Below are 57,671 nucleotides of genomic sequence, written 5' to 3'. Positions count from 1 at the left end.
CCGGATTAGGAGTCAAACCCGCATTGGATAGTATTTCATTATGAAGGCTCGCAAATTGTGAAGCATTTAATACTTGAAGCATTTCCGTAGTCTCAGACACCCCTGTAGACACGTCTAAAGTTAGAGATGACTTCCCCACAGTTCCTCTTTTGGTAGTAATAATAACAACACCATTTGCTCCTCTGGCACCATAAATCGCTGTTGAAGAAGCATCTTTTAACACTTGCAAGCTCTCCACATCGTTCATATTTACCTGATTCAAGCCTCCGGTCAATGGCATTCCGTCCACCACAATCAGTGGATCATTGTTCCCGATAGTTCCTGTTCCTCTGATTCGAAATGTTGGATTATTTCCAGGCTGTCCCGAAGAAATTACCTGAACACCCGCAGCTCGTCCCTGAATCGCTTCACCAATATTGGCTACGGGTTGCTTCATCAAATCGGCTACTTTTACGGTGGCGATGGATCCAGTAATGTCTTTGGACTTCAATTGCCCGTATCCAATGACCACTACATTATTCAGAGTTGTTGATTCCGGCAATAATTTAATCTCTGATAAATTTGTTCCTTGTGCTTTTACTTCTAAGGATTTATATCCCATGTAAGAAACAATAAAAACAGGATTTTCGTCTGATACTAAAAGGCTGAAACCTCCATCGAAATCAGTAATAGTACTAACATTGGTATTTTTGAGCAAAACAGTTGCTCCGGGAAGTGGCTTATTGGTTTCGTCCACCACTTTACCGGATAGTTTAATTTTTCCATTTTGAGCCGTCATAAGGAATGGGGTGGCAAGAAAAATTAAGAGTAATAGGGCAAATTTTGTCCTATCAAATGAAGTAATTTTCATAATACGTTAATTTTGGGTTAGGTTAAAATAGCATTTGATTGTGTTAATATGGAACACAACCAGTACAAAAATGCATAAATAACCTAGCGAGAAAACCCCCCCAAAATAGCATATAGAAAAACATGGCCTATTTCAAATAAAAATAAACCATAATGTATTGATTATTATTGTTTTATTGTTTTTTTAAACAAAAACAGCATATAGAAAAAAGGGTGTTTTTTATAGCTTCAAAGTGGTGTTTTTGAGTAATTTTTGGTCAAAATCATCCTTATTTATAATCGAATTATTGCGGATTTTTGTTTTGTACGCATAAATTGAATTAATAGAATACCCTAAAATTTGCGCTATAATTTCATTATGTGTAATTCCCAATCTGATTAATGCGTAAATTCTTAATTCCTTAGTTAAAAATTGATCCTTGCTTAGCTTAATTTTGTACTCCTCTTTCATTAATGAATTAAATTCATAGATGAAATTGGGAAAAAGATTTATGAATGCGGTATCAAAATTCTCCAGAAGTTTCTCTTTTTCACGCTTTAAATTATAACTGGAAATAGTGCGCTTTACTTTTTCATAATTTTCTTCGTCAATACTCTTTTTCATTATCATCATGAAAGAATTAAACTTCTCAAAAATGCCATCATATTGAGTAAAAAACAATCCTAAGTATTCTTCCTTGATTTTATTAGCCTCCAAAAGCTGCTTATTCACTTGTTTTATTTCTATGTTTCGTGATTTAATTTTTTCATTCACGTTACGCAATTGCTTGTTGATGCTTTCCAGATTTTGATGTGCATCAGCAATAATCTTCTTCGCTTTATTTAATTTTCTGAATTGTATATAGATGATGATAACAAAACAAACTGCAAGGACTAAAAAAGCGCTTACAATGATGTACTGCCAATAAATTCGCTCCTTTTCCTTTTCAACAATCTGAAGAATCTCTTGCTCAATAAGCGGCAAAATTTCACCAACTTGTATCTTACGCTGTTGCGCTCCGTAAAAGAAAGCATCTTCATTTGCCTTTCGAATCAGAATTGAAGCATTTGTAAGATCTCCTTTTTTAAATAAAAGCTCGGAAAGTTTTATAATAGCCAGGGATTCTTTTGTGGAGGTTGTAATATCAAAAATCACGGCTTCTTTGAAGTGGATAATAGCCTCATCAATATTTCCCAATTGCTTGTTTAAATCCCCCAGCATATAATGAACTAAGGCTTGGTCATGAGGCATATTCTTTTTCTTTAAAAGAATATTAAACTCGTCAACCGCTTCTCTCAATTGGTTATTCTTAGATTTATTAAACGCTTTCAAAAAGTAGTGAAAAAAGTAACCATCCTCTGTTAAGGAGAGTGCTTTTTCTCTGTACTTACGCGCTAATTTCACATACTCTTTATTAAAATAGGGAGTATTGCTGTATTCTGCCATATCACCATAGCAACGCCCTAATACGCCATAATAAAGACTTCCATAAGTTTTGTCAGCTTCATTAATCTTCAATGGCTCTAAAAAGTCCAAGGCCTCTTTGTACATCCCCGAAGAAACACAAATGTCAGCCAAATTCATATTAGCATTGGCTATAAGCGACTTATCGTTTATTTGATGTGCCAGATTTTTAGCTTGAATACCATAGTAAAATGCAGAATCCCTTTTAAAGAATTTAAATTGGTAAAACATTTGTTCATTCAGATGATAACGAACTAATAAGTCACTTTTTTTAGTGTTTTTTAAAGCAGTTCTAAAACTATCAATCTCTGTTCTTTTTTTCTGATCGTATTTGGAGGAATTTTTAATGATTTGATTTAAATCCTTAAAACTATTTATTTCCTGACTCTTTCCAATGGCAGTTGTCAAGAAACAAAACACAATTAAAAATCGGAATGCTTTTAATGAATACGATTCTTTCATCACTAATATGTTTTGTATGTCGGGAACTGGATATTTTTAATCGTAGCTAAGATTATTGGGAATAAAAAAGAATCCAATTGTATCCATATCCTTTTCTAAAATAAGATATTGTTCAATAGTTGCACCTGAAAATTACCAGCCTTGATGCAATCCGCTTTTTAACACTTCCTCGTATCGGTCTTTGTCGAAACTATACAAGTTGGGTGCTTTATGTGCAACATTGCTTTTCTTTTCGTCCAGTTTTGTGAGTATTCCGATAGCCGTTATTTTGCGGAGAAAATTTCTGCGATCCAGTTTTCTTCCTAATATGGTTTCATAAAGTCTTTGTAATTCTGGAATTGTGAATTTTTCAGGAAGCAAATTATATCCTACCGGCATTAAATTTAATTCCATACGAAGGGTTTCCAGGGCTTTATCCAAGATTTCCCTATGATCTAAAATTAAATCTTGTACAGCATTATGGTCAATCCATTCTACAATTTCTTTCTCTTTTTTATGCTGAGGAACGGCTTTTAATAAATCCACCAAAGCATAATATCCTACAGTCACAAACCTCTGCATGTACCATTTCCTTTCCTGTACAGGGGTACCCAAAATATCAAAAACAGCATCATTAAAATGACCTTCATTTCTTTTAACGGCACCAAAAGTTGCAAACTGTCTAAGAAAAATGCCTTTTAAACCAGTTCTCTTGTACAAAACACTATTAGCCGCGAGATCTAAGTCTTCATCCATGGGAACAAATCCTCCCGGTAATCCCCATTTCTCGCCATAAGCTGTTTTAACCAATAAAACTTTTAGTTGGTTATCACCGAAACCAAAAATAACACAATCTATAGATAAACCAGGCTGATATTTTTCAGAGTCTTTCAAAACGGAGTTTAACATGTGATTAATTCTAGTGATTAATATACTCTTTAAAAGTCGCAATTTAGTTCATTTTTCTTAAGAAAATAAAGGAATATAAAAAATTCAAAATTCATCCTTATTTGCTATTTGGTTTAAAACAAAAAAATGATTGTAGTCGCAAACGCAAATCTAATTTATATGCAAGCATAATTCCCAAAAAAAGTCTGAAAAAAAAATCATTTCTAAAAAAAAATGTAAATTTTTATGTGAAATGCGTTGTGAATCAAAAAAATATGTACATTGCGTCAAAATAACACATACAAATATATTACAATATTAGTTATCAAAAAACAACCAAATTAAAGATTATGAAAAAAATTATTTTACTACTAATTGGACTGACAGCATCCGTTCAATCGTTTGCCCAAGAAGTAGACTATAGAGTAAAAGCCAAGAAATTGGTTTCACAAATGACCCTTGAAGAAAAAGCTTCTTTGTGCTCAGGAGAAACTGCCTGGTCAACAAAACCAATCGCAAGACTTGGTATCCCATCTATTTTTATGACTGATGGTCCGCATGGTTTACGTAAAGCAGAAGGTTTCGATTTTACCAATAGTGTTCCGTCTACTTGTTTCCCGACAGCATCTGCACTTGCCTCTTCTTGGAATCCTGCCTTAGCTCAAAAAATGGGTGAAGCTCTAGGAATCGAATCACAAGCCAATGATGTTCAAATCCTTTTGGGACCGGGAGTAAATATGAAACGTTCACCCCTTGGAGGAAGAAATTTTGAATATTTTTCTGAAGACCCTGTTTTGGCCGGAAAAATAGCAGTTGGTTTTATCAATGGTGTTCAAAGCCAAGGTGTGGGAACTTCAATGAAACACTTTGCTGCCAACAGTCAGGAAACAGAACGTATGTCTAATAGTTCTAATGTTGACGAACGTACTTTAAATGAGATCTATTTCCCTGCTTTTGAAATGGCTGTAAAAGAAGCGCAACCATGGACAGTAATGTGTTCTTATAATAGAGTAAACGGAGTGTATGCTTCTGAAAACCCATATTTATTGAATCAAATACTAAAAGAAAAATGGGGTTTGAAAGGCTTTGTTGTTTCTGACTGGGGCGCGGTTAACGAAAGACCTTTGGGAGTAGATGCAGGTTTGCATTTAGAAATGCCTGCCAGTGGTGGTTTTAATGACAAAAAAATTGTAGAAGCCGTGAAAAAAGGAACTTTATCTGAAGCAAGATTGGATGAAATCGTAACCGATTTACTGGCAATAACGCTAAAAGCAAAAGACAGTCATAAAAAAGGAATTGTTGTCAATAAAGAAAAACACAATGAACTTGCCAGACAAGTAAGTGGAGAGTGTATTGTTTTATTAAAAAATGACAATGCTATTTTACCTCTAAAATCTTCTTTGAAAAAAGTAGCCATCATAGGTAATTTTGCAAAAACCCCACGTTATCAAGGAGCAGGAAGTTCACAAGTACGCCCAACACAAATCTTGAATGCCTTTGACGAATTGAAAAAACTAGCCAAAGGAACTGAATTTAGCTTCGCTTCGGGTTACAATATAGAAGGAGAAACAGATGAGGCTAAAATTGCTGAGGCTGTACAAAATGCAAAAAATTCAGAAGTAGCAATTATTTTCGCAGGTCTACCGGACAGCTACGAATCGGAAGGCTATGACAGAAACAATATGGATTTACCTGCTGGCCACAACAAATTAATCGCTGCCGTATCTGAAGTAAACAAAAACATTGTAGTAGTATTATTGAATGGTGCAGCTGTAACCATGCCTTGGAAAAAAGGTGTTTCCGCCATTGCAGAAGCTTACCTTGGAGGTCAAGCCGGTGGTGGTGCGATTGCCGATGTATTAACTGGAAAAGTGAATCCTTCCGGAAAATTGTCTGAGACTTTCCCAATGCGTTTAGAAGATACTCCTACTGCCATGGACTTTCCTTCAAAAGACGGAAATGCCAACTATGGTGAAGGAATCTATATTGGATACCGTTATTTTGACAAAAAGAAAATTGAGCCAAATTTCCCTTTCGGATACGGTTTGAGTTACACTACATTCGCTTATTCAGATATTAAATCCAATACTGCGTCTGCCAAAGATTCTGATGATATTACCATCTCTGTAAAAGTAAAAAATACCGGTAAAGTAGCCGGTAAAGAAGTGATACAATTATATGTACACGAGCAAGAAACCGAAATAGCAAGACCTGAAAACGAGTTGAAACACTTTGAAAAAATAGCATTACTGCCAGGCGAAGAAAAAACAGTTAGTTTTAAATTGACCTCACGTGATTTTGCTTATTTCAACCCAAAAGTTCATGACTGGGCTATAAAATCAGGGAAATTTGATATTCTTGTTGGAAGTTCATCCCGTGATTTACCTCTAAAACAAACCATCGATATTCAATCTACAAAAACTGCAAAAGTGGCTCTTACCCGTGAATCTTTATTCAAAGAATTCAAAAAAGCACCAAACAGTCAAGAGATATACGGACAATTGGTCCAAAGTTTTACAGGTGAAAATAAAAAACCTGAAACAGAAGATGAGAAAAAAGCCGCTCTGTTTTTAGAAGCCATGTTGGCAGATATGCCAATAAATAAATTCCTTTTATTATCAGGAGGAAAATTTACAGAAGAAAATCTGCAAGCGATATTGAAAGCTGCAAACCAGAATTAAAGAATTGTTAGTTAAAAATTGTTAATTGTTAATTGTTAATTGTTAATTGTTAATTAAAAAAAGTATTGAAACAGAATTAAAAAAGAGGCTGCCTAAAAAAGGCAACCTCTCTTTTAAATTCTCTCTTTAATCAAATCTGTATTCCTAATTTAATATCATAACTACAAGTTCCTTAGGGAATTTGATTTAGAGTCAATACTTTTTTATTTACACTTACATCATTCTTACCATCATTGTCAGCATAATTAAAAAACTGCTTCAAATATATTAATTTTGAATTATAAAGCACTCACTTTATTTTAAATTAGAATCATTCTTTTAAGAGAATCTTTCACAAAAAGCATTTTTATTCATCCAAAAAGTGCAACCTCAACAAACTGATTTAAAAACCATTGCATACATCTCTATTGAGTTTTCCGTTTTAAATCTAAGAATCTACAACTTTAGCTGTTGATCTGTTTTTCACGAAAAAACTAATAGTAGTTACGATTATCATTAGAGGAAATATTTGCCGCTTTTATAATTAACTAGCTTTTCCCTGTTAAATAATTTAGACAAAAGCTAGTTCACAAAAAAAACACAAAACTCAAAATTTAATTTACTTTTTAATCTCATTATTATTCAGAAGTAAAATAGCGTTTGCAAATTGTTTACCTAAATCAATATATCCTTCGTTATCATAATGGTATTTATCCGAATATTTATAATTACTTGTTGTTCTTATAATAGCCACATTGGATTGTGTTGCAGCAAATTTTTCTTGACCATATTGCACCAGTTCACCAAAACCCCAAACTTTTCCATCGGTATCATTCCCTGAATCGGATATTTTTCCGATTACAATAGGTAAATCATTATTCCTGAAAGCAGCTCGCATCAGTTCCATCAATCTTTTCAGATTCGCACCATACTGATTGGCGATTTGTTCCGTTTTATCCGCATCGCTTTCGCCTTGCATCCAGATGATACCACTTGGAATCAAAACATCTTCTACTCCATCTCCGTTTATGTCTTTTACAGCCATCGCATTATTGACAGTCTTCAGAAAATAATCGTATTGATTTTTCCCTTTTCCGCCATTAAAATCAGGCTCCCAAGCACCAAAACTGGATGTTCCGATACTATCAATCGATGATCCATTTCTGGCATATTTTATAAAAGCAAGTTTTTGGTTTGGATACAATTCTTGCAACTTTTTAGCTAACGATAGTTCCACACCAAATCGATCAGAAAGTATATTTCTTTTTCCATCAGATACAAAGCCAGTTCCGCTACCCGGTTGCAGTACATCCCATTTTCCTAATCCTCCGCTTGCATCATTATCGCCAACTGGGTTTCCTTGGTAAATGAAAACATTTTTAAATTTTCTATTTAAAGAATCCGGTAGTCCTTTTACATAGCCAAAACCTTCCATATTGGATTGTCCTCCTAAATAAAACACTTTTATGCTATCTTTTTTTGGCTGTGCCAAAAGCAAAATGGGCGTTACAAAAAATATTAAAATAGATCTCATAGTATAGTTTCTAAAATCAATTCTCTAATTCGAAAGCCGTTTTCAAACGAATATCTGACGAAGATGAACCAATCATTAGATCAAAATCACCTGGCTCTGCAACCCATTCTAATGCAGCATTATAAAACGAAAGCTTCTCTTTATTAATACTAAATTTGATTGTTTTTGCTTCTCCTGCATTTAATTTTATTTTTTGAAAATCTTTCAACTCAATAATTGGTCGCACTACAGAGCCAACTTTGTCTCTCAAATACAACTGAACTACTTCTTCTCCCGCCACTTTTCCGGAATTGGTAATTGTTACCGAAACCTCAATAGTCTCATTACTTTTGATTTTATTTTTAGATAATTTTAAATCTGAATAGGTAAAAGTTGTATAACTCAATCCATATCCGAAAGGAAATTTAGGGCTGTTTTTTAAATCTGTATAAGCTGAAACATAATTGGTCGCTGTTTCATTTGGAGCTGGTCTTCCGGTAATAAAATGATTGTAATAAACCGGAATTTGTCCTTCTTCTCTTGGAAACGACATTGGTAATTTTCCCGAAGGGTTGTAATCTCCAAACAATACATCAGCGATGGCATTTCCTGCCTCAGTACCCAACCACCAAGTATATACAATTGCAGGAACATTGTCTGCGGTCCAATTAAAAATAAGTGGTCTTCCGGCATTGATTAAAACGACAATCGGTTTTCCCGTAGCCTGAATAGCTTTGATTAAATCTTCCTGAACTCCCGGTAAACGGAGGCTGCTACGGCTTTTGGCTTCACCGCTCATGTCCCTTCTTTCACCAATACTTAAAATCACAACATCTGCCTGATTGGCAACAGCAATAGCTTCAGCAAAACCATCTTTATTATCGCCTTCAATTTCACACCCTTTGGCGTAAAGCAATTTAGTCGAATTCTCGACTTTATTTTGTAAACCTTCCCATTGGGAAACGATCTCTTTATCATAATTTACCTCTGGCAATTCTACAGACCAGAAGCCCATGTTCTGTTTGTGTTCTTTAACCAAAGGACCAATGAATGCAATGGTTTTTGTCTCTTTCGAAAGTGGCAAAACGCCTTTATCATTCTTCAGCAAAACAATACTTTTTGCAGCAATATCTCTGGCTGCTTTTCTGTGTTCCGGATTGTTTAATGCTGCCTGCTCTCTTTCCGGATTGCAGTATTTATAAGGATCATCAAACAGTCCTAATTCAAATTTCTTGCGTAAAATTCTTTTAACAGCATCATCAATCAGCGCCATTGAAACTTTTTTCTCTTTTACTAATTGTGCCAAATTATTTCTGTACGCATTACTTTCCATATCCATATCACTTCCTGCTGTTATAGCCGAAAGTGCCGCTTCTTTACCGTCTTTGGCATAACCGTGATTGATCATTTCTCCAATTGAACCCCAGTCAGAAACTACAAAACCCTGAAAATTCCATTTCCCTTTCAGAATGTCTCTTTGTAAATATTTATTTCCTGTAGCCGGAATTCCGTTAAGGTCATTAAAAGAATTCATGAAAGTGGCTGCTCCAGCATCTAAAGCCGATTTGAACGGGGGTAAATACGTTTCCCAAAGCATCCTGTCGCTCATGTCAACCGAATTGTAATCTCTCCCACCAACAGCAGCTCCATACGCAGCGAAATGTTTGACACAGGCCATTACAGAATTAATATCCCCTAAATGATTCCCCTGAAAACCTTTCACTCTGGCATAAGCGATTTTTGAACCCAAATAAGTATCTTCTCCTGCGCCCTCCATTACGCGACCCCAACGAGGATCACGAGAAATATCAACCATAGGCGCAAATGTCCAGTGAATTCCACTTGCAGATGCTTCTGTTGCAGCAATTCTTGCCGAAAGTTCCATAGCTTCTAAATCCCAACTTGCGGCTTCCGCCAAAGGAAGTGGAAAAGTGGTTTTGTACCCATGAATCACATCCTGACCAAATAACAAGGGTATTTTAAGGCGGGATTGCATCGCCAGTTCCTGATATTGGCGTGTGTATTTTGTACCCAAAACATTCAACATCGAACCAATTAAACCTGCTTTGATTTCAGCCTCTTTGTTTGGGTTTATGGTTATAGGTCCTGTTGCTTGATTGTCCCCGGTGTATTGGTTGAGTTGCCCGATTTTTTCTTCTAAAGTCATTTGCTTTAGTAAAGCATTCACTTTTTGATCAATGCTTTTTTGTTGGGAAAACCCAAGGAAACAGGTTAATAAAACCGCTGTGATTAGTATTTTTTTCATTTCTAAATGCTTTATTTTTTGAATTCCAAAAAGTTCAAATTAAAATTCCCTTTCTCAAAATGCACTTTAATTTTATTCGCGCCTTGTTTTAAAGTCACATTTTTTAAGGTAACCGTTTTCCAAGTATTGATTCCCCCAGAAGAAGGAATTGTTATTGTTTCAGAAATCTTTCCGTTTTCATCTTCCAAATAAAGTTTCCCTCCTGCTACCGTGCTGGAATAACGAATATCAACATCAAATGTTGTTGTAGCTTTCGTATCAACAGTGTATTGCAACCATTCACCATCCTCTATAAACGCAACATGAAACCCGTTTGTTTTTTTGTCATTACAAGACTCAATATCAACGCCATCATTTCTCATGGCTCCACCTTTATTCCATTTGGTAAATTTAGTTCCATCATAATTGGCTATATCTTTGTCGGAATAGGCAAAACCATTTTGGCCTAAATCATATTCGGTTGCATAGACTTTTCCTGGAAGTGTATGATTTTTATACTTTTTAGTATCGTTTGTCTGAACCTGTCTGAACATCGCATCAATCACATCATATCTGATGGTCAGGTGCTCCATTTTATAGTTCTCCGCAATTTGCATCAACGCTTTTTTAGCAAAATCAACATTCGGTTTTTCGCCTCCGTTTTCCCAATATTTCAATACCTTATCGTAGTCCGCTATTTTTGTAACCGAAGTAACGCCAGCTAAATTTTCAATTTTTTTCATCGGCCAAAAAGCCCAACCAATATTATTGGATTCCATTAAAGAGATTGCTTCCTCAAACCATACATTAGAGTTTTCACCACTTTCTCCCAACCAAATTGGCACATTGTATTGGGTTCTGTAATTCAACATATTCTGAATGGAAGCGGTGTCATTCGTGTTCCAATATTTATGAAAACTCAAGGCCATATTTTCATCCCAGAGCGGGAACATCCCATTGTAATTATTACCCCAGCAATTTCCTTCGATAAAAATCAAGTGATTGGTATCGATTGCCCTGATTGCCTTTGTAATTCTTACTTGCAGTGCTTTTAAAGGAGCATTTGAAGTTTCGTCACAACCATTTTGATTGGTTCCGGTAAAATTCCAATTAGGCTCATTGATGATATCGTAAGCGCCAATCCACGGACTGTCTTTATACCGTTCTGCTAACTTTTCCCAAAGCGCCACCATTTTATCCTGATTTGCAGCACTCTCCCAGAGCGATGGTTTAGAACCATCATAGTCGGATATTGCAGCATCTTTTCCTTGACCCCCGGGAGCCGCATGCAAGTCTAGAATTAAATATATTTTATTGGCAGCACACCAGCTTAATAAATCATCGGTCATTTTAAAACCTTCTTCCAACCAGGTAATCTGACCGTCTTTTTCTGACTCAATAGCCGGAGTGTATAAATTGTAATGCATAGGTAAACGGATGGAGTTAAATCCCCAAGCTGCCAAAGAGTCAATATCTCTCTTTGTTATTCCGTTTGCTTTGTATGCCTGATAGAATTCTTCTGTGTTTTTGGCACCAATAACATCCGTAATTTTTTCTTTAATTTTATGTTGCGGACCGGCAAATGCTCCTGTTTGAATCATGTAGCCTTCCTGCACCATCCAACCGCCTAATCCCAATCCTCTTAAAACGATGTTTTTTCCGTTTCCGTCAACAATATTCTGACCATCTCTGTGTAGATACCCTTGCCCAAACGAAGAAACTGATAGCGAAACAAAGAGTATTAAAATTATTTTTTTCATGCGGTGTCTTTTAAATTTTAAACAAAAAATGTTGTGATTAATAAACTAAAGTTTGAATTCCATGAGCCGGAATCGACACTATTGTTTTCTCTGAACCTATGATCAAATTGTAGGTAACCTTTTTACCACTTTGATTCATCACTACAGTAACCATTTTTCCGTCAGCATTCAGGAATGAAGTACTTAATAAACCGCTTCTGCTAACAGCCGTACTCACTCTTTTCGCATCAGGACGAATGAATTTTGAGAAATGACCGATGTAATAGTACGAAGGGGTGTAAATTAACTCTCCCGAATTTGTATCTGCATGGATGGGTGCGAAACAAAAGTTACCCACGTGATTTGGACCTCCGTTTTGGTCTAAAAGAATATTCCAATCTGTCCAACCCACAGTTCCATTATTAAAATCATTAATCATATTAATTCCATAACGTTCACCGTTTGCCCAAAATTGGTATTTTTTGGCATCAAATTTTTCTACACAACCTTCGGTAAACAATAAATTTTTAGATGGATATGCCTCGTAGACTTTACGAACGTTGTCAAACATTTGCGCGCCACCAGACCATGTTTCATACCAATGGAATCCCATTCCCCAAGCGTACTTTGAAGCTTCCGGATCAGAAAAAATAGTATTCGCTCTATGGTTCATCAAATCACGGTTATGATCCCAAACCACAATTTTCTTATCTCCCAAACCTTCTTTTTTCATTGTTGGTCCCAAGAAATTCTTCAAGAAATCTCTTTCTGCTTCTGCAGTATAAATACAAGATTCCCAAGTTTGAGTTGCCATAGGTTCATTTTGAACTGTAATTCCCCAAATAGGCATTCCCTCTTTTTCGTATGCTTTAACGAATTTAGTATAATAATTTGCCCAAGCTTGGTAATACTCCGGAAGTAATGTACCGCCTTTTAGCATCGTTTTGGTGCTTTTCATAAAAGCAGGTGGACTCCATGGTGAAGCATAAAGCAACAATTTTCCACCAGCAATTTTTGTCGCCTCTTTGATCATTGGAATACGATATTGTCTGTCGTGATCAATATTAAATGTTTTCAAAGCTTTATCTCCTTCTTCGACATACGTATAGCTTCCACTGCTGAAATCAGAACTGTGAATCGTTGTTCTTACTAATGAATACCCGATTCCGTTTTCTTTATCATAGTAGGCCTTTAAAAATTCCTGTTGTTTGTCTTTGGATAGTTTTGCAAAAACCTCGGCACTGGCGTCTGTAATTGCTCCTCCAATCCCCATGAAAGACTGAAATGTTTTACTTGGCTCTACAAAAACAGAAGCTTCAATTTCTAAAGGTTGTTTAGAAGCGGAGAAAACCAAATTATCTGTTTGCGATAGTCTCAAATCAGTACTGTCTGCGGTAGTGTACACCGTAATTTTTCTGTCTTTTGTAGAAAAAGCTTTAGACTGCGTTTTGCTTTTTTGTTGAGAAAAAGCTAAAAATGACAGTGCTAAAAGTGCGATTGTTGTTATTTTTTTCATGATATAAATATTTAGTATCTATTTTTTATTTTACCAGATATAAGTTCCTACTGAACCTGCTTCTAATGATGTTGCAAACCAATTACCTTTGTATTTGATGTTGAAAATTTCAGTTGAATTCCCGTCATTTTCTACAATCAAAACTTTTTTCCCCTCAGGAGTTTTAAAAGCTACGTTATTTAAATTTCCGCTGATGTTACTGGCAATTCTCACAGAACCCGCCGGAACGAATTTAGAAACGTGACCGATGATATAATACCCTACATTTCTGGTAAAACTGTCACTACTGTTTATCGTTAACGCTCCTTTGCAAGTGGTACAACCTCCAGGAGTATGAGGACCGAAAGAACCGTTGTTGGCCAAGTTCCACTCCAAGGCAGTTTTGCTCCAATTTCGCATCGAACCAATAACCACATTTTTGACATGCCATTTCAAATCACCATCAAAGCTTCCGGTTGAGGAAGTATATTGTTCTGTGAAGTACAGATTTTTAGTTGGAAAGGCATTGTGAACGGTTGATAAAGCACTGATGTCACCTTCATAAAGATGAAAAGCAGAACCATCAATATAGGCATTTGCAGCAGCGTCATTTAATACGGCTATCGGATATTCCGGTTTATTGCAGTTATGATCATAAATGACGATTTTAATCTTGTTGTCGGCAGCCTTAAAAGCCGGACCTAAGTGATTTTTTATAAAATCAGCCTGTTGTAAAGCTGTCATCAGCAAACTTGGATTATTACCCGGATGCAAAGGTTCATTTTGTGGTGTAATAGCATCAATAGTAATCCCTTCCTCTTTCATTTTTTGGATGTACTTCACAAAATATTGTGCATAAACACCATAGTATTTAGGCTGTAAACTACCCCCAATAAAACTATTATTGTCTTTCATCCAAAGAGGTGGAGACCAAGGAGTAGCCATAATTTTAATTTTTGGATTGATGGCCACTATTTCTTTTAACATCGGAATCAAATCATTCTTGCTTGGCGCTAAACTGAATTTGTCCAGATTTAGATCTGTTTGTCCCGTTGGCAAATCATTATAAGTAAATGGAGCTGCATCCAGATCTGAAGCACCAATACTGATTCTTAAATAACTAACGGAGATTGCATTTCCGGTTGTACCGAATAATTCTTGCAACAATTCTTGTCTTTTTTGGGCATTCAGTTGATTGATTACCTGAGCACTTCCACCTGTTAAGGTATAACCAAATCCATCAACACTTTGATAGGTTTGAGCATCATTGATCTCAATATTTGGATGCATATTATACGCTGTTCCGAATGCTATAATCCCTGATTGTTTTTGAAGACTAACGGACTGATTCCCTTTGGTCAACCAAAAATCCACTTGATTTTTCACTACCGGTGTGGGAGTTGGTGTTGGAGTTGGCGTGGGATCTGTAGTATCGTTAGAAGGCGAACATTTTGACAGCATGACTGACAAGGCTAGTAAAATAAAAATTTTCATTGTATTCTTTATATTTTTCATGTTTTTATTTAAAGTTTATCTCAACATAGACCGGAAAATGGTCTGACGGGTATCTCAAATCTTTTGAATCACTGAGAATAGCGTATTTTTTTACTTTCCAATTGCTTTTTTTAGAAAGAAAAATGTAGTCTATCAATTTGGTTACCGGTTCGTTGTGTTTAAAATCGTTAAATGTTCCAGAAGGGCCAAAAGGTTTCTCTTGGGTTAAATCTCTGCAATCATCCATTGTTTCTTTAAGCGTTATTATTCTTTGTTCTTTAGGTTCCGAATTAAAATCTCCCATGAAAATCACTGGGTATTCTTTGCTATTGAGTTCCTTAATTTTGGATAATATCAGTTGTATTCCTTTGGTTCTAGCCACTTCGCCTACATGGTCTAAATGTGTATTAAAAACCCAAAACATTTTTTTGGTCTGTAAATCCTTCAACAGCGCGTAAGTACAAACTCTGTTGTAAGCCGCATCCCAACCTTTTGATATTTCATTTGGTGTTTCCGAAAGCCAAAACGTGTTGGTTTCTTTAACCTCAAATCTTTCCTTTTTATAATAGATATTAGAAGATTCCCCTTTTCCTATTCCATCTCTTCCCGTACCAACATAATTATATTGCGAAAGAGCAGATGCAATATCAATGACCTGATTGGGTTTTGCCTCTTGAACCCCAAAAATATCGGGATTGTAAAACTGTATTTGAGAGGTACAAAAATCTTTGCGATGAGTCCAGTCATTCTCGCCATCACTTGCCACATCAAGCCTGATGTTATAAGTGATCACTTTCAATGTCTGGGCATTAGAAAAAACGCTCATCAGGATAAAAATGATTGCAATTGCTGTTTTTTTTGAGAAATTCATTTATTGTTTTTTTGATTGGTCTCTACTAATTTCTTCATTAGAGCTTCTACCCAACTAACAAATAGAAGCCGCTAATGAAGACCTAACTAAACAACCATATTAATTAAATACTCTGATATAATCTACCTCTAAAGTAGAAGAAGTAAAGTTTGCATCTACAGGACCTCCCCAAACTCCTCCCATTGCTAAATTTATAATTAGGTAGAAATTTTTGTTGAAAGGAAATTTATCCGAATTTATAAAAGTATAATACAATTTATCATCCACATAGAACTTTATATAGGAAGCAGTCCAATCTGCTGTATAGATATGAAATTCGGTATTGTCAGTAGGCACGTTTATAGTTCCTGTATCTGGAGTAGCTCCTGAACGCCCTGGAGAATGTAATGATGAATGATTGACATGCAATTCTTTTCCAACAGATTCTAAAATATCTACTTCTCCACATGCAGGCCACCCTACACTACCAATATTACTGCCCAACATCCAGACCGCGGGCCATGTCCCAACCCCAGTTGGTACCTTTGCCCTGATCACTATTTTCCCATACGTGAAATCAAATTTCCCATTGGATTCTATTCTTCCTGAAGTAAAGTCTCCTTTTCCATATTTTTCCCTGATCGCTTTTATTTTCAAAACGCCCCCTTCTACAATTGTGTTTTCCGAGCGATTGGTATAAGATTGAAGTTCGTTATTAACATAACCTGGATCCCATATTTGAAAACTCCATTTGGTAGCATCAGGGGCTCCATCAATATTAAATTCATCAGACCAAACTAATTTAGGTTTGACAAAAACCGTAACTGAAATACTTGAAGAAACAAATTGTCCGGAATTGTATGCAGATACATATATAACATAAGTATTTGTTCCTGATGTTGTATAAGTATAAGTGAAATCCCCATTTGTCAACTCTTTAGTCTCTCCATTACCAAGTGCAATTTTATAAGAAACAGCATTGTTTGCACTAATATTAAAATGTACTGTTCCGCTGCCATCCCCATTCGGATTTTGCTCATTTGCTCCCACGAGCGTTGGTGCAACTGAAAGATTTGAAGGCTTTACTGTTACTGTAGCTTCACTACTGTTACTGTCGCTACAAGATAATAATGCTAAAAAAACCGCAGAAACAATGAATAGTAAACCACTCAAAAACAGGTGATTTTTTATTTTTGAATAAGTGACCAATACCGTTTTTTTCATCATTTATTTTTTTTTTTAAAATCAATACTAAAACAAAGCTCAGAACAGTCTCAAAAAAAGTTCTGAGCTTTCATTTTAGTTAATTATTAATTTGCTGGTTTCAGTTTTAGATACCAGGCATTTCCAGTTTCAGTTCCTTGAACTCTTAGATATAAATAGGTTGGTGTAATAACCAAAATTTCATATTCTTTTTGTACAGCACCGTATCCGATAAATGTGTTAACTCCAGACAACAAAATACTGGTTTGAGTTGACGGTGAATTATCAGCATGCGATGGTGAAGCTGGTGCACCAGAAGAAGAAGGAGCAAAAGAGAATGCAGAAGTTCCTCCTGGATAATCATAACATCCTTCACCTCCAGAACTAGGAATACCAGGAAGAGTCGTTAATGAACCTGTTTTTGTAAAGGCTCCATCAGGAGTTGCAACTTGCAACTCATAAGTTCCTGAAGCAGCAACTTTAGCAAAAGTAAAAGTAGCCGTATAGAAACAATTTGCAGAAGCTACTTTTTCATCAATTCCAGAAGCCCACCACTCTGGTCTGATAGAACCAACATTCCAAGGACCAACACCAAGATGACCTGGAACAGTATTATCCACAACCCAAGTTTTTGAAGCGTCATTAGTTAATGCCGTTAGAATTTCAGCGTCAACAGTAAAATCACTTCTTACAGTAACATCTTTGGTAACTACTGATGAAGTTCCGCCGGCACCATAAACCACAGCAGTAACAGTATAAGTATGTACTCCTACATTGGTGTACTTTTTAGTAGTTTTTCCATTTGGCAACAAAACCAAATCTACTGCTGTATTTAAATCGTAATCAATTTTATAGGAAAGGGCGTTATCCGCAGATATGGAAAATTTCACATCACCGGAACCATCTCCATCCGGATGGGTTGCATCCTGACCAACAACTTCCGTATTTATTACAATATTCGAAGGTGCCGTTAATTCTCCCAGACTATATTCTTCTTCGTTACAACTAACTAGCGTTAGAGTCATCGCGATGAAAAGTCCTAAAATGTATTTTATATTTGTTTTCATATATGTAAAATTTATTTTTTAGAGGTCAAATATGTTATCGCTTTTTTTATTGGAGCTTGCTTACGCAAACTTGTTTTTAATTGCGATTTCATATTTTTTCTAATTAGTTAATCTAATATTATCGATATAAATTACTTCACCAGTTCCTTTTGCTACATCATCATATCTAAATACAAGTTGAGTAAATTTTGCATCTGCTGGAATTCCTGAGATAGTACTAAAATCAAATACTAATTCTTCCCATTGATTGGCAACAGTATTTGCTACTTTTAAAACAGCTACACCATTTGCAGGATTTCCACCTACAGCCCATTCTAACTCTACATTTAATTTTTTACCAACTTCAGTTGCATACATATACAATTTGATTTTATTGCCTGCCGCAAAATCTATAGGAGTATTTAATGGAGTATAAGTTCCGCTCCAACCTTCTGCACCAGTTCCTTTTGTATATTTCCAAACCGTAGCACTTGTGTTTAATCCTGTTGGGAAAGGGTTTGCAATTACTGCAGTAGAAACTCCACCAAAAGTACCTCCAACACCATAATTCTGCGTAGCTAATTCATAAGTAATTGGCAATCCGTAAGCATCATAAATGATTGTTGGCACTATTTTTTCTGTTTTGGCAGCTCCGCCGCTAAAAGCGACAACTTTTACATCATAAGTTCCTGCAGCTGCATAGTCGTGAGACAATTCTGCACCCGCTTCTAATGGCGTCCCAACTTCATTGGCCACATCTCCAAAATAAACTAAATAAGAGGCAGCATAATCAGCTTCAGCTTTCACTTTCAAATTATGAATATTTGAATTAAGTGAAACCTCTAAGTTCTCAGGAGCTCTGTAAACAACCTCCAATGGAAATGTTTGTTCCGATGTCGTTCCAGATATAGAAGTAGCGATAATTTTTACCGTATAACTCCCTTCAGGATATGCATGAGTTGTACTTTCACCCGGAACTAATGTAACGAGGCCTTCACTTCCATGACCATAATCTACACTAAATGATGTAGCACCATCTGCAGTGGGAGTTATTTTTACATTTCCTGAATTGTCATCACTAATAGCGAATACTTTATTAACATTTCCAGCATCTGCACCTGGAAGAGAGGTATCATCACTGATACCTTCTACCGTACAACTTATGGCAACAGCCAGTAATGCAACAAGGCTGAATATAAATTTTATCTTTTTCATAATTTTATCTTTTATTAATTATAGCCAGGATTTTGTTTCAATTTGGTTCCTTGAAGTTCTCTGGTTGGAATAGGGAAAATTTCATCTACACCAGCATCAAAACCTCTGCTACCCAATTTATTGGCTGCATCTCCCCATCTTACTAAGTCAAAGAATCTGTGTCCTTCCCCTGCAAGTTCCATTCTTCTTTCATTTTTGATTGCTGAAAGCGTAACCGGAGTTGAAGGCAAGCCAACTCTTAATCTAACGGCATCAAGCAATGCCTGTGCTCTTGATCCTGATCCTAATGCTTCCGCTTCCATCAAGTAAGTATCAGCAAGTCTTATGATGTAAGAATTTTGTTTGTAGTTTAATTCTGCCGCACCACCACCGGTACGAACATCTTCTTTACGAGGAACGAATTTGTTTAGGAAATATCCTGTATCTTGATATCCACCAATATAATCTGCTTCACCAGAAGCTTTCAAAGCTTTAAGATCTAAAACTGTAGCACCAAATCTTGGATCTGTCTTCATTGCATCATATAAATCTTGTGTAATAACATTAAAACTCCAGCCTGATGGTAAATCCGGAGCTGATGATCCTGATGGTTTTGAGTAACTTCTAGGTCCTACCATAACATTCAATGAATTTCCTTCATCTCTACCTGAACCCCAAAATCCCCAATCAGAATTTCCGGCACTCGTATGAGACACCTCGATAAGTGACTCTGGATTAAACTTATTAGAAACAACCCATAGGTCACTAAAATTTGTCAACAATCTGTTACCATATTGATTCGTTCCGCCAGGAGTACCATTTACTTGAGCCAAAACAGCGGCCGCTTCAACATTTTTACCTCTATACAAATATACTTTTCCAAGCATGGCTTGAGCAGCACCTTTTGTAAGACGACCTGACTCTGTATCAGCAGGAACAGATGCTGGCAAAGCCGGTATTGCTTCTCTCAAATCTTTTTCAATTTGATCATAAACCGCTTCAGGAGTTGCTTGCTCTACATCGTACATATTAGTAGCTGTCAAAGGATCCAGTAATAATGGAACATTCTTAAACAAACGCACTAAGTTGAAATAATAAATAGCACGCAATGCTTTTGTCTCTCCGGCGAATCTAGATTTAAGATTATCGGCCATAGCAACATCCGGTAATTTCAGAAGTAATGTATTAGCTCTGAAAATCCCTTGATAATGGTCATTCCAAAAACTTTCCGGTATACTTGTAGAAGTAAGTGCGTGTGTAGAAAAATTTTGGATTCCTAAACCATCTGTAGCTCCACCACCACCGGCAAAGTGATCATCAGAACCAGCATTCATCATCGCAATCATATTTTCAAAACCACCTGAATTTTTTCTAATAGGGTCATAAACGCCAACAAGTGCAGCTGTAGCCTGTTCTTGGTTTGCGTAATAATTATCGGAAAGAAATGATCCCTTTGGTGTTACCTCCACAAAATCTTCAGAACAGGATCCAAGAGAAACCATTGCTATTGCAATAAAAAAGTATTTAAATTTTATCGTTTTCATAATTCTTAATTTTATTAAAATTGTAGATTAGCTCCAAGCATGAATGTTCTTGCTTGCGGATAAACTCCTTTATCTATTCCAAATACACCACCACCAATTTCAGGATCATATCCAGTATATTTAGTAAGCGTAAACAAATTCTCTCCTGTTAAGTAAAAGCGAACTTTACTTGCTCCTATTTGAGAAACTACATTTGTTGGTAATGAATAACCAAATTGAACTAATTTTAAACGTAAGTAGTCACCATCTTCCAAGTAGAAGTCTGACATTTTACCAAAGTTGCCATTAGTATCATTATTAGTAAGTCTAGGAAAATCATTAGAAGTTCCTTCTCCAGTCCAACGACTCAAAGCTTCAGTTTGATAATTAGAATTACCAATATCTAATCTACGTAATCCTTGGAAAATTTGATTTCCTGCAGCTCCTTGTGCAAACGCCATAAAATCAAAGTTTTTATAGTCAAGATTCAAGGTTAAACCAAAAGTGTATTTCGGAATATTGCTACCTAAGAACTGTTTGTCATCATCATTAATCGAACCACTACCGTCAGTATCTACCCAACGGAAATCCCCAGGACGTGCATCTGGTTGGATTAAACCACCAGAAGTATTTGTATAAGCTGCAATTTCAGCCTCATTTTGGAAAATTCCTGCAGTTTTTAACCCATAGAATGAGTTATACGACTGACCTACTTGTGTTCTTGTTACAGGCCCCATCGATTGGAAAGAAGCATCTCCCACGATATAATCTGAATCAGATGCCACATAAGTAACTTCATTTTCTAAATAAGCAAAGTTTGCATTAGCAGAAAAATTAAGTTCGCCAAATTGCTTTCTGTATCCTAATTCCACCTCAAGACCTCTATTTTCCATATCGGCTACGTTCCCAGTTGGATTTGATGTAACCCCAACATATCCTGGGATATTTATTGGACGTAAAATACCTGTGGTTGTTTTATTGTACAAATCAACTGTAAGGCTTATGTCTTGGAATAATCTAGATTCAAACCCAATATTAGCTTGAGAAGTTTCTTCCCATCTCAAATCAGGGTTATCTAGTGTAAGGTTAGCATAACCGGTAGTTATTGCTCCGGTATTCCCAAAAGAATAATTGTAACCCCCTTGTACTAAGGAAAGATATCTAAAGTCTGGAATAGCATCATTTCCAACTACTCCATACCCACCTCTAATTTTCAAGGTATTAACTACTTCACTGTCTTTCCAAAAGTCTTCTTTAGAAACTACCCATCCTAAGTTGAACGAAGGGAATACACCAAATTTATTATTCCCTCCAAAACGAGAAGATCCATCACGACGAATGATTCCGGTAAATAAATATCTTTCTTTAAAATCATAATTCACACGTGAAAACAAAGAAGATAATTTGTGCTCTGTCATATCATAAGTACCGCTACTTCTGTCTGACTGTGGTATATCAAAGTTGAAAGAAGCATCTTGATAATTTGTAATAGGCAAGCCATACATTGTAGCGCTAGAACCGCCACCAATATTATCTACATAAGCTCCTTGACCAAGTAATACAGTTAAGTTATGATCTCCAAAAGTATTAGTATACGTAGCAACATTTTCAATGTTCCATGCAAAACTGCTGTTTTCACTTTGACTGTAACTGTTTTTAAGTGCGTTGACAGTGGCACTCAAATAATATACAGGTGTAAACGCTTGACCACCCCAATACGATAGTTTTCCACCAAATGTTGTTCTAAATTTGAAATGTTTTGAAATAGCTGCTTCAAAATAAGCATTTCCAACTAAATCATCAGACCAGTCATAATTTCCTAATCTTGTTTTTGCATAAGCCAAAGGATTAGTCATCTCCTGACCAACCAATTCTGAAATTCCGTAAGGAACGCCATTCTCGTCTCTAATAACCGGATTGGTGCTATAAGGCGCAGCATTCGCTAAAACAGGATCCGTTTGCAGAACTGGAGTAAGTGGATCTAAATTAATTGCAGAACTCAAAGGCCCTCCAAATTCACTGTTTGTATTTCCAATACCAACAAATTTTTGTTTTGTAAACCCAAAAGTTTGTCCGAAAGTAAACACTTTAGATATTTTGTGTGTAGAGTTTAAACGGAAATTCTTTTTAGTGTAGTTTGAAATTTCAGTTGAAACAATTCCCTCCTGATCTTGAAGACCAAAAGAAGCATAAAAATTAGAAACATCGCTTCCGCCACTGATACTCAATTCATGAGAATAACGAAATGCTCCTGTATTGAAAATCTCTTTTTGCCAATCTGTACCTTTCCCTAATGCAGATAGATTAGGAAATATTACAGGCCCACCTGCAGCAACTGATTTCTCATTTAATAAAGCACCATATTGCGTTGCATTTAGTAAATCCAAAGTTTTTTCAGGAGATGAAATTCCACTAAAACCGTTGTAATTCACAGTCATTTTTCCAGATTTTCCTTTTTTAGTTGTAACCAAAATTACACCTGTTGCAGCACGAGTTCCGTAGATTGCAGCAGAAGCAGCATCTTTAAGAACCTCCATAGATTCAATGTCAGATTGATTAAGAAATCCAATCCCTCCAGCATCTACAACAACACCATCTACAACCCAAAGTGGATTATTTCCGCCATCACCAAAAGTAGTAATACCTCTAACACGGATTGTTGAAGGAGCACCCGGCTGACCTGAGCTGGCAGCAATCGTAACACCAGAAACTCTACCTTGTAAAGCCTGCTCAATACGACCGTTAGGCACTTTTTCGAGATCCTTAGCTTTTACACTTGAAATCGCTCCGGTTACCACACTTTTCTTTTGAGTACCATACCCAACAACAACAACCTCATTTAAGTCTTGAGACTGCGTAGTCATTTTTACATTAATTTCTGACCTTCCATTTATAGGCTCTTGTACTGTATTGTAACCTATAAAACTAATCGTCAGGACACCATTGCCAGGAGCTTTTATTTCAAAATTTCCATCAAAGTCCGAAGTTGTAGCTTTGGAGGTTCCTTTGATTAAAATTGTTGCTCCGGGAACAGACAATCCACCTTCGTCAAATACTTTTCCCTTAACGGTAACATTCTGTGCCTGTCCGTAAATTGAGAATAAGATAGACGAAAAACAAAAAATAAATAATTTTGTTAATTTCATTTTTCTAAAAATTTTGGTTAATTAATTAGTAATTTGAAGCAATAATAAAGATAAATTTTCAGTATTCATTTTAAAAATTCCCTACAAAAACACATCAAAGTTAATTTTACCACCTTACAAAAACACATCAAAAAAAAAATAATTTATTCATTTACAATGATTTAAAAAATATTTTATGCTATTTTAAAAAATATTATTTTTGAAAGAAACACTACATTCATCAAAAAACAGCTATTTTAGCTTTGAAAAGGTATTTTAACATAAAAAAGGGAAATACAGGTCGCTTTTTTAACAAGTAAAGAAAACGTTTTCGTATAATAATCAAGCTTTTACATTAAGAATTAAATTATGAGTTATAAAAAAACCCATTTAGCAGTATTTCTAATATTCATAACAACACTATTTGGCCAAGTAAAAAACATTGGACTTCCGGAAATCCGAAATTATAAACGAACCGACTACAAAGGAGGTACTCAAAATTGGGATATCGACCAGGATAAAAATGGAAATTTATATTTTGCCAATAATAATGGTATGTATCAATTTGACGGATCCTCATGGCGCAAATACACATTACCACATTCGAATGCTGTCCGAAGTATAAAAATTGATAATTCAGGAAAAATTTTCGTGGGTGGTTATAGTGATTTTGGTTATTTCAAGCCGGATTCAAAAGGCAAGCTGAAATATTACTCTTTATCAAAACTGGTAGACAAAAACAAGATTAAAATAATTGATTTTATCTGGAAGATTCATATCTATAAGGACGAGGTAATTTTTCAATCATTTGCAAGAGCGTATATCTTTAAAAATAATACGCTGAGATTATTGGAAGCCCCCAATCGATTTCAATTTTCCTTTCAAGTAAATAACCGTCTTTATTTACAGGATATTTCTGCCGGTATCTTAGAGTATAAAAACGGCAAGCTTATTCCTCTAAAAGGATCAACCGCCGTCAATAACACAGAAGTTTGGGGGATGTTTCCGATGCCAAACAACAAACTGCTTGTCGCCACATTAAGCAAAGGCCTTTTTCTATACGACAATGAAAAACTGACTCCTTGGGATACCGAAGCCAATACTTTTATTAAAAGAAACAGTTCTTTGGGAGGTGTAATTATCAAAGATAAATTCATCGTAATAAATTCAGTTTTAAACGGAATCATTATCTGTGACACTAACGGAAAAATAATACAACATATCAACCATAAAAAGGGACTGCAAAACAATACCGTCCTAACTTCATTTATAGATAACAAAAACAATCTCTGGTTAGGACTTGACAATGGTATTGCATTTATCAACGAGAATTCGCCTTTCACTTATTTTGGTTTCAGTTACGACATCAGTACTGTTTACGCTTCGGTTGTACACAAAGGAAATCTTTATGTAGCGACCAATCAAGGCGTTTTTTACCACCCATGGAACAAGAGCTTCAAAGAAGACAGTTTTGACCTTGTAGAAGGAAGTACAGGCCAGGCGTGGAATGTTCAGGTAATAGACGATCAATTAATCTGCGGCAATAACAATGGTGCTTTAATTATAGAAGGAGGCCGTACAGTTAAGGTACTGGACAGCAAAGGATATTTTGGCTTTAAAAAAATCCCAAATCACCCTAATCATATAATTGGTTCCAATTACTATGGTTTTGCCATTTTTGAAAAATCCTCAAACGGATGGCAATATAAAAACCAAATAATGGGCTTTGACAAATCTACAAATTCATTTGAGCTCGACAATACTAACTTATGGTTGAAAAAAGATGAGTTCATTTATAAGGCCATTCTTTCTGATGACTTAAAAAAAATAAAATCAATAAAAAAATACAAAGATTTATCCCATTCTGTCAAAGGAATAGGAAGTCTCCAATGCATCAACAAAACCGTATATTTTCAAACCAACAATCGTTTTTATAAATACTCTCAAGATCAGGACTTGTTTTATGAGGATAAAAAAATGAGTTCCCTTTTTAAAAATGTTCCAAAAATATATTCCTTAACGCAGGACTCATCAGGAAATATCTGGTATGCCTTTAATGAATCATTAGGAGTATTAATGAAACAACAAAATGGAAGCTATACAAACACATTAGCTCCTTTTTCGAATTTGACTGGTAATTTAGTGGTCAACTATATGTCAATTAACACTCTTGATCCTAAGAATATTTTTATAGGATTGACAGATGGATTGGCTCATTATGACTCCAAACTTTTAAATAATTCCGTCACAAAGCCAAACGCTTTTATAAGAAGTTTTACATATCCGGGAGATACCTTGACAACAGGAAATGGTCAAAATAAGATTGAATCACCAACCATTTCTTATGGATCGAATCGCGTAAAATTCACTTTTTCATCGCCAACCTATGAAAATCTTGACAACGTTCAGTTTTCATATAAATTAGAAGGATTTGATGACCGATGGAGCAATTGGTCGAACATTCCGATGAAAGAATACACAAACTTAAGGGAAGGTGACTACACGATGAAATTAAAAGTACGAAACAGCTTTGGGATCCAATCAGACGAAGCTGCATTTTTATTTACAATTTCCCCGCCTTGGTACAGACATTTCCTGGCATATCTATTTTACATCCTGCTTGCCATTGCCTCTGTCTACTATACCCGAAACAGAATTAAAATGAAAATTCGAAAAAACAGATATTACGAAACGATTGAACAGAGAAGACTTTATCTGGAAAAAGAATCAAAAATCAGACAAGAGCAATATGAATTGGAGAAAGAAATTGAAAAACTAAAAAACGACAAACTCCAAATTAAAATTTTAGCAAAAGACAAAGAATTGGTAACTAATTCTTTGCAGGTGGTTAAAAAAAATAAAATCCTAAATGGAATCATTCATAAGCTAAAGGACATTAATGTGGAAAGCTTTGACGAATCCACTAAATTTCAATTCAACAAATTGAATAAAAGTATCGTAAAAGAAGTACATACAGACAAAAGCTGGAAGGATTTGGAAAAACACATTAAAAATGTGCATTTTGATTTTCTAAAAAGATTAAAAGAAAAATACCCAACTATTTCTCCTCGTGAGTTGGACTTATCTACGTATTTATTAATGAATATGTCTACAAAAGAAATTGCAGAAATCATGAATATCTCAAGTGGCGGAGTAGAATTAGCAAGGTACCGACTACGAAAAAAACTGGGGCTTCATAAAAAAGAAAATCTAATTGGCTTCTTAATGAGTATTTAGCAAAAGTATTTCATAACAAAAAAGGCTGCCATTAAAATGACAGCCTTTCTGTTAAACGTTAAAAAGAAGCAAATTATAAAAAATCCAACGTTCTCTCTAGGGCCATTCCTCTCGAACCTTTTATTAAAATAGAACTATTTTCAATTTTAGTCTCTTTTAAGTAATTCGAAAAAGCATCGAATGTATCATAAAAAGAGAAATTATCTTTAGTGATTTTACTAGCAAAAAAAGCTGTCCCAATAAAATAACACTTAATATTTTCAATATTCTGAAGAGAAGTTACAATTGCTTTATGTTCAAGCTCACTTTCCACTCCTAATTCAAACATATCACCTAATATCATAATTTTATTAGGGTTTTCTAATTGAATGAAGTTTTCAATTGCAACCGCCATACTACTCGGATTCGCATTATATGCATCTAAAATGATCGAATTTGTTCCTTTAGATAAAAGTTGCGATCTGTTGTTCTCCGGAATATAACTTTCCAAAGCTTCTTTGATATCTAAATCTTCGACCTCGAAATATTTACCAATGGCAAGAGCCGCATTTATATTGTTTGCATTATAAAGTCCAATTAAATGAGTACTTATAGAAAAATCCAAATACGTTATGACTACAAAAGGATTCGCTTTTACGGCCGTGATATTCACATCTGCATTCACTTTATTTATTCCAAAGGAATATGACTTTAAACTTTTAGATTTCTCCACTTGTATTGGATCCTCCATGTTTATAAATGCGAGTTTGTCGTTTTTCGAAAGATAATGGTACATTTCACTTTTCCCCTCAATAACTCCTTCCACACCGCCAAATCCTTCTAAATGCGCTTTACCAAAATTAGTTATGTAACCATAATCCGGTTTTGCCAACTCACATAAAAACTCAATTTCTTTTTTATGATTAGCTCCCATTTCCACAATACCAATTTCGGTTTCAGAATTAAAGGAAAGTAAGGTCAAGGGAACACCAATATGATTATTTAGGTTTCCAACAGTTGCTTTTGTTTTGTACTTTTTAGAAAGCACCACATTTATTAATTCTTTAGTGGTCGTTTTTCCATTACTGCCCGTAAGAGCAATTATAGGTAATTTCAAATACTCTCTATGAAACTTTGCTAATTCCTGCAAAGCAACTAAACTGTTCTCAACTAAAATAGTTCTTCTGTCGATAAAGTAGTCGCTATTATCAATAATAACATAAGCTGCTCCTTTATCCAATGCTACTTTGGCAAAGGTATTAGCATCAAAATTTTCTCCTTTGATAGCAACGAATAAAGAGTCCGGTTCAATTTTTCGGGTATCAATCGAAACCGATTTACATTTTAAAAATAAACTATGAATGTCTTTGATATCCATATAAAAAATAATTTAAAAAATAAAAGCCCTAATCAAAGGGCTTTTATTTCAATTTTATATAAAAAAATTAATTTCTTGCTGATTTTCTTTTTTCGGCTTTAGCACCTACTCTAGACATCGCACATCTGAATCCAATATAATCAGTAGCCATATCTTGAGGGAAATATCTTCTTTGAGCAGGATCTAACCAGTACGCTCTATCTCTCCATGATCCACCTTTATAAACTCTTACATCATCATTAATCAAAGTAGTTCTTTTACTTGATTTATCATATTTTCTAACCATATGACCTAAACTATCAGTAGTTACATTATGTTTAGGAGAGTTATACATGGCTTTATCATCTTTTGCATCTTCAGATTCTGAACCAAAATCATAATATCTTGTAGATTGTTTATCACCATCTCTATAATTGATATTATCACTCTTATCAAAGTTTTGTCTCAAATAAGTTTCTTGTTCATCAACCGGTACTTGAGCGATTTGACCTGGATAATTTCTTGCTATGATTTTCCCGTTACTAAGTGTATCGTATTTGATATTATCTTTTGTAACAATTTCCACTTTTCCGTCTTTTCCAATTTTATTCTTAGTGTAAAGATTCCCTCTAAAGTAGTTGAAATCATTCGCTTCATTATCTATAATTGGTCTGTAAACATCGGCAACCCATTCTGCTACGTTACCAGCCATGTCATATAATCCGAAATCGTTAGCAGGGTATTTTTTAACAGAATTTGTAATATCAGCACCGTCATCAGACCATCCAGCTATACCACCATAATCACCATTTCCTTGTTTGAAATTAGCCAATTGATCGCCTTTGGTTTGTCTTTTTCCAGAACGGGTGTATCCACCATTCCAAGGGTATTTCTTTTGCCCTTTGTAAATATTATATTCTCTTTGTCCAACATCTGCAGCAGCTGCATACTCCCATTCTGCTTCAGTAGGAAGTCTGTATTCTGGAAGAAGTATCCCAGAAGAACGTTGTGCATAGATATTCTTTTCTTCGATTACTTTACCGTCTTTTCCAGCTTTAGGAGCTTTCTTTGATCCTTTATTTCCTTTCAACACAATCTCCTCATTCCCTCCGTAAGACAAAGTTGGTGAATTAAGGTAAGTTTCTGTACTAAAAGTGCTTTCAGCAGATACATCCAAAGTCTTTGCATTCTTTTTAAGGTATCCATTTTTTTCCAAAAGAGCTTCATTCACACGATCCGTTCTCCATTTACTGAATTCAACCGCTTGAATCCAATTCACACCTACTACAGGATATTCTGCATAAGCAGGGTGTCTCAAATAGTTATTGGTCATCGTTTCATTATAACCCAATCTGTTTCTCCAAACTAAGGTATCAGGTGAAGCGCCTTCATATATTTTTTTGTAATTATCTTCACTTGGTGGGTAAACTTTTTTCAACCACTCCAAATATTCTAAATACATGAAATTGGTAACTTCAGTCTCATCCATGTAAAAAGATTGAACGTGTTGCTGATTAGGAGTATTATTCCAATCATGCATGACATCATCCTGAACTTTTCCCATCGTAAATGTTCCACCTTCAACAAAAACCAAACCTGGTCCTGCCTGTTGGTGTTTATCCGATGCATTTCTCGATCCGCCTTTTTGGCCATTCACATCCCATCCTGTTGCTCTTGACGCATTTTTTGAGCTCGATTTCTTGCTACAACTTGCAAGACCTAAAATCAATATCATTGAAAACATCAATGGTAACGTCATAATTTTGTTTACTTTCATACTCTTTAGTAGGTAATAATTTTGGTGCCGCAATATAATAATTAACCCTTAACCGCAACAACATTTTTTAATAATTTTATACAACTTTAATTTCATGGATAGATAACGCAATTACAAACGCAAATATTTAACATTTATTATTTACAATTACCTTAAAAAATTTATTTTTACTCCTAATAATAATCCCTATCCAATCCCGTTAAATAAAAAAGATGAGAAAAACACTCTTAGCCTACTTGATTCTAATCCCTTTTATTTCTTTTGCTCAGATTAAAGGCGACATTACTATTGAATGGCTGGAAGAACAGGAAATGTCATTTGGGGATTTCAAAATAAATATCCCCCAATTCTCTGGAAGCACCTATTATTACGACTCAGATAAAAGAGCCCTTTTTTACAACACAAGCCTTTCCGGATCTGCCATTTTAGACGAAAAAAGCGTTCAACTAAGCAATATCATTTACGAACCAATTTCGAGCACTCAACTGGGCGATTTGGCTTTAGAAAACATTCCAAAAACTCCAGAAGCATCCCTGACAACTGCAACTTCAAGAGATATCGCACAAAACTTTCTCATCTTTTCCCCAATAATAAAAGACAATTTCGGTTTTAAAAGAATAAAGTCATTATCCTACACAATCAGTCAGAATTCATCAAAAATCTCTCAATCAAACAAAAAAACAGCTACTCTATCCAACTCAATTCTTGCGTCGGGCGAATGGTATCGGTTTTATGTTGAAAAATCGGGCGTTTACAAAATATCACGAGATTTTTTACAGCAATTAGGATTGGACTTAAAGAGCATTAATCCAAAAAAAATCAAAATATACGGTAACGGCGGAAGAATGTTGCCTTTATTAAACAGTACCACCTATCCGTCTGATCTAGCCGAAAATGCAATAGAAATCATTGGAGAAAACGACGGAGCATTCAACAACGAAGATTATATTCTTTTCTATGCAGAAGGAGTTGACACTTGGAACACTGAAAGCCAGACTTTCAACAACCTTTATGACACAAAATCCTATTACTATGTAACCGTTCAAGGAGAGGACGGAAAAAGAATTCAGGAAATGGCCCAACCTACAGGAAGCAGCAGTCTGAATTTAAATACTTTTGATGACCACCAATACCATGAATTAGACCTTACAAACATTGCCCGTCTTGGACGCCGATGGTTTGGCGAATCATTCGATATTAATCAGGAACAGGAATTTGAATTCAATTTTCCAAACCTAGACACTGCAATACCTGTAAAACTGGCTGTTACTGCTGCCTCATCTGCATTTACCCCTACTTCATTCAAAATATCAGCAAATGGACAGGAAACTGGAAACATTTTGTTTTCAGCAATTAATCCTAATTCCAACCTTGAATTTCTTTTAGGTTCTTTACCCAGCAACACTTCTTTTATTGGTTCCGAAACCATAAAAATAAAATTAAACTACAACAACAACGGAGTACCTGGCTCAAAAGGATATCTGGATCATATTAGACTTACCGCCAAAAGAAAACTCCAAGGTTACGGAAAGCAATTTCATTTTCAATATGATTTGTCCAATTCGAACTTAGGTATAGTAACTTATGACATTTCCAATGCTTCTGGAATTTCTCAAATTTGGGACGTAACTGATTTATATAATGTATCAAAAATTGAAAATGCGAGCCAAAGTTCATTTTCATTCAAAGCAAATTTGGGTGAAACCCGAAAATACATTGCCCTTGACGCGTCTGATTACTACACGCCCTTAACGGATAACAAAGCAAAAATAAGCAATCAGAACTTAAAAGGAACTCTTTTCAAAAATACGCAAGGACAGTTTCAAGATATCGATTATGTCATTATATCTCCCCGTTTTTTAGCTCCACAAGCCGAAAAATTAGCGAGCTTCCACCGTACTTATTCCAATTTGAATACAAAAGTAATTACACTGGAATCCATTTACGAGGAATTCTCATCTGGAAAACAAGACATTGCCGCCATCAGAAATTGCATCAAATACATTTATGAAAACGCATCAACTGCAGAGAAAAAAATAAAATATGTCAATCTCTTCGGTGACGCCTCCTATGATTTTAAAAATCGGATAGAGAACAACAGCAACATAGTCCCTATCTACCACTCTTTAAACAGTAATACCTCAGGAGAGTCTTCTTTTGCGTCCGATGATTTTTTTGGATTGATGGACCCAACCGAGGGAAACATTGTTTCTTATTTTGGAGGAATTGACATAGCCGTAGGAAGAATGCTCGTTAACGACAATAAACAGGCAGAAGAAATGGTCAATAAGGTAATTGAATACCACGACATTAAGTCCTATGGAAACTGGCGAAACAACTTTGTTTTGGTCAGCGACGACTCCGATATAAATTCAGATGCAACCTTGCAAAGCAGACAAAACAATCTGGCAGACGTTATCGCAACCGAAAAACCCTTTTTGAATGTCAATAAAATCATATTAGACTCCTATATACAAGAAGCTTCTGCCGGAGGTGCCCGATACCCAAAAGCCCGAACAGATTTTTTTAACGCCTTCGAAAAGGGTGCATTAGTTTTCAACTACCTCGGACATGGTGGTGAAGACGGTTTATCTGCAGAACGCATTTGGGAAAAATCCGATGGCCAAAATCTAAGCAACCAATACAAATATCCTTTATTTATAACGATAACCTGTGAATTCTCGCGCTTTGACAATCCATCACGACCAACAGCCGGAGAATACACGTATTGGAATCCAAAAGGCGGAGCCATTGCAATGATTACAACAATTCGCTCCATCGGCCAGTATAGTGCTGAAAACTTTAACGATCAACTATCCAAAAACTTATTGTCTTTTGGATCAAACCGATACACAACTATCGCCGAAGCATTACGCATCTCAAAGAACAACAACCCTAATTCAGCAACCAATGTTGTATTTTACATTGGAGACCCTGCATTAATGTTAGCCATAGCTAAACCAAAAATCAGACTTACAAAAGTGAATGATGTTCCGGTTTCCCAGCCCATTGACGATTTCAAATCTTTGGCTAAAATGAAACTGACCGGAGAAATAACCGATGAAAACAATATTCCTTTAACCACTTACAATGGTGAAATTTCCACTTCCGTATTCGACAAAACAGTTTCAAGAACAACTTTAAATAATGACGGATACAGTCCGGCCATGCCTTTTACAGTTTTGGGTGAAACTATTTTTAGAGGAAATGCTTCAATAACCAATGGGCAATTTGAATTCAGTTTTGTAGTTCCCAGAGATATTCGGGTTCCTCTAGCAAACGGAAGGATTAGTTTTTACGCTAAAAACAACCAACAATTAGAAAACCAAACAGGTTATGATTCGACTATAAAAATAGGAGGAATAAATGAAAATGCAGCTGTGGACAATATTAGTCCAAGAGTTAAGTTATATATGAACGACGAAAATTTTGTTTCCGGCGGAACAACTAATGAATCCCCATTTCTAGTTGCCCTACTTGAAGACGAAAATGGTATAAATACGGCTAGCGGAATAGGGCACGATATTATTGCTATTTTGGACGGAGATGTTAGTAATCCATTTATTTTAAATGATTACTACCAGACAACACTAGACGATTTTACGAGTGGGACGCTACGATTTCCATTGCGTAATTTAGCTGTTGGGTTACATACTATAACATTCAAAGCATGGGACGTTTACAACAATCCCATAACAGCCGAGATTCAGTTTGTAGTTGTAGGGGACGAAACAATAACATTGACACATGTCCTAAACTACCCAAACCCATTTGTTAGTTATACTGAATTTTGGTTTACACACAACAGACCTTTCGAGCCTCTTGAAGTCCAAGTTCAGGTAATGACAATAACCGGAAAAGTAGTTTGGACAAAAAATCAAATTATCACAACTGAAGGATTTCTTTCGAGAGAAATTACTTGGGATGGTAAAGATGATTTTGGGGATAAAATAGGAAAAGGAGTCTATGTTTATAAACTCACGGTAAAATCGAACTTAACAAACAAGAAAAGTGAAAAGTACGAAAAACTTGTAATCCTTTAATAAAATATTATATTTGTTTAATCAACATCTTATTAGAATGAAAAAAATAACGTTGCTTTTTATATGCTTGTTTACAATTTCTATAGCAAAAGCACAAGACAGAGTCATCACAACAGCAGTACCCTTTTTATTAGTGGCTGCAGACGCAAGATCTGCAGGTACAGGGGACAGTGGTGTTGCCACTTCTACTGATGCTTTTTCACAGCAATGGAATCCTGCGAAATATGCTTTTGCAGTTGACAAACAAGGATTTTCTATAAGTTACACCCCTTATCTTACCGATCTGGTAAATGATATTTCATTAGGACAATTAACCTACTACAATAAAATTGACGACCGAAGTGCATTCGCAGGAAGTATGCGTTTTTTTGGTTTAGGTGATATTGAATTACGTGATGACGCAAACGACCAGGCCAGAATAGTCTCACCAAATGAATTTGCCTTTGACGGTTCGTACTCACAAAAACTAAGTGAAAAATTTTCCATGGCTGTTGCCGGGAGATATATTCTGTCTAATTTAAAAGTTCCTACAGACAATGGTGACGCTTCGTCAGCCAGTTCATTTGCAGTAGATATTGCAGGATTCTATCAATCAGAAGAAATTGCTTATGCTGATTTCAATGGTCGCTGGAGAGCTGGTTTTAATATTCAAAATATGGGACCAAAATTCAATTATGACAATGACGAAATCAGCAGCAATTTTTTACCTGCTAATTTAAAAATAGGATCTGGATTTGATTTCATATTGGATGATTACAATAAAGTAGCCGTAAATCTTGAATTTAATAAATTACTGGTTCCTACACCTCAAGATCCCGATTTAAATGGGGACGGAACAACAACCAGCGAAGAAATTTCTCAAAACCAAAACGACTATCGTTCCATCGGATGGTTTGAAGGGATGTTCCAGTCCTTTTCTGACGCCCCTGATGGATTTAGTGAAGAATTAAAAGAAATAACTTATGCAGCCGGTGCGGAATACTTATACCAAGATTCTTTTTCTATGCGTTTAGGATATTTTCATGAAAGCCCGGAAAAAGGGTCTCGAGAATTTTTCTCACTTGGAGCAGGTTTTAAATACACTTCTTTAAAAGTAGATGTTTCTTATCTGTTCTCTACATCGAACGTAAAAAACCCTTTAGAAAATACTCTACGCTTTTCACTTACCTTCAATTTTGGAGAAAAGTATGATGTCTATTAACCATAATCCCTTTATAATTTAACGATCCAAATTTCAATTAAAACGGAGTTTGGATTTTTTTTCCTTAAGAAATAATGAAAGAAATATCTATAACAACACAATTTTCAGTTTTTGATTCACTTACAGAATTACCAAGCGAAATTCAAAATCTAATGGAACAAGCAGTGGCCGTTAGAAAAAACGCATATGCCCCTTACTCAAAATTCAGAGTTGGTGCTGCCATTATTTTAGATAACGAAAAAATTGTATTGGGATCCAACCAGGAGAACGCAGCTTACCCTTCAGGACTTTGCGCAGAACGTGTTGCTATTTTTCATGCAGGAGCTGTTTATCCAGATGCAAAAATCTTAAAAATGGCTATTACCGCAGCTTCTGATACTAATAAAACAACGACCCCAATTCCACCTTGCGGTTCTTGCAGGCAATCCATAGCAGAATACGAAATAAAACAAGATACCCCAATAGAAATATATTTCATGGGAGAAACAGGTGCTATTTACAAATCAGCATCCCTAAAAAATTTGCTCCCTTTTATGTTTCACAAAAAGTTCTTGTAAAAAAACCCCAAAAATTACCTTTTAAATTTTACTTCTTAGTTGGAATGTCTTATTTTTGCATTTCGCAAATTTGTGGGAGGAAACTATTTTGCGTTATAGGTACCAATTGATAACACAATAACACTTTAGCAAAAGAATTAATTCAGATGAAAGAAGTTACAAAAGAGGTTTATTTAAAGTGGTATGAAGACATGCTGCTTTGGAGAAAGTTTGAAGACAAACTTGCCGCATTATACATACAACAAAAAGTTAGAGGATTTCTACACTTATACAATGGTCAGGAAGCCGTTTTAGCAGGTGCTTTACATGCTATGGACTTGACTAAAGACAAAATGATTACCGCTTATAGAAATCACGTACAACCAATTGGTATGGGCGTAGACCCAAGACGTGTAATGGCTGAACTTTTAGGAAAAGCTACCGGAACCTCAAAAGGAATGGGTGGTTCTATGCATATCTTTTCGAAAGAACACCGTTTTTATGGTGGTCACGGAATCGTAGGCGGCCAAATTCCTGTAGGAGCTGGATTGGCTTTTGCAGATAAATATTTTGAAACTGGAGGAGTTACCATGACCTATTTTGGAGATGGTGCTGCTCGTCAAGGTTCTTTACACGAAGCTTTTAACATGGCTATGCTATGGAAACTTCCAGTAGTATTTATCGTGGAAAACAATGGTTATGCGATGGGTACCTCTGTAGAAAGAACTGCAAACCATACTGATATTTGGAAATTAGGTTTAGGATATGAAATGCCTTGTGGACCAGTTGACGGAATGAATCCGGTAAAAGTAGCTGAAGCCATGACAGAAGCTATCGAAAGAGCTCGTCGTGGAGACGGACCAACTTTCCTTGAAATGAAAACGTACCGTTACAGAGGACACTCCATGTCTGATGCTCAACTATATCGTTCCAAAGAAGAAGTAGAAGAATACAAAAAAATAGATCCAATTACACAGGTTTTAGATGTAATTATGGATCAAAAATATGCTACCGAAGAAGAAATTGAAGTAATCGATCAAAGGGTAAAAGATTTAGTGGAAGAATGCGTAAAATTTGCTGAAGAATCTCCTTATCCAGAAATCCAACAATTATACGATGTAGTATACGCACAAGAAAACTATCCATTTTTACCTCATAAACTATAAATCAATTATGGCAACAATTATAACCATGCCTCGTTTGAGCGATACGATGACGGAAGGAACGGTAGCGACTTGGCTGAAAAAAGTAGGTGACAAAATAAGCGAAGGTGATATCCTTGCAGAAATTGAAACTGACAAAGCAACAATGGAATTTGAGTCTTTCAACGAAGGAACTCTATTACACATAGGTATTCCGGAAGGAGAAACAGCGCCAGTTGATAGTCTTTTGGCTATCATCGGTAATGAAGGAGAAGATATCTCCGCTTTATTGGCCGGAAAACCAACCACAGCTACCCCAGCTGAAACAGCTCCAGTAGCAACTGAAGCAACTGAAGCAAAAAAAGAAGAAAGCGCAGCTCCTGCAGCAGTAACATCACTCCCAAAAGGAGTTGTAGTAGTAACTATGCCTCGTTTAAGTGATACTATGACCGAAGGAACTGTAGCCACTTGGTTGAAAAAAGTTGGTGATACCGTTGCCGAAGGTGACATTCTTGCTGAAATCGAGACAGATAAAGCAACAATGGAATTTGAATCTTTCAACGAAGGCACTTTATTATACATCGGAATTCAAGAAGGAAATACAGCACCAGTTGATAGTCTTTTAGCTATCATCGGACCTGCAGGAACAGACATTAGTGGCATTGCCGAAAATTATACAACTGGCGGGGCTCCACAAGCTGCATCAGTTGCAACAGAAGAAACCAAAGCAGTTACTGCTGAAAAAGCTGCTGAACCAGTTGAAACAGTAAGTAGTGATGGTAAACGAATTTTGGCTTCGCCATTGGCAAAGAAAATTGCCAGCGAAAAAGGAATTCAACTAACACAGGTAAAAGGTTCTGGTGAAAACGGGCGTATCACAAAAAATGATGTCGAAAACTTTACACCACAAACTGCCGCTGCTCCAACAGCAACAACTACTGCGCCAGCAAAAGCTGAAACTGCAGCCGCTCCAAAAGTATTTGTTCCTGCCGGAGAAGTTTTCACAGAAGAAATCAAGAATTCGCAAATGCGAAAAATAATTGCTAAACGTTTAGCAGAATCTTTATTTACTGCTCCTCATTACAACTTAGTTATAGAAGTAACAATGGACGAAGCAATGAAATCAAGAGCGATCATTAATAGTGTTCCCGATACAAAAGTATCATTCAACGATATGGTGATAAAAGCTTGCGCAATAGCTTTAAAGAAACATCCTAAAATCAACTCTCAATGGAGAGAAGATGCTATCATTATCAATCATCATGTAAATATTGGTGTTGCTGTAGCTGTTGAGGACGGACTAGTTGTTCCTGTATTACGATTTACAGATGCAATGAGTTTATCTCAAATTGGTGGTAACGTAAGAGATCTTGCTGGAAGAGCTAAAAACAAAAAATTATTACCAACAGAAATGGAAGGAAGTACTTTTACTGTTTCTAATCTTGGAATGTTTGGTATCACCGAATTTAACTCTATCATCAACCAACCCAACTCTGCTATTCTTTCAGTAGGTGCTATTGTAGAAAAACCGGTAGTGAAAGATGGTCAAATTGTAGTAGGAAATACTATGATGTTATCATTAGCTTGTGATCACCGTACAATTGACGGAGCAACAGGAGCTCAATTTTTACAAACTTTGAAACAATATATTGAGAATCCAGTAACTATGCTGGCATAATCCTTTGTTTTAACATATTAAAAAACCCGTTTTGAAAATTCAAAACGGGTTTTTTTATTTATTTTTTTCCTCTATCCACTTCGACATGTATTTTGTACTTTTTAAAGTATGATGGTGCAACACCTCGCCCATAAAGTTACTCAAACGGTGTTGTTCTAAATTAGACAATAAAAAATCAATTCTCTCTCTAAAGTCAGCTTCAAATATATCTTTGGAATAACGCTGGTTGATTATTGCAATTCCATTTTGTTGCGCTTTCAGCCAAATCTTTTTATCCAGATACAATTGTACTGCGTCATTAGCAAAATCAACAGCATTATCAGCTACACAACCACTCCAGACTAAATCATCACACATCGACTCCGCACCAATAGAAGTGGTAACACTTGGTGTACCACATTGCATCGCCTCAATCAACTTTCCTTTAATACCAGCACCAAAACGCAAAGGAGCTAAAACAACTTTAGCATTTTTAACCACTTCTTCCGCATTGGCAGCACGACCTTTTACAATAAATCCCTCAGCTGGTTTATGCAATTGCAACACTTTTTGAGAAGGGTAAGCACCATAAATAAAAATAGAAGTTTCCGGTAATTGTTTTTTAATTAAAGGCCAAATACTTTCTTTTAGAAATTGAACGGCATTCCAATTCGGTTCATGAAGAAAATTCCCAATGAACACAAAATTTTCCCTTTCTTCAAATGAAGGTAATGCATGAATAATGCTTCCTTCGATAGGATCTAACAAAAAAGGCAAATAATACAACAAAGCTGTATCAATTTTAAAGACGGTTGCTAACAACTTCATTTCATATTCTGAAATCATCAAAGACAAATCACAACGCAAAATACTGGCAATTTCTCTTTTGGCCACATCTTCAACAAGTAAATCCGAAACTCTGAAATCCCGTTTTTCTTTAAATGCCTTTTGGCGTGCCAACCGCAAACAATGCAAATCTTCGGTATCCAAAATTCGTAAAGCACCAGAACAATTTTCGCTCACACGCCATCCAAATTGTTCTTCAATCATAAATCGATCAAACAAAACAATATCTGGATTTAATTCTTTTATAAAAGCATCAAAACTGGAACAGTTTAAGGCAATCATCTTTTTATCAACTCCATATTCTTTTAAATCTACCATAAAATCACTGTCCAAAGCCGGACTAGAAAAGGTGATTTGATATCCTTGTTCCTTGAAAAAGGCTATCAACTGTATCATCCTTCCTCCTGCAGCAGATGAATTGGGCTCTGGCCATACAAACCCAATAATAAGAAGTTTTCGAACTTGATTCATAATTATTTTAATTTCAATTGCAAAATAATGCTATTTTGACGGCAAAACTATCAATGAGTCCAAAAATAGCTAAGAAAACACTAATTTTGTACCTGAATAAATTTCATTATCATGTTAGGATTAAAATTAGCTACAGACCCACGCTGGGTAAATATAGTCGAATCGAATATAGAAGAAATTTTAACCGATCACGCTTGGTGTGAGCAAAAAGCAGCATCAAATGCGATAAGTTTAGTTACATACAACTCTGAATTGGAGGAATTGGTAACCGAAATGCTAATCATTGCAAAAGAAGAATTAGATCATTTGCAGTTGGTCCATGAATTAATAAAAAAGAAGGGACTGACCCTGGGCCGGGAAAGAAAAGACCATTATGTAAATGAACTTTTTAAGTTTATGAAAAAAGACGGTAGCCGAAAAGATGCTCTTTGTGACCGGTTATTATTTTCAGCCATGATAGAGGCCCGAAGCTGTGAACGTTTTAAAGTTTTATCTGAAAACATAACTGACCCCGAATTAGCCAAATTCTATCGTGATTTAATGATTAGTGAGGCCGGACATTACACCACTTTTCTTGGTTTCGCCAAAAAGTACGCTGACAATATTGATGTTGATAAACGTTGGAAAGAATGGATTGAATTTGAGACTTCCATCATCGTAAACTACGGAAAAAAGGAAACGGTTCACGGATAAAATAATCAAAACTGATTTACAGAACCAGAATCAACTATTACATTATTTTGAAAAATAAATTTCAACTAAAAAGGGTATGCTAACTAACATACCCTTTTGTTTTAACGACATTGTCCTCACGCCGTCCCTGTACACGAGATAGAGAGCAAACCACTTATGCATTCGAAACGATTACTTTTTCTCAATATTTATAGCTACAATATTATCATTATTCTTTACTGTTTCTTTTGTGCTTGTTGTTGTTTTGAATGTTGTGGATGTGCTTGCTGCTGATTAAAGTTTCGCTGCATTTGCTCCTGCCTTGCATGCTGCTCATTCTGTTGCTTTTGCATTTGCTCCTGCCTTGCATGCTGCTCATTCTGTTGCTTTTGCATTTGCTCCTGTCTGGCATGCTGCTCGTTTAATTGTTTTTGCATTTGTTGTTGTCTGGCATGCTGCTCATTTAATTGTCTTTGCATTTGTTGCTCTCTGGCTAACTGTTCCTTTTGTTGTTTTTCAAGTTGTTGTTGCCTTCTGTGCTGCTCCATTTGGTAACGTTGCATTTGTTCCTGTCTATCATACTGCTCATTTTGTTGCCTTTGATATTGTTGCATCCCCACATCCTGATTGTTCTGCTTCTGTTGTTGTTTTTTCACTGGCTGATATTCCTCTTTAGTCATCCTAGAAGCAGCAGGCTTAACATCTTTTAATCGTACTACTTTAGAAGGAGCAGGTTTCCGTTCGCCTGTCTTATATTTTTCTACAGATGGCCGGTATAGTTGAAGTTCTTTCTTGTTTAAATTCTGACCTGGAACACTTCTCCCTTTTAAGGCAATTGGCGAAATCGTTGTACCAGTTCTTCTTTGCACATCGCTTCTTACAGGTCCGGCATTATATTTTACACGACTTACATTATCCCTCTGGATATTATTTATTACTTTGGAATTATTGATGATTGTAGTGTTATTTGATGGACTAACATAATAATTATAGATATTTGTTCGTCCAAAATACCTGTCCCTGACAAACACCCACTGATTATAAGGCAAACGGTAACTTACACTATAAGCAAAGTCAATACTTATTCCGGGACCTATTGGCGCCCATCCTAAATATCCCTCTGATCCTCTCCAAATGACCCATCCCGGACCCCATTCATAACCAGGAATCCATATCCATCCATAATAGCGATCAAATAACCACCGCCCATAATGAAAAGGTGCCCATCCCCATGAATAATTAGAAACCCAAGTCCAACCGAAATTAGTGTAGACCCAATAACCGTCAGTCCCGTAAGGGATAAATTGATTTGAAACATTAGGTACCCAAGCATATCCATAGTTTGGATAAGATACCCAGTTACCGTATGGACTTAAATTATCATAAAAAAACTGAAAACTAATTGATACCTGTGCAGTTGCTTTTTGCGGTACCATCAATGCAAATGAATTAACAACAAAAAACAGGATAACAATTCTAACTGTTGCTTTCATAATATACATTATTGATTAATTCTTCTAAATTTACGACACAATTAAAATCATAACATATTAAAGATAAGCATTTTAAATACCAACCATTGTTAAAGGGATTCTAAAGAGTTCATAATATTCCAGCTAAGCGAATAATTCAATACAATTGGAATCTACTTACATACTTTTTCTGGTTGAGGCATAGTCTAAATTAAAAGAGGGCATGTTATTGCTAACATACCCTCTTTAATAAAAATTTTAAAAATAATTATTATTTCACAATCATAAATTCTGAACGCCTATTTATGGCATGTTCCTCTTCAGTACATTTGTTTTTACAATCCACTTTTGGTTGTGATTCACCAAAACCATTCCCTGAAATTCTGCTGGCATCAATCCCTTTTGAAATAATATATTGGACAGTCGATTTTGCTCTTCTTTCCGAAAGATCTAAATTGTATTTCCCATCCCCTCTCGAATCTGTATGAGATTTGGCAAAAATTACTAGTTTATCATTTTGAGACATTACATAAACTAGCTTATCCAATTCAGAAGCTCCTTGTTTGGTTATATTACTTTTATCAAATTCAAAATAAATTGGATTCAAAATTATTTCTGTTTCTGTTATAATCACTTCTATCGGATCTATTGAAGCATCAATAACAATTTTTCCTCCCAATATTTTGGTCACAGGGAAACTTTTCGTTACAAAACCATCTTTAAAAACTTCAATTATATATGCTTTTTGACATTCGACATTGTATGTAACTTCACCTTTTTCATTAGCGATTTGTGTGTCCAAAATATTGTTCATTTCATCTAAAATAACAACCTTTGAAGAGGCCAAAACTTCTCCTGTTTTGGAATTTTTCACAATAGCTTGGATCTGACCTTTACATACTGGCACCGAACTATAGATTTGATCTACGCCAGAACGATTACTAGATAAATAGCCAATATTCTTTGCCTTATTGAATGTAAAAGCAAAATCATCTTTTTCTGTATTGACCGGTTTTCCAATATTGACAGGATTCTCGTCTTTATTTAAATCGACAGAAAAAACGTCTAAACTCCCAAAACCCGTTAAGCCATTTGAAGAAAAATACAAAATATTGTCTTCAGTCACAAAAGGGAAATTTTCATCTCCGGCCGTATTTATTTTATCACCTAAGTTTTCTGGAATACCAAAAGTACCATCACTATTCACAGCTACTTTCCAAATATCTGTTTTCCCAATAGATCCTGGCATATTTGAAGCAAAATAAAGCGTTTTCCCTTCCTTATCAATTGATGGATTCCCTGCTGAATAGCTTTTATTATTAAAAGGTAATGGCATCAATCCTGACCATTTCCCATTTTCTTTAACCGCTTTATACAAACTAACCTGACCATATTTCAATCGCTTTGCTTTGTCTTTCTCAAATAGTTTTTCATTAAAACTTTCACTAGAAAAATAAATGGTATTGCCATCATTAGTTATTGATACTGAACCTTCATGAAATTTCGTGTTTAATTCTTCAACAGGAGTTGGCTCTGAATAGGTTCCATCAGTATTTAATGTAGATTTATAAATATCTAAAAACGGCTCATTATTCCATCCATATTTTTTATTATTCTCATTTCTTGCACTTGCAAAATAAAGGACGTCACCATAAAGGACAGCTCCAAAATCGGATTTCGCTGAATTAATCGAAATTTTATTTACATCAAACAGTTTCTCTTTATCTATGAGCTGAGGGAGATAATCTGGATTTTTGTTGAATTCTATGGACCTTTGGTCATTTGGAATCAAGGCAGCAAATATTTTCATTTGCTCATTAGCCTCAGAATATTTACTGTTAGACTTGAGCATTTGAGCATATCTGGCATAAGTCTCCGCATCTTGTTTGGATTGCATTGCTTGTCGGTACCATTTTTCAGATTCAATTGTATTATACATATTATAATAACAATCACCTAGTTGTTTACACACATAACTGTCTGAATCTCCTTTATTAACTAATGCCAAATATTCTTGAACAGCCTGGACATATTCGTACCTGTCAAATAATTTATCTGCATTTTTAGTGTTTTTATTTTGTGCAGTAACGGAAATCGTTGCAACCACAAAAAACAATAATATCGTATACTTTTTCATTAACTATTAAATTTAATTTTAGAAAAATCTTGGAGAACGTGACACTTTCTTCGGCACAAATAAATCGTATAAAACAATAAATTCATGAGATGATTTGGATGTCATATTCAGATCAGAAACTATATAATCGTAAGCATAACCTATTCGTAACTCTGGAGTAACCGCAAAATTTATCATCGCTCCAAAACTGTCTTCTAATCGATAGGTCGCACCTAGTTCAAGCTTTTCCTGATATAAAAAATTAGCCGAAAGGTCTAACGAAGGTGATACATCAAAAGCAGATTTTAACATAAAGGAAGGTTTGAATTTCAATTCATAATTAATATCAAACACGTAACCGGCAGTTAAAAAATAATGTGATACGTCTGAACCATATTCTCTACCATTATAGTCCAAATGTGCTGACTTAATCATATTAGGTATCGAAAATGACACATAATATTTGTCTGTATAATAAAACACACCTGTCCCCAAATTAAAAGAAGTGTCGTTGATATCCTCTCCAAAAATTCCTTCCGACGGGTCAGGCAAACTGGACTGAATATCTCTCAGTCCAACTTTATGAAAAGACACTCCTGTTTTTAAACCAAATGCCAATTTTTGTGTCTCTCCTAATTTCAATGTATATGAAAAATCTCCAAATACATTTTGTTCCGTTACAGGACCTATTTTATCAGAGATTAAAGACAGTCCAGCCCCAACATTGTTTCCTACCGGAGTATGTCCTGAGAAGGTAAAAGTGGTCGGTGCATCTTCAATATTCACCCATTGTTTTCTGTATAAAAGCCCAAAAGAAACACTCTCTTTTGAACCTGCATAAGCTGGATTTATAACATTCATATTGTACATATACTGCGTATAATGTGGATCTTGTTGTGCTTTCACATCCATAAAGGTTAAAAGAACCAAAAGGGAAGTTAAAAATATTTTATTCATGTCTATATGTTTTATTTTTTGAATACCTAAAATTAAAGTCTTAGAGAAATGCAATTAATTATTTTTCTCTGATTAGATAGATCCAACCTGTTTTGGATTGTCCGCTATTAAACTCTATCACATAATAATAGGTAGCACTTGGAAGATCATCGCCTCCACTGGATTGGCCTTTCCATTGATCTGAGTAATTAGACTGGCTATAAACGTTGATACCATATCTATTAAATATCTCCAGTTTTTTTACATCCATTAGCCTTAAATCAAAGTAATCATTTGATCCATTTCCATCTGGCGAGATTCCTTTTTGAATATCACAATAAATAGATTCTACCGTTGTGTCTCCCGATGTTTCACATCCTGTATCCGTTGAAGTAATTGTTAATGTATATGTTACAGGAAATGTTTCTTTTTCAGAAGAAGACGAAATCACTTCAGATAGATTTAACACATTCGAATTTGAACCTACTGGAGAACCATTAGCGTCTTTCCATAGATAGCTTACATTGTCGGGGTTATATGAACTGGCCAATGGCGAGGCTGTCAGCTTATATACTTTATTCTCACAATCACCAGTTGTTTCAAATTGAATCTGAGGAGGGATTGGGTTTATAGTTTGTTCTAAACCAGAAGATATACAAGTTATACTATTTGTTAGTCTCACGCTTATTGTATATTTCCCTGGTAGCAAATCAACAAATAGGTTACTGTCTTGATACCCATTCCCAATACTGTATTGCACATTTACTTGTGGAGTAATCTCAATTTTACCTGTAGGTTCCAAACAGGTCGGCTGTGTTATTTCAGCCAAAGTTGGTGTTGCGGGCAAAACAGGAAGCGGATCAATTATTACTGCAGAATTACTTTGGGACAAACAGCTATGATCTGCCAGATTCCTAACATATAGTGTATAACTATTTGGAGATAACCCTAAAAATATTTCACTAGCCTGAAAACTAACATTATCAATACTGTATTCAACTCCAGCTTGAGCAGCAATAACAATCGTTCCTGATGGCGTTTCGCAAATTGGTTGCACTACACTTGCTGCCGTTGGTACAACTGGAGCCATTGGAATCGCATTAATTGTTATCGCAGAGGCAGACGTCGTAACGCAAGTAGCATCTAAAAGATTCCTAACATAAAGCATATAGTTACTAGGTACTAAGCCCGGAAATAAGTTTGAAGACTGGTACGTTATTCCATCTAAACTGTATTCCATTCCTGATTGTACGGCTATTGTTATAGATCCGGCTGGCGTACCGCAAGTAGGTTGGATTACACTTGCTGTTGTTGGTGCAACTGGAGCTGAGGGAATAGCACTAATTGTTATCACAGAAGCAGACGCTGTTACGCAAGTATCATCTAAAAGATTTCTAACATAAAGAGTATAGTTATTAGGAACTAAGCCCAAAAATAAGTTTGAAGACTGGTATGTTATTCCATCTAAACTATATTCCATTCCTGATTGTACTGTTATTGTTATAGATCCTGCTGGCGTACCACAGGTAGGTTGGATTACACTTGATGCTGTTGGCGTAATCGGAGCTGACGGAATAGCATTAATTGATATTGCAGAAGCAGACGTCGTAACGCAAGTATCATCTAAAAGATTCCTAACATAAAGCGTATAGTTATTTGGAACTAAGCCCGGAAATAAGTTTGAAGACTGGTACGTTATTCCATCTAAACTGTATTCCATTCCTGATTGCGTAGCTATTGTTATTGATCCGGATGGTATACCACAAGTAGGCTGGATTACACCGCTGACAGTAGGAACTACTGGGGCAGCAGGAACTGAATTTATCACCACCATAGATGAGGATAAAACAGAAGTACATCCTTTATCATTTGTGACTTTGAACGTGTAACTCGCTGATGGAGCTAAATTATCAAACAAATAGGTATTTCCGGTATTAGAAACAGATGTTCCGTCTGAGGAATTTATAGTCCAGAGGCCTGTAGCCGGCAATCCTGTTAACAGGACACTTCCTGTATTTTTAGCACAAGTTGGTTGGGTAATTACATCAATAACTGGAGGCTGGATAGCATCAATTGTTACTGTAACTTCTAATCTATTGATACTTTCACAACCAACAATTGGGGTGGTTGATTTCTGTGCAGCATAATATTTACTTCCTGAAACAAGTGGCGTATTTCCTGGCAGAAGACTTCCGTTGCTCGCCGCTGTATACCACGCTATATTCGAATTGTTAACTATACCTTGCAATACAATACTGTTAAGTGTTGCACTTTCAGACTCACAAAAGAATACGTTCGGATTGACAATAGTAGGAGTCGGCGGATCTACTACAACTGCAGTTACCTCCAAACGTTCTACACTTTCGCACCCTGCAACAGTTTGAGAAACGTAATATTTTTTTCCGTTTTCTAAAATGCTTGTGTTTATCAGCAAATTCCCTCCATTTGATGCATCATACCATAAAAAAGGTAGTCCACCTGTTACAATTAAATTAGAAATTGTAGCATTTTCACTTGAACAAAATTCTTGGATTCCATCACCTGAAGGTTTTGCAGGTTTATTTATAGTTACATTCACAGCAACTCGGGACTCACTTTCGCATCCTGAGACTGTCTGAGTTCCATAATAAATATTATCAATCAAAATATCGCTTGGGTTTAGCGGTGTTTTTCCTGTGGAAGAAGCATACCATTTTATATCGGCCCCAGATGTTACTTGAGAAGTCAAAGAAGCTACCGTTGCATTATCTCCCTCACAAAAGGTAAGAGCATTAACTATGGCTGGTATCGATGGTTTATTAATTATTACAGTTACTTTTAATCTATTCACACTTTCACAACCAGAAATTGTTTGCGTTGCAAAGTAATCACCATCAGACAAAGGAGTTACATCCGAAATCAAATTATTCAACACATCATACCATTTCACATTAGTCCCGGTAACCTGCAAATCTGCACTTGTAGCCGAATTACAAAAAGTTTGAACTGCATCAGTTGTTATAGGAGCTGCTGGCTTGGTGATTGACACTATAACTTTTAGTCTGTCAACGCTTTCACATAACAAGCCGGAAGTTGCAGTTTGAGTAGCATAATAGTCTTCTGAATCTACTAATGCCTCCGTAACAGATAAAGATGAACCTCCAGTGGCATTCGCATACCATTTTATCCCTGTCCCTGTTGCAACTAAACTGGCTACAGTTGCATTTTCTGATTCACAGAAAGATTGTGTACTTGCTCCAGTTGGTTTTGCTTGAGCTGTTATTGTTAATGAAACCGCGGTTCTTCCGGAACTTAAACATGCATCCACTGTTTTTCTGGCTTCTGCATAATAAGTAAACACTCCAGGTAAAGTATTAGTTGGTATATAAGTTGTGCTGTTGGTGGCCAGTGGCACACCTCCGCTATTATCACCATACCAGTCTACTGTTTCCCCACTATTTACAGTAGCAGATAAAGTAGGATTTGATTGTCCTTCACAAACTGTTTGATCACCGCCACTAATTGGATTGTCAATTAGTGAGCAACTGCAATTTGGTGCAATTACGTTATATACTTCTATACATCCATTTCCTTTATCGGCAGTAATAGTAAAGTTAGTTCCCGCAGGTATCCCTGTTATAGAATTCCCAACGATATTCCCAACAACAGGATTTAATGTTATTGTACTTCCGCTGACGGCTGTAAAGTCAACTGAATATGTTAATAAATCTAATGAGCAAACTTTAGTTATAACATTCAAAAATGGAGAATCTTTTATTTCTAAAGTGACTGCAGTTCTAGAGACACTTGAGCATGAACCAATGTTATTTTGGGCATAATACGTTTTAGATCCTACTGTATTTGAAATAGGATTAGTGACCAAATTACCATTTGTAAGTGCATCGTACCATACTACAGTTCCAGTAGCAACGGTCGCTGACGCGGTTAGAGTTTGCAAAGGATTTGTAGCACAAACCGATTGATTACCTCCACTAATTGGAGCTTGAGGGTCATTTATAGTAACAAGTAACGGATATCTGGAATCACTTTCACAAGATAATATTGTTTGACTGGCATAATAAGTAGTTCCTGTCACTAATATTTGAGAGGAAGGCAAAGGACTTCCTCCAGCAGCATTTAGATACCATTTAATTGTACCTGTTCCCGTTGCTACTAAATCTGCAATTGTACCGGCATTACATACTGTTTGCGCACCTGATCCAGATGGCATTGGTGTAACATTTATCGTTACCTCAGTAGGAATTCTAGGTGTACTCTCGCAAGAAAGTGTTCCAGAAACAGTTTGGGTCGCATAATATGTTTCTCCATTTACCAAAAGTGTATTAGGATCTTTAGGTGACCCTCCATTAGGAGCATCATACCATTTGACAGCTGTACCAGTCGCAACCAAATCAGATACTTTTGCAGTATTACAAAACGTTTGAGTTGCATCCACAATTGGACCTATAGGATTGTCTACAATGACATCTACACGAAGACGAGAAATACTTTTACAAGAAGTGCTTAGATTCGTTTGTTCTGCATAATATGTACCTGTATTCAAATCTGTATTGGCAGGTATTGAGACCCCTCCTGTCAAGGCAGTAAACCATTCCACATTAGTACCTGCAGCAACTAAATTACTAACCTTTGGTGTGTTTATTTTACAGAAATTTTGATTTGACGAACCCGTTGGCGGTTCAGTAACGTTGTATAAAACTGTTACATCTGCTGAAGATGTTGCACATTGTCCACTTGAAATCGTCCATGTGAAAACATAAGTTCCAACTGCACTCACACTGGCTGTTGAATTGCCATTTGATGCATCACTAAAACTTGCCGTACCCGGACCTGACTTTTTAGTCCAAAGTCCAGTTCCTACTATTGGGGTATTTCCTCCTAACGCATCACTTGTTAAAAGACATTTTGATTGGTTGGCTCCCACAGTGGCGGTTGTCGGATTAGAAACAAAATTCATTGTAATATTATCTTCCGAATAGCACGGACTTAATGCAGTGGCGGCTACTATTACAGGGTTTGGATCTTTTAAATTATAATTAACGGCCCCTGAACCATAATCTGAGCTGCTCGACAATTCTGGACTTAAAAAAGAATTGGTAACATTATAATTTGATTCTGCATTGTCTTGCATCGTAAATGCAAAAAATTTAATGTCACCACCGGTATATCCAATAAGTGATTTTAAAACTTCTACCTCGAATCCTTTGGTGTAATCAGTGATCCCCGTATTATTTTTATTGATTCCCATCACTGCAGTTGGTGCTCCGGTAGCTGCAGTACCTAAATAAGTTTTAATAGAATTTCCCGTTTTCAACTCAATAACATCAGCATAATAATTGGTTTCCCCTCCATCAGTTGCAATGGCTATACAATAGTCTGCGGCAAAATAAGAATCAAACGTACTTGGATTATTGTTAAAATAATTAAAAGCTCGAACTGGAGGAAGAGAACCATTCTCATCTCCATAATTGGAAACATTAAACCCTCCCGATTTAGTATCCAAAAATAATAACACCCTCCTGTAATTAATTAATTTTCCTGCAATACCAAAAACTAACTTATCTTCAGTCGGGCTAATTTTAACAGAATTGATATAGCCTCCAATAGCATTTACAGATAAAGAAGCTGAAAGTGTATTATTTTCCATAGGTCCAGTCCCCCAGGCGGTTTCTGTAATTGTTCCATCCAGAATTACAGCATACCTTGAACGAACACTAACGGTTTGACCATTTGTCAATGCATTAGTCGTAAATGTTTTACTGGTAGACATGGCTTGCTTTACTACACCATCTACTGAAAACTCAAATAAATCCGCCCCACCACTAGCTGTAAATGTAACTGATGTACCCAAACATAAAGGTGTTGTTGTATTATTAACTGGCGAGGCGCTTAAAGTAATTGATGGCGGTACTGAATAAACAGATGCCACAACCGGCACACGGATACTTAAATCGGATCCAGATCTACTTGAAACATAAAAAGTAGTAGTAGTGGTTACATTTGGACTGTAGTTAGAGCCTGTAAATAAAACTGTTGACGTAGTTTGGTCTGCAAACCACTCAATAGTCTCCCCACTTGCCCCAGTTGCCGAAAGATTAACAATTCCTGGTCCGCAAATGCTACCAGCAACAACAGTAGGAGGAGCCAAAACAGCAACTGGTTTAATTGCTGTATAATTAACCTTATCCTTTTTAGTTGGTTTCGGGTCATTTTTCTTAGCAAACAATTCTGAATTCATTTTAGGAATAAATACTAAACTTCCAAAACTCCTTGCCGTTAATTTATGTCCAATTAATAAATGAAATAGTAAAAATAAAAGTAATTTATTCTTCATAAAATGAGTTTATTATAAATTTATAATGGTGATTATTTTTTAGGAACAAAAAATCAATCGATTTCGTAAATAATGTTTAAAAAGAGGCTTTTTTGCATAAAATATCTAAGAGGCTGTTTAAATAAATCAAACAACCTCTTAGATATTTAATAAAAAAATTATTTTTTAACAACGGTCAATGTGCTAGTTTTCCCGTCAATTGAAATTATATTTACAAAATACAACCCATTAACAAGATCACTGATTTCAAAGTCAGAATCTTTACCAAAAGCACCTTTAAATTGTTTTACAATTCGTCCTGTCACATCATAAACATAGACACTTGAAACATCTGTACTAATTCTAAACGATCCTGAAATAGGATTTGGATAAAGTGTTATTTTAGAGCTTATGATTTCTTCTTGATTCACGCTTAAATTAGAGCAAACTTCTTCCACTAAACTTCCAGTTGACATATTATAGCACGTACTTTTATTTACCCCAATAATATCAGCTGTTTGAGGTGATCCTGTACCTCTATTAAAAATAATATTAGTACTTGCAATATTGGCAAACGTATAGGTATAATATCCTGATGAATCAGGCCCTGTCATCGCTTTACCTGGCCATGCTGCATCAGCCAAATTTGCTTTAGGAACAGCACTCCAGTGATAAATATTAATTGGAGCTGCCCAACTGGAAGGAGGTAAAAATCGGATCGTTATATCACCTAATGGTAAAAAAGTATATGTTTGAGATGTTACTCCTGACAATAAGCCGTCTGTATCTTTTGCAATTGCTTTAACAGTTGTATCTGACGTAACACTAATTGCAGTTGTATAAATTGCCGAAGCAGTTGTGGGAGTAGAACCGTCGGTAGTATAATAAATAATGGAACCCACTTTATCATCAGTTGCTGCAATGGTAACTGAAACCGTTGAACCTTCTACAAATGAACCACCCACAGGAGTAATTGCAACCGAAGGAGCGGTATTAACAGCCGATTTAGACCACACCTTATAGTCTGTTCCTGAAGCACTTTCAATCCATCCTGCTCCTGAAGGTGTCCATGTACTGGAGCCAATTCTTACCGCAACTTTATCATCTATAATTGCTGTATAATAACTACTGGAATTTGAAACCACTACACTACTATTGGCATTAATACCATTAGCCTTACGAATAGCCATTAATTTATTGATATCAGATTCGCGAGCCGTATAATTTCTCGTCACACCATCCTTAGTGTAACTACCTCCATAGTAATGAGGAAAAAACACACATGGAATTCCCGGATGTGTCAAAATATATGCATAACCTTTCATGATATTATCTCCACCAATCCATTCGGTTTTAACAAAAGTATCATGATTATCCACAAAAGTAACAGCCAAACTAGCATATCCAAATTGACCTGCCAAACCCGGATTAGCGGCTATTTGACCGTAATTACCATTTAAAGCAGAACTTAATTTATAATACAAGGCAAAGTCAAAAGCTGTCGATCTCTTTCCTGTACCATCAACCCAAGATTTCAAATTATTAACGTCTCCATCCCAATATTCTCCTACCGATGCATACGGTGTAGAAGCTGCAATATAATCTCCAAAAAAACTGGCGGAAAATCCTTTTGCCACATCCCATCTCCAACTGTCAAATCCTAGTGCTTTCAATCGAGTTAAATATTCCTTCACTCCAGTTTGCACTTGAGCATTAGTATGGTCTAAATCCCTTGCCGCACCAAAATCCTCACCAGTATCAGCCGTCCCACAAGGTCTAGTACCGGTAATGGTTACAAAATTTGCCTCATCATTACTTGTTATGGAATGACAATCCCAAGTTGGATTAGTAAAATCGGTCCAGTTAGTAGATCCTCCTCTATGATTCACAACAATGTCTGCCATGGGATGAATCTTAGGCGTACTGTTATTCAAGGTGGTTAACAAAGTTGTTAATTGTGCCTCAGATCCATAAACAGTCTGGGTGAAATTAAATAGTTCAGTCGGAATATATCCAACGCCTCCTGTCGATTTACTTGGAGGTGGCATCCAAAGCACCGTAAAACCAGCAGTCGCATAGCTTGAAGCTCTAGCATTAAGATAATTATACAAGCCTCCTTCTGCACTTACAGAAGGCTGCGTATGCACATCCCATCCGAATGCTTGCAGCATTATATCATCTTTAAAAGTTTGTGCAGTTGCACTTGATGAAAATGCGAAATAAATAAACATTCCCAAAAGGAGAATGTTCCTTGAAAGTAATTTAATAATCATAGATTTGGGGTTAATTAATTTAATAGTTTGCATTTAAAAACAAAAGTTTGCATTCAATCAAATTTTTCAAAATTCTAATATTTTGAAGTTAATAATTTGACAAATGTGCATTTATTTAGGTTTATAATTGCACTATTTTAAAATCTCAACCCTTGTTTCAAAAGTTAAATTTATGTAAAAAATCTTACCCCCGACATGACGGTATACATATGCTGTTACGAAAACGTAATAGTGTTGAAAACTTTATATTATTTACTTTTTAATGAAGCTATTAGGCATACATCTTAAAATTTAAATCCTCTATTTGTATCTGATTTTTGAAAAATTTACAGCCCTATAATTGTAACAATTTCATAACTGTAAGGGAACAAGATTTTGAAAACAAACTCTTTATTTAGAAGTTAAAAATTTAAAATTTCTTAAAACAAAAAAGCAAAAGTAAGCTCTAAAATATAGAGATCAATTCGACAACAAAAATCGAACTCAAAATACAATCCTTCCTAAAAACGCTTCATTTTTTAATTACCTTTGTAAGATATCTCAGAAGATATTTCATCCTAAAAAGTGTTTTTTACTTATTTTAAAAAGAGCAATCTCACTTTGAATTTCAAACAAACCTAAAATCAGATGAATCATGTCTACAATCAAATCTAGCTCCGTTTTTTTTAAAATAATTAAATATACAGGAATAATACTTTTAAGCATTCTCGCATTGATGTTCTTAACACCAATAGTTTTTGCTGAAAGACTCAAAGAAGAAATCAAGAAAACAGCTAATTCAAAATTAAATGGAGAACTCAACTACGTTGATGCAAATGTGTCCTTTTTCCATCATTTCCCTTCCTTAACATTAACTCTAAATGATTTTAGCCTTAAAGGATCGGCTCCATACCAAAAACAAAATTTAATAACTGCCAAAGAAGTATCTTTCGGAATAAATTTATCAAGCCTGCTCTTCAGCAAGTCCATTAACATAGACGAAATTTACTTGTCCAACTCTTCAATTAATATCAAGGTTGATAAAAATGGAAACGCCAACTATAATGTTTATATAGCAGAAACGAAAAAAGCAAAAAAAGACAGCACCGATACCGCTTTAAAATTAGAAAAAATAGAAATAATAAACAGCCAGTTTGTATACGATGATCAATCTGCAGATATTCATGTAGACGCCTTTGGTTTTAACTATTTAGGCAATGGTGATTTAAGTAAAGATATTTTTGATTTGTATTCAAAAGCAAAAATCGATAAACTGAATATCATTTATGAAAAGGAACCCTACTTGATGAACAAAAAAGTGGATGGAGATTTAATCACCAAAGTAAATGTCAATTCGCTCTCCTTCATCTTTGAGCAAAATAATCTAAAAATAAACCAACTTCTAGTTGATTTTAAAGGTAGATTTGATTTTTTAAAAGATGGCTATAATATGGATTTCGTTATTAAATCAAATAACAGTAATCTATATGATGTTTTTACTGCCTTTCCTCCAAAATACATAATCTGGTTAAAAAAAACAGAGTTGAAAGGAAAAACAGATCTCCTTCTAACACTAAAAGGAAAATACATTGCCACAAAAAACATAGGGCCTGATTTAAATCTTGACTTAAAAATAAAGGATGGATTTATAAACTATGATAAAAGTGCATTTCCAGTTTCCAATCTTAATCTGGATTTATCAACAAAAATTCCTTCCCTAAATCCCGAACTTTTAATTATTGACACTAAAAATTTAGTTTTAAATATCCAAAAGGATTATTTAAAAGCTAAGTTCTATACTAAAGGAATATCCAATCCCGAAATAGACGCTACCCTAAACACTAAAATAGACTTGGAGAAACTCAGCAAAGCTCTTGGAATTCCAAATTTAGAATTGAAAGGTCTGTTAATTGGTGAAGGAAATGTAAAAGGAATATACAATCAAAAGAGTGGTCTTTTCCCGGTTACTAATGCCAAAATTAATTTAAAAAACGGTCATATTAAAACCAATTATTATCCGAATCCAATAACAGACATTGACATCCTAACCACAATAAACAATCAAAAAGGGACATTCAACGACTTGAAAGTAACAGTAAAACCTGCTGCATTTACCTTTGAAGGACAACCTTTTTCTGTTGAAGCAGATTTAGATAATTTTGAAGATCTATCCTATGATGTGAAAGCAAAAGGAACCTTGGATATTGGTAAAATCTATAATGTTTTTTCTCAAAAAGGATTGGATATAAATGGATATATCAAAACCGATTTAGTTTTGAAGGGAAAACAAAGTGATGCCGAAAAGGGAAACTATACCAAATTATTTAACAAAGGAACTTTAGAAGTCAAAAACATTCAACTGACTACTGATTATTTGCCAAAAAAAATTCTAATTAAGGAAGGAATATTTAAATTCAATCAAGACAAAATGAGTTTCAACACCTTTTTGGCTGCCTATGGACAATCCGACTTTAAAATGAATGGTTATTTGCAAAATGTATTCAACTTCATGACTTCGAAAACCGGTGTATTAAGAGGCTCCTTTACCCTTAATTCCAAATACATCAATGCCGACGAATTCATGTCAATTTCAAAAACAGATAATACGGTTGAAACTTCTACACCGTCCATTGAGACAAATAAAAAAACAATAGAAGAAACTGGCGTAATCATAATACCTTCCAATTTCGATTTACAATTCCAGGCCAATGCTCAAAAAATAACTTTTGGCGGTTTGACGCTAAACGATTCCAGAGGCATGTTAAAAATGAAAAAAGGTAAATTAATGATGCAAAATACAGGCTTTAATTTAATAGGCTGCGCTGTAACAATGGATGCCACTTATCAGAGTATAAGCCCAAAAAGAGCCCAATTTGATTACAAAATAAAAGCTACCGACTTTGATATTAAAAAAGCCTACAACGAAATAAAAATTTTCAGGGAAATGGCCAGTGCAGCCGAAAACGCTCAAGGTATAGTATCCGTAGACTATGCATTAAAAGGAAAATTAAATGCAGATATGTCTCCAATATACCCATCTCTTGTTGGTGGCGGAGTCTTAACGGTAAAAGAAGTACAATTGAAAGGGATGAAAATGTTCAGTGCGGTAGCTACCACAACAAACAACGAAGCAATAAAAAATCCAGAGATTTCCAAAATTGATATAAAAAGTTCTGTCAAAAACAATATCATCACTGTGGAAAGATTTAAATTCAAATTTGCAGGTTTTAGACCCCGAATAGAAGGAACTTCAAGTCTTGATGGAAAACTTAATATTAAAATGAGATTAGGCCTACCACCATTAGGTATCATCGGAGTACCATTAGTAATTACAGGAACCAAAGACAATCCAAAAGTAAAAATTGGAAAAAAATCTGAGGATTTAGAAGAAACTAAGGACACAATAAATTAATTGATTCAAATTATCTACGCATTTTTAAGACCAAAAAATAAATTATTAGTCGTATCCACTCGCAAAAGAAATTGGAGCTTTAATCAGAGATTTTACTTATATATAATCAAATACCTTTGACTACAAAAAAGGAAGGTTTAATATCTGGTTTGTTCCTCTCTTAGAGTTTACACTATGCACAGCTCTGTTTAACTCTCCTTCGGCATTAGAAGTCCCAAAAAAAAGATAAGATTTTGGGTTTTATCCATGCTACGGCAGAGTCTTTCAATGCAAAGATAAAAGCATTTAGAGCAAATTCAGAGGACTAAGAAATATAGAATTCTTACTTTTTAGACTAACTAATATCTATGCCTAATTTTTACTACTCCAACGGTTTTGGGTTTGATCCCTTAAAGTTTTCTCTTCCTGTTCAGATTATGGAATAATATAGTCTAATTTAAAAAAGCGTTCTAAACGAAAAAACCCCGTTCGTTAGAACAGGGTTTTAGAATCTGAAGATTCAGATTAAAGAAAGGCGACGACATACTCTCCCACATAATTGCA

The 57,671-nt window shown here is 35.5% G+C and carries 31 protein-coding genes (1 of these 31 running past the window's edge); 9 read left to right on the top strand and 22 right to left on the bottom strand.

What is annotated here, in order from left to right:
• The 3 genes from ABEB23_RS00155 to ABEB23_RS00145 all read right to left on the bottom strand — a co-directional run.
• Positions 1 to 850, bottom strand: partial view of a SusC/RagA family TonB-linked outer membrane protein gene (locus ABEB23_RS00155; RefSeq protein WP_348810365.1) — the 5' end (the start) only. 2,174 nt of this gene lie to the left of the window's left edge; only the first 850 of its 3,024 coding nucleotides appear in the window; it begins with the start codon at positions 848 to 850; its stop codon lies beyond the left edge, outside the window.
• Between the two features lie 219 nt (positions 851 to 1,069).
• On the bottom strand, positions 1,070 to 2,755 hold the full coding sequence (gene susR / locus ABEB23_RS00150; protein ID WP_348810364.1) for a SusR family glycan utilization regulator: 1,686 nt from the start codon (positions 2,753 to 2,755) through the stop codon (positions 1,070 to 1,072).
• Positions 2,756 to 2,887: 132 nt separating this feature from the next.
• Positions 2,888 to 3,643 carry an NUDIX hydrolase gene (locus tag ABEB23_RS00145; RefSeq protein WP_348810363.1) on the bottom strand — a complete coding sequence of 252 codons (756 nt, stop codon included), beginning with the start codon at positions 3,641 to 3,643 and terminating at the stop codon, positions 2,888 to 2,890.
• Between the two features lie 329 nt (positions 3,644 to 3,972).
• Between ABEB23_RS00145 and ABEB23_RS00140 the strand changes: the two genes are divergently transcribed.
• Entirely contained in the window at positions 3,973 to 6,303 is a 2,331-nt protein-coding gene (locus ABEB23_RS00140; protein WP_348810362.1) for a glycoside hydrolase family 3 C-terminal domain-containing protein, read from the top strand.
• A gap of 598 nt (positions 6,304 to 6,901) precedes the next feature.
• Here the strand turns inward: ABEB23_RS00140 and ABEB23_RS00135 are convergent.
• The 11 genes from ABEB23_RS00135 to ABEB23_RS00085 form a co-directional block, all read right to left on the bottom strand.
• A complete protein-coding gene (locus tag ABEB23_RS00135) occupies positions 6,902 to 7,816 on the bottom strand; it encodes a sialate O-acetylesterase (RefSeq protein ID WP_348810361.1) in 915 nt (304 codons plus the stop codon).
• Positions 7,817 to 7,832: 16 nt separating this feature from the next.
• Positions 7,833 to 10,061: a beta-glucosidase BglX gene (bglX, locus tag ABEB23_RS00130; protein ID WP_348810360.1), complete on the bottom strand. Its 2,229-nt coding sequence runs from the start codon at positions 10,059 to 10,061 to the stop codon at positions 7,833 to 7,835.
• A gap of 11 nt (positions 10,062 to 10,072) precedes the next feature.
• Positions 10,073 to 11,800, bottom strand: coding sequence for a cellulase family glycosylhydrolase (locus tag ABEB23_RS00125; RefSeq protein ID WP_348810359.1), 1,728 nt, complete (start codon positions 11,798 to 11,800; stop codon positions 10,073 to 10,075).
• A 37-nt stretch (positions 11,801 to 11,837) separates the two neighbouring features.
• The gene (locus tag ABEB23_RS00120; protein ID WP_348810358.1) at positions 11,838 to 13,295 is read right to left on the bottom strand and encodes a glycoside hydrolase family 30 protein; all 1,458 of its coding nucleotides are present in this window, start codon (positions 13,293 to 13,295) and stop codon (positions 11,838 to 11,840) included.
• Positions 13,296 to 13,325: 30 nt separating this feature from the next.
• Positions 13,326 to 14,768 (bottom strand): glycoside hydrolase family 30 protein, encoded by a 1,443-nt coding sequence (locus ABEB23_RS00115; protein ID WP_348810357.1) that lies wholly within the window; start codon positions 14,766 to 14,768, stop codon positions 13,326 to 13,328.
• A gap of 25 nt (positions 14,769 to 14,793) precedes the next feature.
• Positions 14,794 to 15,639 (bottom strand): endonuclease/exonuclease/phosphatase family protein, encoded by an 846-nt coding sequence (locus tag ABEB23_RS00110; protein WP_348810356.1) that lies wholly within the window; start codon positions 15,637 to 15,639, stop codon positions 14,794 to 14,796.
• A gap of 99 nt (positions 15,640 to 15,738) precedes the next feature.
• Positions 15,739 to 16,845 carry a glycoside hydrolase family 16 protein gene (locus tag ABEB23_RS00105; protein ID WP_348810355.1) on the bottom strand — a complete coding sequence of 369 codons (1,107 nt, stop codon included), beginning with the start codon at positions 16,843 to 16,845 and terminating at the stop codon, positions 15,739 to 15,741.
• A gap of 83 nt (positions 16,846 to 16,928) precedes the next feature.
• Positions 16,929 to 17,888, bottom strand: coding sequence for a hypothetical protein (locus ABEB23_RS00100; protein ID WP_348810354.1), 960 nt, complete (start codon positions 17,886 to 17,888; stop codon positions 16,929 to 16,931).
• A gap of 99 nt (positions 17,889 to 17,987) precedes the next feature.
• Positions 17,988 to 19,082 (bottom strand): hypothetical protein, encoded by a 1,095-nt coding sequence (locus ABEB23_RS00095; protein WP_348810353.1) that lies wholly within the window; start codon positions 19,080 to 19,082, stop codon positions 17,988 to 17,990.
• 14 nt (positions 19,083 to 19,096) lie between these two features.
• A complete protein-coding gene (locus ABEB23_RS00090; protein ID WP_348810352.1) occupies positions 19,097 to 20,605 on the bottom strand; it encodes a RagB/SusD family nutrient uptake outer membrane protein in 1,509 nt (502 codons plus the stop codon).
• Positions 20,606 to 20,619: 14 nt separating this feature from the next.
• A complete protein-coding gene (locus ABEB23_RS00085; RefSeq protein ID WP_348810351.1) occupies positions 20,620 to 23,730 on the bottom strand; it encodes a SusC/RagA family TonB-linked outer membrane protein in 3,111 nt (1,036 codons plus the stop codon).
• Between the two features lie 348 nt (positions 23,731 to 24,078).
• Here ABEB23_RS00085 and ABEB23_RS00080 point away from each other — a divergent pair, with 348 nt between their 5' ends.
• The gene (locus ABEB23_RS00080) at positions 24,079 to 26,946 is read left to right on the top strand and encodes a triple tyrosine motif-containing protein (RefSeq protein ID WP_348810350.1); all 2,868 of its coding nucleotides are present in this window, start codon (positions 24,079 to 24,081) and stop codon (positions 26,944 to 26,946) included.
• A gap of 73 nt (positions 26,947 to 27,019) precedes the next feature.
• On the opposite strand, the gene ABEB23_RS00075 is transcribed toward ABEB23_RS00080, so the two are convergent.
• Entirely contained in the window at positions 27,020 to 28,303 is a 1,284-nt protein-coding gene (locus tag ABEB23_RS00075) for a UDP-N-acetylmuramoyl-tripeptide--D-alanyl-D-alanine ligase (protein ID WP_348810349.1), read from the bottom strand.
• A 67-nt stretch (positions 28,304 to 28,370) separates the two neighbouring features.
• A complete protein-coding gene (gldJ, locus tag ABEB23_RS00070) occupies positions 28,371 to 30,059 on the bottom strand; it encodes a gliding motility lipoprotein GldJ (protein ID WP_348810348.1) in 1,689 nt (562 codons plus the stop codon).
• 212 nt (positions 30,060 to 30,271) lie between these two features.
• Here gldJ and porU point away from each other — a divergent pair, with 212 nt between their 5' ends.
• The 5 genes from porU to ABEB23_RS00045 all read left to right on the top strand — a co-directional run bounded on the left by porU (position 30,272) and on the right by ABEB23_RS00045 (position 38,659).
• Positions 30,272 to 34,102 carry a type IX secretion system sortase PorU gene (gene porU / locus ABEB23_RS00065; protein WP_348810347.1) on the top strand — a complete coding sequence of 1,277 codons (3,831 nt, stop codon included), beginning with the start codon at positions 30,272 to 30,274 and terminating at the stop codon, positions 34,100 to 34,102.
• Positions 34,103 to 34,139: 37 nt separating this feature from the next.
• On the top strand, positions 34,140 to 35,303 hold the full coding sequence (porV, locus tag ABEB23_RS00060) for a type IX secretion system outer membrane channel protein PorV (protein WP_348810346.1): 1,164 nt from the start codon (positions 34,140 to 34,142) through the stop codon (positions 35,301 to 35,303).
• A 74-nt stretch (positions 35,304 to 35,377) separates the two neighbouring features.
• Entirely contained in the window at positions 35,378 to 35,860 is a 483-nt protein-coding gene (gene cdd, locus ABEB23_RS00055; protein WP_348810345.1) for a cytidine deaminase, read from the top strand.
• Positions 35,861 to 36,006: 146 nt separating this feature from the next.
• The gene (gene pdhA, locus ABEB23_RS00050) at positions 36,007 to 37,005 is read left to right on the top strand and encodes a pyruvate dehydrogenase (acetyl-transferring) E1 component subunit alpha (RefSeq protein ID WP_348810344.1); all 999 of its coding nucleotides are present in this window, start codon (positions 36,007 to 36,009) and stop codon (positions 37,003 to 37,005) included.
• Positions 37,006 to 37,012: 7 nt separating this feature from the next.
• Positions 37,013 to 38,659 carry a dihydrolipoamide acetyltransferase family protein gene (locus tag ABEB23_RS00045; protein WP_348810343.1) on the top strand — a complete coding sequence of 549 codons (1,647 nt, stop codon included), beginning with the start codon at positions 37,013 to 37,015 and terminating at the stop codon, positions 38,657 to 38,659.
• Between the two features lie 54 nt (positions 38,660 to 38,713).
• Here ABEB23_RS00045 and ABEB23_RS00040 read toward each other — a convergent pair whose 3' ends face one another.
• The gene (locus tag ABEB23_RS00040; RefSeq protein ID WP_348810342.1) at positions 38,714 to 39,955 is read right to left on the bottom strand and encodes a glycosyltransferase; all 1,242 of its coding nucleotides are present in this window, start codon (positions 39,953 to 39,955) and stop codon (positions 38,714 to 38,716) included.
• Positions 39,956 to 40,066: 111 nt separating this feature from the next.
• Here ABEB23_RS00040 and ABEB23_RS00035 point away from each other — a divergent pair, with 111 nt between their 5' ends.
• Positions 40,067 to 40,648, top strand: coding sequence for a MiaE family protein (locus ABEB23_RS00035; RefSeq protein ID WP_348810341.1), 582 nt, complete (start codon positions 40,067 to 40,069; stop codon positions 40,646 to 40,648).
• 215 nt (positions 40,649 to 40,863) lie between these two features.
• Here ABEB23_RS00035 and ABEB23_RS00030 read toward each other — a convergent pair whose 3' ends face one another.
• The 5 genes from ABEB23_RS00030 to ABEB23_RS00010 form a co-directional block, all read right to left on the bottom strand.
• Positions 40,864 to 42,063 carry a DUF6600 domain-containing protein gene (locus ABEB23_RS00030; RefSeq protein ID WP_348811114.1) on the bottom strand — a complete coding sequence of 400 codons (1,200 nt, stop codon included), beginning with the start codon at positions 42,061 to 42,063 and terminating at the stop codon, positions 40,864 to 40,866.
• A gap of 307 nt (positions 42,064 to 42,370) precedes the next feature.
• Positions 42,371 to 44,236 carry an OmpA family protein gene (locus ABEB23_RS00025; protein WP_348810340.1) on the bottom strand — a complete coding sequence of 622 codons (1,866 nt, stop codon included), beginning with the start codon at positions 44,234 to 44,236 and terminating at the stop codon, positions 42,371 to 42,373.
• Between the two features lie 18 nt (positions 44,237 to 44,254).
• Positions 44,255 to 45,172 (bottom strand): PorP/SprF family type IX secretion system membrane protein, encoded by a 918-nt coding sequence (locus ABEB23_RS00020; RefSeq protein ID WP_348810339.1) that lies wholly within the window; start codon positions 45,170 to 45,172, stop codon positions 44,255 to 44,257.
• Between the two features lie 58 nt (positions 45,173 to 45,230).
• Positions 45,231 to 51,485: an Ig-like domain-containing protein gene (locus ABEB23_RS00015; protein ID WP_348810338.1), complete on the bottom strand. Its 6,255-nt coding sequence runs from the start codon at positions 51,483 to 51,485 to the stop codon at positions 45,231 to 45,233.
• Positions 51,486 to 51,643: 158 nt separating this feature from the next.
• Positions 51,644 to 53,737 carry a chitobiase/beta-hexosaminidase C-terminal domain-containing protein gene (locus ABEB23_RS00010; RefSeq protein WP_348810337.1) on the bottom strand — a complete coding sequence of 698 codons (2,094 nt, stop codon included), beginning with the start codon at positions 53,735 to 53,737 and terminating at the stop codon, positions 51,644 to 51,646.
• Positions 53,738 to 54,371: 634 nt separating this feature from the next.
• Between ABEB23_RS00010 and ABEB23_RS00005 the strand changes: the two genes are divergently transcribed.
• A complete protein-coding gene (locus ABEB23_RS00005; RefSeq protein ID WP_348810336.1) occupies positions 54,372 to 57,128 on the top strand; it encodes a hypothetical protein in 2,757 nt (918 codons plus the stop codon).
• Positions 57,129 to 57,671 lie beyond the last annotated feature (543 nt).

The sequence above is a fragment of the Flavobacterium maritimum genome, from assembly GCF_040049085.1.
In the GTDB taxonomy this organism is placed as follows: domain Bacteria; phylum Bacteroidota; class Bacteroidia; order Flavobacteriales; family Flavobacteriaceae; genus Flavobacterium; species Flavobacterium maritimum.
The sequence above is the reverse complement of the archived record's forward strand: the minus strand, read 5'-3'. Positions and strand labels throughout refer to the sequence as shown.

What these genes read in the sequence shown, in the direction of transcription:
- porU (WP_348810347.1), top strand. Translation starts at nt 30,272, where the DNA reads ATGAGAAAAACACTCTTAGCCTACTTGATTCTAATCCCTTTTATTTCT.
- ABEB23_RS00045 (WP_348810343.1), top strand. Translation starts at nt 37,013, where the DNA reads ATGGCAACAATTATAACCATGCCTCGTTTGAGCGATACGATGACGGAA.
- ABEB23_RS00120 (WP_348810358.1), bottom strand. Translation starts at nt 13,295, where the DNA reads ATGAAAAAAATAACAACAATCGCACTTTTAGCACTGTCATTTTTAGCT.
- ABEB23_RS00005 (WP_348810336.1), top strand. Translation starts at nt 54,372, where the DNA reads ATGTCTACAATCAAATCTAGCTCCGTTTTTTTTAAAATAATTAAATAT.
- susR (WP_348810364.1), bottom strand. Translation starts at nt 2,755, where the DNA reads ATGAAAGAATCGTATTCATTAAAAGCATTCCGATTTTTAATTGTGTTT.
- ABEB23_RS00145 (WP_348810363.1), bottom strand. Translation starts at nt 3,643, where the DNA reads ATGTTAAACTCCGTTTTGAAAGACTCTGAAAAATATCAGCCTGGTTTA.
- ABEB23_RS00090 (WP_348810352.1), bottom strand. Translation starts at nt 20,605, where the DNA reads ATGAAAACGATAAAATTTAAATACTTTTTTATTGCAATAGCAATGGTT.
- ABEB23_RS00140 (WP_348810362.1), top strand. Translation starts at nt 3,973, where the DNA reads ATGAAAAAAATTATTTTACTACTAATTGGACTGACAGCATCCGTTCAA.
- ABEB23_RS00135 (WP_348810361.1), bottom strand. Translation starts at nt 7,816, where the DNA reads ATGAGATCTATTTTAATATTTTTTGTAACGCCCATTTTGCTTTTGGCA.
- ABEB23_RS00025 (WP_348810340.1), bottom strand. Translation starts at nt 44,236, where the DNA reads ATGAAAAAGTATACGATATTATTGTTTTTTGTGGTTGCAACGATTTCC.
- ABEB23_RS00035 (WP_348810341.1), top strand. Translation starts at nt 40,067, where the DNA reads ATGTTAGGATTAAAATTAGCTACAGACCCACGCTGGGTAAATATAGTC.
- porV (WP_348810346.1), top strand. Translation starts at nt 34,140, where the DNA reads ATGAAAAAAATAACGTTGCTTTTTATATGCTTGTTTACAATTTCTATA.
- gldJ (WP_348810348.1), bottom strand. Translation starts at nt 30,059, where the DNA reads ATGAAAGTAAACAAAATTATGACGTTACCATTGATGTTTTCAATGATA.
- ABEB23_RS00015 (WP_348810338.1), bottom strand. Translation starts at nt 51,485, where the DNA reads ATGAAGAATAAATTACTTTTATTTTTACTATTTCATTTATTAATTGGA.
- pdhA (WP_348810344.1), top strand. Translation starts at nt 36,007, where the DNA reads ATGAAAGAAGTTACAAAAGAGGTTTATTTAAAGTGGTATGAAGACATG.
- ABEB23_RS00075 (WP_348810349.1), bottom strand. Translation starts at nt 28,303, where the DNA reads ATGGATATCAAAGACATTCATAGTTTATTTTTAAAATGTAAATCGGTT.
- ABEB23_RS00085 (WP_348810351.1), bottom strand. Translation starts at nt 23,730, where the DNA reads ATGAAATTAACAAAATTATTTATTTTTTGTTTTTCGTCTATCTTATTC.
- ABEB23_RS00125 (WP_348810359.1), bottom strand. Translation starts at nt 11,800, where the DNA reads ATGAAAAAAATAATTTTAATACTCTTTGTTTCGCTATCAGTTTCTTCG.
- ABEB23_RS00030 (WP_348811114.1), bottom strand. Translation starts at nt 42,063, where the DNA reads ATGGTACCGCAAAAAGCAACTGCACAGGTATCAATTAGTTTTCAGTTT.
- ABEB23_RS00080 (WP_348810350.1), top strand. Translation starts at nt 24,079, where the DNA reads ATGAGTTATAAAAAAACCCATTTAGCAGTATTTCTAATATTCATAACA.
- ABEB23_RS00115 (WP_348810357.1), bottom strand. Translation starts at nt 14,768, where the DNA reads ATGAAAATTTTTATTTTACTAGCCTTGTCAGTCATGCTGTCAAAATGT.
- ABEB23_RS00100 (WP_348810354.1), bottom strand. Translation starts at nt 17,888, where the DNA reads ATGAAAACAAATATAAAATACATTTTAGGACTTTTCATCGCGATGACT.
- ABEB23_RS00095 (WP_348810353.1), bottom strand. Translation starts at nt 19,082, where the DNA reads ATGAAAAAGATAAAATTTATATTCAGCCTTGTTGCATTACTGGCTGTT.
- ABEB23_RS00110 (WP_348810356.1), bottom strand. Translation starts at nt 15,639, where the DNA reads ATGAATTTCTCAAAAAAAACAGCAATTGCAATCATTTTTATCCTGATG.
- ABEB23_RS00020 (WP_348810339.1), bottom strand. Translation starts at nt 45,172, where the DNA reads ATGAATAAAATATTTTTAACTTCCCTTTTGGTTCTTTTAACCTTTATG.
- ABEB23_RS00040 (WP_348810342.1), bottom strand. Translation starts at nt 39,955, where the DNA reads ATGAATCAAGTTCGAAAACTTCTTATTATTGGGTTTGTATGGCCAGAG.
- bglX (WP_348810360.1), bottom strand. Translation starts at nt 10,061, where the DNA reads ATGAAAAAAATACTAATCACAGCGGTTTTATTAACCTGTTTCCTTGGG.
- cdd (WP_348810345.1), top strand. Translation starts at nt 35,378, where the DNA reads ATGAAAGAAATATCTATAACAACACAATTTTCAGTTTTTGATTCACTT.
- ABEB23_RS00010 (WP_348810337.1), bottom strand. Translation starts at nt 53,737, where the DNA reads ATGATTATTAAATTACTTTCAAGGAACATTCTCCTTTTGGGAATGTTT.
- ABEB23_RS00105 (WP_348810355.1), bottom strand. Translation starts at nt 16,845, where the DNA reads ATGATGAAAAAAACGGTATTGGTCACTTATTCAAAAATAAAAAATCAC.